Origin of the sequence: Amycolatopsis sp. NPDC049159, from assembly GCF_040648295.1 — a bacterium.
In the GTDB taxonomy this organism is placed as follows: domain Bacteria; phylum Actinomycetota; class Actinomycetes; order Mycobacteriales; family Pseudonocardiaceae; genus Amycolatopsis; species Amycolatopsis pretoriensis_A.
Genome location: NZ_JBEZDL010000042.1, coordinates 1 through 55207, shown reverse-complemented (window position 1 = coordinate 55207; position 55207 = coordinate 1). Strand labels below are relative to the sequence as shown.

The window sequence follows — 55207 nt, the reverse complement described above, 5'->3', positions numbered from 1 at the left end:
CGGGGAAGCTCGGTGCTCGGGTTCCCGCCCACTCGCGGGAGTTCGGGGCGTGAGCCGCCATTTGACTGCGGGAGTTCGGTTGTCATGCCGCCACCCGCTCGCGAAAGTCCAGGGCTGCGCCTACTTGTTCGGCGCCGGGGCGGGGCTCGCCGTCCAGGTCGGCCAGGGTCCACGCGATGCGTAGGCAGCGGTCGGCGCCGCGGCCGCTCAGGGCTCCGCGGTCCATGGCTCGGTCCAGCAGGATCGTTGCGTCGGGTGGTAGGGCGAACTCGCGGCGCAGGGCCGGTCCGGGGACCTCCGAGTTGGACAGCCAGCCGTGGGCCTGCCACCTTTGCGCCGCGCGTTCGCGAGCCGTGAGGACCCGCTCGCGGACCATCTGCGACGGCTCCGCCGCGTCGGTGTCGTGTGCGCTGATGGCGCTCAGCGGCCTCAGGCGGACCCGCAGGTCCACGCGGTCGAGCAGGGGGCCGGAAAGCTTGCCCAGGTAGCGGCGGCGGGCGTTCGGCGAACACACGCAGTCGGCGTCCTTCGGGGGTGCGCACGCGCACGGGTTGGTGGCCAGCACCAGCTGGAACCGTGCTGGGTAGGTGATTGCGCCTTTGACCCGGGCGATGCGCACCTCGCCCTCTTCTAGGACGGTTCGGAGGGACTCGAGGCATTGGCCGCCGAACTCGCAGACCTCGTCCAGGAACAGGACGCCGCGGTGGGCTCGGCTGATCGCGCCCGGCATGGCGATGCCGCTGCCGCCGCCGATCAGCGCCGGTACGGAGATCGAATAGTGCGGGGCGACGAACGGGGGCACCGTGACCAGCGGGGAGGACTTCGAAAGCGAGCCGTCGACCGAGTGGACCGCGGTCACCTCCAGGGATTCCTCGGAGGTGAGCTGCGGGAGGAGGCCCGGCAGTCGTCTCGCCAGCATCGTCTTGCCCACCCCGGGCGGGCCGGTCAGGAGGAGGTGGTGGCCGCCCGCCGCGGCGACTTCCAGGGCCCAGCGTGCTTCCGGTTGGCCGACGACGTCCGCGAGGTCCGGGACCTCCGGTGGGGGCACCGGGCCGGGCGGCTCGGGTTGGGCCAGATCGCCTTCGCGCTTCAGCCAGGCCACGAACTCCCGCAGGTGGGGGGCGCCTGCCACCTCCATTCCGTCGACGAGGGCCGCCTCGACGAGCGAGTCCGTCGGGACGACGGCCTTTCCGTAGCCGGCCGCGCGGGCTGCGAGCAGGCCCGGGAGGATGCCGCGCACCGCTCGGATCCGGCCGTCCAGAGCGAGCTCGCCGAGCAACACCGTGTTGAGGAGACGCGTCGCGGGAACGGCGCCCGATGCCGCGAGTACCGCCGCCGCGATGCCCAGGTCGAACGCGGAGCCCATCTTGGGGAGGTTCGCCGGGGACAGGCCGAGCGTCACCTTGCCGTCCGGCCACGGCTGCCCGGAATTGCGGACGGCGGACCGGACGCGGTCCTTCGCCTCGCGCAAGCCGGCGTCGGGGAGGCCCACGAGGGTGATCCGGCTGAGTCCGCCGCCGAGGTCGGCCTCGATCTCGATGACTCGGCCTTCGATGCCGAGGAGGCCGGCTGACCAGGTCTTGGCGATGGGCATCAGAACGCCGCCTCGATGTGCTGGAGGCGGGGGCTGGTGCCCGGTTCGGCGAGGATGGTGACGACGTCGTAGCGGACCGGGCACCAGCCGATGCGGAAGTGGCTCAGCCAGCGTTGGGCGGCTCGGCGGACGCGGCCGGCTTTCTCCTCGGTGACGGTCTCGGTCGGAAGGCCGAACTCGGTGCCGGTACGGGTTTTGACCTCGCAGACGATGACCCGCGTGCGGTCGGTGAAGACCAGGTCCAGCTCGCCTTCGCGGCAGCGCCAGTTGCGTGCGAGCAGGACGAGGCCGCGTTCCTGCAGGTGGCGGAGGGCCAGGTCTTCGCCCCAGGCGCCCAGGTCTCGGCGGTGTTTTGCGAGCTCGTCGGTGCCCGGCATCGTGTTCGCCCCCTCGTCGGTCCGCGCCGGTCACCGGGGCGGTCCCGGCGATCACAGTGCGTGTGCGTTCGACGATGCCAGCGGGCGGAGGGAGCCGACCAGAGCCGATTCGCGCAGCTGTGGACAACCGGGGTGCTGGGGACAACCGGTCCCGGACCGTGGCGGAAGTGCCCCGAACTGTCGGTGCGGTGTGCTAGGGGCGGCCCGGCCACAAGCGCTGGGCTCGAAGGAGGCGGGATCTGCGGCCGCCGAGCCAGGGATGGTCCGGGACGCACGAGGATCGGCGGGGCGACGCCTCAGCAGAAGGCTGGGGACGGCGGGCTGCGTGGTCACCAGGAGGGCAATACACGCGCAGGCATCAGGAGGACGAGGGAGGGCGACGCACGTCCGAGGGGCTCGGATGCCGCGCCGAGCAGAGGGGAAAGCGCGGATCGGGACGGGCCGCGCGCGCTCGGCAGTGCCCCGGACCGTCGGTGCGGGGTGCCAGGGCCGAAATCGAGCCGTGGACGCTCGGAAGTGCCCCAGACTTGTCGGTGCGCGGTGCCAGGACCGAAATCGAGCCGTGAGCGCACAAAAAGAACCGCGCCACCTCACCCGTTCAGGTGAGGCGGCGCGGTTCTTCGGAGACTGGGTCAGCCCGAGAACGGGCCGTCTTCCGGGAGACGCAAGTCCGGCTTGTCGAGCTCCTCCACGTTCACGTCCTTGAACGTGATGACCCGGACGTGCTTGACGAAGCGGGCCGGGCGGTACATGTCCCAGACCCACGCGTCCGACATGCGGACCTCGAAGTACACCTCGCCGCCGCCGTCGCGGACCTGGACGTCCACTGCGTTGGCCAGGTAGAACCGCCGCTCGGTCTCCACCACGTACGAGAACTGACCCACTATGTCGCGGTACTCGCGGTACAGCGAGAGCTCCATCTCGGTCTCGTACTTCTCGAGATCCTCTGCGCTCATGAAATCCGCGCCCCTCCTCGGGATCGTGCTGCTGCTCCGCCGGCGGAGCGTTCATTGTGACCCACACCCGCGGCCGGGGCATGCAGCGGCAGGCTGAGTTGTGGCTCGAGTGCGTCGTCGAGGGCCGCGGACAGGGTCGCCGTGGTGCCGGCTTCCATGGCCTTCTCGAGGGCCGCGTACGTCAGCAGGACCGGCCTGGTCGGACGCACGCCGTGCTTGACGGCCACCTTCGCCACGTTCGTGTAAGACCAGCGGTGGACGTCGCTGGGGCCGTGTTCGCGCAGCGCCGCCAGGTGATCGGAGGTGCTGTAACCCTTGTGCACGTCGAAACCGTAGTGCGGGAGGTCGTCGTGGTGGCCCGCCATGATGCGGTCGCGCGTCACCTTCGCCAGCACCGACGCGGCCGCGATGCAGGCCACCGAGCGGTCGCCCTTGATCACCGCCGTGTTCGGGGCGGTCAGGCCCGGGACGCGGAAGCCGTCGGTGAGGAGGTAGCCCGGGTGGACGCGCAACGCGGCCGCGGCTCGGCGCATGCCCTCCAGGTTCATCACCCGGATGCCGTAGAGGTCGACCTCGGCCGTCGGGATGACGATCACCGAGTAGTCGACGGCCCGGGCGAGGACCAGGTCGTAGACCCGGTCCCGCGCCTTCGCCGTCATCAGCTTGGAGTCCGTCAGCTCGGTCAGCTTCGCCGCGTCGCCCTGCTTGAGCACGCAGGCCGCGACCACCAGCGGCCCGGCGCAAGCCCCGGCGCCGGCTTCGTCCACACCGGCGACCGGGCCGAGACCACGGCGGTCGAGCGCGCCCTGCAGACCCCAGAAGAGGTCGCCGCGCACCACGGCCCGCGGTGGCCGGATCGGCTCGGCCGCGGTGAGGGGAACGGGAAGAGTCAAGGCTGGATCACCCGTCTGCCGACACGGATCGGGGTGGTTAGCGTTTCCGGCGCAGTCCGGACTTCAGCTTGCGCCCGAGGAACAGCGCCGGCCACGCCCCCGCGACGCCGACGCCGAGCGGGATCCCGCTCTGCCACGCCGGTGCGCCGAGCGCCACCGGCTGCGCCGACTCCTGCGGGTTGTGGTCGCTGATCCCGCCCCAGCGGCTCGGCGGGAGGACGATGATCCGCGCCTTGCCGATGATGTTGTCCACGGGGACCGCGCCGTTCACGCCGCCGCCACCCTGGAACCGGGAGTCGTCGGAGTTGTTGCGGTTGTCGCCCTGGACCCAGACCATCCCGGCCGGCACCTTGACCGGATCGAAGGTCTTCTGCTCCTGGACCGACGGGTCTTCCCAGTGGATGTACGGCTCGTCGAGCGCCTTGCCGTCCACGATCATCCGGCCCTGCGGGTCGCAGCACTGGACGGTCTGGCCGCCGACGGCGATGACCCGCTTGACGAAGTCGCGCTCGTCCGGCGGGGCGAACCCGACCAGCGAGCCGAGCCCCTGGATGGCGCGGACGACGATGTTGCCCGACTCCTGCGGCGCGATCTCGTTGTTGATCCACGCCGGCGGGCCCTTGAACACGATCACGTCGCCCGGGGAGGGCTCGGTGAAGTCGTAGGTGACCCGGTCGACGAGGATCCGGTCGCCGTGGCAGCCGGGACACCCGTGCAGCGTCGCCTCCATGGACCCCGAAGGGATCATGAAGACTTTCGCGAGGAATGTCTGGATCAGGATCGTGAGCACCAGGGCGATCACGAGCAGGATCGGCAGTTCCTTCCAGAACGACCGTTTCTTGGCGGGCTTGGCTCGCCGCCGGCGGGATCCCCCGCGCTCCTCGGATCGGGACAGCCGCGGCTGGTCCTCTTCGGAGCGATCGGGGTCATCCTCGGGAGCGTTCTGGGACACGGGTTCGGCCACGTCGTCAGGCTACCGGTAACCGGGTTGTGACTCAGTTAGCCGAGGCCGTCTCGCGGTTCTCGCGGCGCTCCTTGATCTTGGCCTTCTTGCCGCGCAGGTCGCGCAGGTAGTAGAGCTTCGCGCGCCGCACGTCACCGCGCTTGTGAACCTCGACCTCGGCGATGTTCGGCGAGTGCACCGGGAAGGTGCGCTCGACGCCCACGCCGAAGGAGATCTTGCGGACGGTGAAGGTCTCCCGGATGCCGCCGCCCTGACGGCGGATCACGACGCCCTGGAAGACCTGGTTGCGCTCGCGGTTGCCCTCGATGACGCGGACGTGCACCTTGAGCGTGTCGCCCGGGCGGAAGTCCGGGATGTCGGAACGCAGCGACTGCTTGTCCAGCGCGTCCAGGGTGTTCATCGGTGGTCCGTCCTCGTCTTCGTATGGCTTGCGTACACGACCCCGGGCGCGCAACGGTGGCGCTGCGGGCGACCCAGGGGGCTGCTGGCGGGCTCGCGGACGACGAGGTCCACTCACGCCAACCTGTCAAGTATCGCAGACGCCGGCACCGGTCGAGCAACCGGCCCTAAGCCTGCCGGGGGTCCAAGCCCTCGAGGACCCCGCGATCGTGCTTGTCGAGACTACCTTCGGGCAGCGCGGCCAGGAGATCGGGGCGGCGCCGGGCGGTGCGTTCGAGGGCCTGGTCGCGCCGCCAGCGGTCGATCAGCGCGTGGTTCCCGGACCGCAGCACGTCGGGCACGGCGAGCTCGCGCCACACCTCCGGGCGCGTGTAGCTGGGCCCCTCGAGGAGGCCGTCGGAGAACGAGTCCTCGGCGGCCGAACGCGAATTCCCCAGCACCCCGGGCAGCAGCCGGACGACGGCCTCGACCATGACGAGCACCGCGGCCTCGCCGCCGACCAGGACGTAGTCGCCGATCGACACCTCGTCGACCGGCATCCGGCGGGCGGCGTCGTCGACGACGCGCTGGTCGATGCCCTCGTAGCGACCGCAGGCGAACACCAGGTGCTGCTCTTCGGCGTACGCGTGCGCCAGTTCCTGGGTGAACGGCCGGCCCGCCGGCGTCGGCACGACGAGCCGCGTCTCGGGACGGCAGACGTCGTCCAGGGCCGGGCCCCAGATCTGCGGCTTCATGACCATGCCGGGACCGCCGCCGTACGGGGCGTCGTCGACCGCGCGGTGCACGTCGTGGGTCCAGTCGCGCAGGTCGTGCACGCCGACCTCGATGAGGCCGCGGTCGATCGCCCGGCCCAGCAGCGCGGCGCGCAGCGGGTCGAGGTATTCGGGGAAGATCGTGACGACGTCGATCCGCATGTCAGGCGTCCAGGAGCCCTTCCGGCGGGTCGAGCACGACCCGGCCGCCGCCGATGTCCACGGTGGGGACGATCGCGCGGACGAACGGCACCAGCACCTCGCGGCCGTCGACGTCCAGTTCGAGCAGTTCGCCCGCGGGCGAGTGGACGACTTCGACGACCTTGCCGACGACGGTGCCGTCGGTCAGCTCGGCCCGCAGGCCGGCCAGTTCGTGGTCGTAGAACTCGTCCGGGTCGCCGGTGGGCGGCAGCGTGTCGGTGTCGGCGAGCAGGAGGGCGCCCCGCAGCGTCTCGGCGACGTCGCGGGTCAGTACCTCCTCGAAACGCACCAGCAGCCGCCCGCTGTGTTCGCGGGCGGCTGCGATGGTGAGTTCCCTTTTGCTGCCGTCACGCAGCTTCGTCAGCACGGCCGCACCGACGCGGAAGCGCTCATCCGGCGAATCCGTGCGCACGTCCACCGCGAGTTCCCCGCGGATTCCGTGCGCCTTGGCGATGCGGCCGACTACGACGTCCATCCTGACCGTTTCCGAAAAGGCTCAGCGGTCGGTGTCGACGACGTCGACGCGGACGCCGCGGCCACCGATGCCGCCCATGACGGTGCGCAGGGCGGTCGCCGTGCGACCACCCCGGCCGATCACCTTGCCGAGGTCGTCGGGGTGCACGTGCACCTCGAGCGTGCGGCCACGGCGCGTGGTCAACAGCTCGACCCGGACCTCGTCCGGGTTGTCGACGATCCCGCGCACCAGGTGCTCGAGGGAGTCAGCCAGAAAGCTCACTCGGCCTTCTCACCCTCGGTGGCTTCGGCCTTCTCGGCCTCGGCCTTCTTGGGGGCGGACTTCTTCTTCGGCGTGGTGGCCTCGGTGGAGGGCTCCTCGCCGGCCGCGGCCAGCGCCGCGTTGAACAGGTCCTGCTTGGACGGCTTCGGCTCGGCCACCTTCAGGGTGCCCTCGGCGCCCGGCAGGCCCTTGAACTTCTGCCAGTCACCGGTGATCTCCAGCAGGCGCTGGACCGGCTCGGTCGGCTGCGCGCCGACGTTCAGCCAGTACTGGGCGCGCTCGGAGACGACCTCGATCAGGCTCGGCTCTTCCTTCGGGTGGTACTTGCCGATCGTCTCGATGGCCTTGCCGTCCCGGCGGGTGCGCGCGTCGGCGACGATGATGCGGTAGTACGGCGCACGGATCTTGCCGAGGCGCTGCAGCTTGATCTTGACGGCCACGGGTGTGGGTTCTCCTCGAATCTCTCTGGTGCTGGGCTGGGCGCACGCGGGCCGAGTGGGGACACGGTCGCGGGCACCCGAAGGTCAGGAGCTTTCGCACGGTGAGAGGGTCCGGCGGAAGCAGGCAGTGACCCATTCTGCCAGACGGCCGCCGCGGGCCCGGAAAGAGGCTCAGAAAGAGGCCACGCCGAGCGCGCCGAGCAGGATCGTGAGGGCCGGGAGGAAGTTGTTGACCTGGTGCGCGACGATGCTGCCCGGCAGCCGTCCGGTGACCAGCCGCGCCAGGCCGATCGGGACCGCGATGACCAGCAGCAACGTCGTGCGCAGCGGCTCGAGGTGGCTCGCCGCGAACACCGCCGTGGACAGCAGGAACGCGGCCACGCGACCCCAGCGCTCACTGCGCCACTGCAGCTGCTCGGCGGCGCCCCACAGCAGGCCGCGGTAGATGATCTCCTCGCAGATCGGGCCGAGCAGCCAGAGGTAGACGAACATCACCACGGCCGCCGAAACCGACATCCGGCGGTCCTCGACCAGCGCGCTGATCGCCGACGTCGCGTTGGCGTCGCCGACGAAGCGCGTCCACAGGTAGGCGGCGACCGTGGTGAAGACGAGCCCGACGCAGCCGTAGCGCACGCCGGTGCGGACGTCGGCCCAGCGCCACTCGATCCGCAGGTCGACGATCGGCCCGTTGCCGCGCACGTAGGTGATCAGGACCGCGACGCCCGCGGCGATCATCGTCGGCAGCATGGTGCCGAGCAGCACGACGCGCATCGGCAGCGGACCGGGTCCGGTGTCCCCGACCAGCACGGACACGAACGCGGCGCTGGAGAGCAGGACGGCTTCGACGAGGAGGAACGCACCGAACCCCCACTTGTGCCGCGGCACCGGGGGCAGGAACTCGGTCGAGGCGGGCTCCTCGGGCTCGGGGAAGGGTGCGGCGCCGGCAGCCGGGTCCCGGGGCTGGGAAGTGGTCACGCCTTGCCCTCCGCGTCGCTCGGCTCCTGCTTCGAGCCTAGCGGCCGGGCGGTGATCACACAGTATCCGTCCGACTACTGTCCATCGATCTTCGCAACGTTCAGTGCGCGACGAACAGCAGCACGGCGGGCGGGAGGTTGTTGGCGGCGTGGGCGATCACGCCGGCGCTGACGCGGCCTGAAAGGTGCCGGGCGAGCCCGATCGCGATGCCCTGGCCGATCAGCGCGATCGTGCGGGTCGGCTCGCCGTGGAGCTGCGCGAACACCACCGACGTCAGCAGGAGCACCACCCACGGCGGGACGCGGTGGAAGGCCAGCGCGTTCCAGAGCGTGCCGCGGACCAGCAGTTCTTCGGTGATCGGGGCGCCGGCGATGACGATCACCGCGGCCAGCACCAGCCACACGGTGTCGCCGTCGAAGGTGTCGGCGAGGTCGGTCAGCGGGCTGTCGGAGGCGTCGTCGGCGCCGTAGACCGCGATCAGCACCAGGTTGAGCCCGTAGCCGACGACCAGCGCGAGCACCCCGCAGGCGAGGCCGATCCGGACGTCGCGCCAGGTCGGTTTGAGCCCGAAGTCGGCGCGCAGCCCGTGGCCCCACCGCCACGAACCGACCGCCGGGCCGAGGCCGAGCAGGAGGTTGGGCACGAAGGCGAGGAGCAGGAGCGGGCCGATGTCGCGCAGCTCGAGGGGGTCGAACTCGCCGACGTTGCGGTTCACCGCCGCGGCGATGATCAGGTTGATCAGGTAGTAGCCCGCGATCCCCGCGATGAACGCCACGAAACACCAGTGCGCTCCCAGTACGCGCCGTGCGCCGTCGTCGTCCGTCACGCTCCCCACGCTAAAGTGCCGCCCCCGCAAGGAAAACGGCGGGGGTCTACGCGTGGACGACGCCGCCGAGCACGATGTGCGAGGGATGCCGCAGCACGCCCAGGTCGTCGCGCGGGTCGCTCGGGTAGACGAGCAGGTCGGCCGGGGCGCCGTCGGCGATGCCGGGGTGGCCGAGCCAGTCGCGGGCGGCCCAGGACGCGCTCGCGAGGGCCTGCTCGCGGGTCATGCCCGCGCGGTGCAGCGCCTCGATCTCGTCCACGAGCCTGCCGTGCTCGACCATGCCGCCGGCGTCACTGCCCGCGAAGACGCGTACGCCCGCTTCGACGGCCGTCGCGACCATCTCGCCGACCCCGGCGTGCAGCGCCCGCATGTGCGCCGCGTAGGCCGGGTACTTGCCCGCCTTGTCCGCGATGCCGGGGAAGTTCTCGATGTTGATCAGCGTCGGCACCAGGGCGACGTCGTGGCGGGCCAGCTCGCCGAGCTGGTCGGCGCTCAGTCCGGTGCCGTGTTCGAGGCAGTCGATGCCGGCCGCGATCAGGCCGGGCAGCGCCGCTTCGCCGAACACGTGCGCGGTGACGCGGGCGCCGTTTTCGTGCGCCACCTCGACGGCTTCGGCCAGGACGTCGTCCGGCCACAGCGGCGCGAGGTCGCCGACGCCGCGGTCGATCCAGTCCCCCACCAGCTTGACCCAGCCGTCGCCGTCCCGCGCCTGCTCGGCGACCGCGCCGGGCAGCTGCGAGGGGTCGTCCAGCTCGATGCCGAGGCCGGGGATGTACCGCTTGGTCAGGGCGAGGTGCTGCCCGGCGCGGATGATCGTCGGCAGGTCGGCCCGCGCCTGCAGGGGCCGGACGTCGATCGGGAGGCCGCAGTCGCGGATGAGCAGCGTGCCCGCCGCCCGGTCCTGCAGCGCCTGCTCGGTCGCCTCTTCCAGCGAGACGGGGCCGCCGACGCCGATGCCGGGGTGGCAGTGCGCGTCGACCAGGCCGGGCACCAGGAAGACGTCCCGGCCCAGTGACTCGGCGTCCGGGACCGGCTCGAACGAGATCCGGCCGCCGGTGATCCAGAGTTCGCGGGACTCGCCGCCGGGCACGACCACCCCGGCGGCGTGCAGCGCCGTGCTCAATTGTCCTTCGGGTTCTTCGGCAGCTTGAACTTCGACGGGTCGAAGCCCGGGACGTCGTTCATGCCGCCCAGATGCGAGAGGTCCGGCATACCGCCCGGCATCTGGCCTCCCGGGGGCAGCATCGGCATGCCGCCGGGGAAGCCGCCGCGGACCTTGGGCTGGGTCGGGCCGCGGCCCTTCTTGCCCTTCTTGCCCTTGCGCGACTTGGAGCCGCCGCCCCCGCCGCCGAAGCCGAACCGGCCGGCCATCTGCGCCATCATCTTGCGGGCTTCGAAGAACCGGTTGACCAGGTCGTTGACCTCGCGGACGGTGACGCCGGAGCCGTTGGCGATGCGCAGCCGGCGCGAGCCGTTGATCATCTTCGGGTCGTCGCGCTCGGCCGGGGTCATGCCGCGGATGATCGCCTGCAGCTTGTCCAGGTGCTTGTCGTCGACCTGGGCCAGCTGGTCCTTCATCTGGCCGGCACCCGGGAGCATGCCGAGCAGGTTGCCGATCGGGCCCATCTTGCGGACCGCGAGCATCTGCTCGAGGAAGTCCTCCAGGGTGAGCTGGCCGCTGGACAGCTTCGCCGCGGCCTTCTCGGCTTCACCCTGGTCGAAGGCCTGCTCGGCCTGCTCGATCAGGGTGAGGACGTCACCCATGCCGAGGATCCGCGACGCCATCCGGTCCGGGTGGAAGGTGTCGAAGTCCTCGAGCTTCTCGCCGTTGGAGGCGAAGAGGATCGGCTGGCCGGTGACCTCGCGGACGCTCAGCGCGGCACCACCGCGGGCGTCGCCGTCGAGCTTGGTGAGCACGACGCCACTGAAGCCGACGCCGTCCTGGAACGCCTGGGCCGTGGTCACGGCGTCCTGGCCGATCATCGCGTCGACGACGAACAGGACCTCGTCCGGCTCGACCGCGTCGCGGATGTCCGCGGCCTGCTTCATCAGCTCTTCGTCGACGCCGAGGCGGCCCGCGGTGTCGACCACGACGACGTCGTGCTGCGCGTGCTTGGCCTCGGCGATGGCGCGGCGGGCGACGTCGACCGGGTCGCCGACGCCGTTGCCGGGCTCGGGCGCGAAGGTGACGACGCCGGCGCGCTCGCCGACGACCTGCAGCTGCGTGACGGCGTTCGGGCGCTGGAGGTCGCAGGCGACCAGCATCGGCGCGTGGCCCTGCTTCTTCAGCCACAGCGCGAGCTTGCCGGCGAGCGTCGTCTTGCCGGCACCTTGCAGACCGGCGAGCATGATCACGGTCGGCGGCGTCTTGGCGAGGTTGAGCCGGCGCGTCTCGCCGCCGAGGATCGCGACGAGCTCCTCGTTGACGATCTTGACTACCTGCTGCGCGGGGTTGAGCGCCTGGGAGACCTCGGCGCCCTTCGCCCGCTCCTTGATCTTCGCGATGAAGGCCTTGACCACGCCGAGGGCGACGTCGGCCTCCAGCAGCGCGATGCGGATTTCGCGCGCGGTGGCGTCGATGTCGGCGTCGGACAGCCTGCCCTTGCGCGTGAGCGTCTGCAGGGCGGCGGTGAGCCGATCGGAGAGGGTGTCGAACACGGGTGTGCACGCTCCAGCTGGGTCGAGAGTGGCGCGCCGGACGAGGCCGGCCCCTCCGAGGGTAGTCGCTCCGGCTCCTTCTCTTCGCGGGTACGCACACGTACTACGCATGTGCGTACTAACACGGTCGCTACTTCCGGAAAAAGACTGGAACCATGCCCGCGATTCGGTAAACATACGTGTATGACTTCCGTGCCCGTGCTCCGAGAACCGGCCACCGACGCCGACGAGCCGGTCCCGCTGCGGCGGATCGCCGGCCTGTTCCGCCCGCACCGCGGGCCCCTCGCCGCGCTGTTCGCGCTGATCGTGGTGCAGGCCGGCCTCGGCGTCGTCTCGCCGTTCCTGCTGCGCGAGATCCTCGACGACGCCCTGCCGCACCGCGACACGCTGCTGATCAGCCTGCTGGCCGCGGGGATGATCGTCTGCGCGGTCGGCAGCGGCTCCCTCGGCGTCGCCACCACCGGCCTGTCGAACACGATCGGGCAGCGCGTGATGAACGAGCTGCGCGTCTCGGTCTACGGCCACCTGCAGCGGATGTCGCTCGGCTTCTTCACGCGGACGAAGAGCGGCGAAGTGCTCTCGCGCGTCTTCAACGACATCGGCGGCGTCGACAACGTCATCACCACGACCGCGGGCTCGGTGGTGCAGAACGCGACCACGACGATCGCCATCACCGCCGCGCTGATCGCGCTCGACTGGCAGCTGGCGGGGCTGTCACTGGTCGTCGTCCCGCTGTTCCTGCTGTTCACGCTGCGGCTGGGCAAGCGGCGGCGGACGCTGGCCCGCGGCCGGACCCGGCGGATGGCCCGGCTGACGACGATGGTCGAGGAGTCCCTGTCCGTCACCGGCGTGCTGCTCGCCAAGACGATGGGCAACGAGCGGGCGGTGCGCGAGCGCTTCGGCGCCGAGTCGCGGGAGATCGCGGCGCTCGAACGGGCCGCCGCGCTGGCCGGGCGCTGGCAGACGGCGTCGCGCGGGATGAGCCTGACCGTCATCCCGGCGCTGGTCTACTGGATCGCCGGGCTCGCGCTGGCCGGCGGCGCGTCGCCGTTCTCCCTCGGCACCGTGGTGGCGTTCACCAGCATGCTCAACCGGCTGGTCGCGCCGGCGACCGCGATGCAGACCATCGGGCAGAACGTGGCGACGTCGAAGGCGCTGTTCGGGCGCATCTTCGAGGTGCTCGACCTGCCGGTGGAGATCGCCGACAAGCCGGGGGCGCGCTCGCTCGAGGTGCGCCGCGGCGACGTCTCGATGCGCGGGGTCTCGTTCCGCTACGACTCCGACGGCGGGTGGACGCTGCGGGACATCGACCTCGACGTCCCGGCCGGGACCACGACGGCGCTGGTCGGCGCGACCGGTTCGGGCAAGACGACGCTCGCCTACCTGGTGGCGCGGCTGTACGAGGTGAGCGCCGGTTCGGTGAAGATCGACGACATCGACGTCCGCGACGTCACGCTGGCTTCGCTCGCGGCGGGCGTCGGGCTGGTTTCGCAGGAGACCTACCTGTTCCACGACACGGTGCGGGAGAACCTGCGCTTCGCGAAGCCGGACGCGACCGACGAGGAGATCGAGCTGGCGGCGAAGGCGGCGCACATCCACGACACCCTCGCCGGGCTGCCGGAGGGGTACGACACGGTCGTCGGCCAGCGCGGCTACCGGTTCTCCGGCGGCGAGAAGCAGCGGATGGCGATCGCCCGGATCCTGCTGCGCAACCCGCCGGTGCTCATCCTCGACGAAGCGACCAGCGCCCTGGACACCCGCACGGAACGCTCGGTGCAGGCCGAGCTCGACCGGCTCGCGGCGGGACGCACGACGCTGACCATCGCGCACCGGCTGTCCACTGTGGAACACGCGGACCAGATCGTGGTGCTGCACGAAGGCCGGATCGCCGAACGCGGGACGCACGCGGAGCTACTGGCGCGCGATGGGCGGTATGCCCGGCTGGTGCGCGGAACCGCCTAACCTGGGCCCATGCACCCGGACCCCGACACCGCTTCGCGCGTGAGCGCCGACGCCGAGCTCGCCGACCTGGCCTGGCGGGTCCGCGAGGGCGTCGGCCGGCTCAACTGGCGGATGCGCGCCGAGCGCGACCCGAGCGGTCCGGGCCCGGCGGTGCTCGCGGTGCTGAGCCGGCTCTACCGGGCGGGCACGCACACGCCGACCGAGCTGGCCGAGGCGGAACGGCTGCAGCCGCAGTCGCTGACGCGGATCCTGGCCTGGGTGTCGGAGCGCGAGCTCGTCACTCGGACGACGGATCCGGAGGACGGGCGGCGGTCGTTGATCAGCATCACGCCGGCGGGGCTGGCAGTGCTGCGGGAGTACAGCGTGCAGCGGGAACGGTGGCTGGCGGCGGCGCTGGAGTCGACGTTGTCGCCGACTGAGCGGCAGCTGCTGAAGCTGGCGGCGGATCTGCTGGTGCGGGTGGCGGACGCCTGAGGTCAGTGCGTGTGGTTTGCCCTGGTCGCGACCCACTTGGGTACTGCGGAGTCACGCAGGCCGGCGTCGTCCGTGACGATCCGTTCGGCGGGGAAGATCCGCTCGAGGTTGCTCACGACTGCGTCGCCGTAGTCGACGGGGATGATCGTTGCGTTCTCGTTCAGCTCAGTCGCGAGCATCGAGCTGACGATCTGGTCTGACGGCGGCAGGCTGAAGCCGATGATCACGAGCTCGTCTGCTTGGCGGAGTGCCTCCGCGGCTTGACGCCAAATCGCTCGGATCGTGTTGTTCACGTAGTACGGGCTCTTCACCGCCACCGGCGGCCGCCCGCGGGCGCTCAAGTCACTTCGGATGGCCGAAGAAAGGTCGGCCATCGTCGGCATGTGCTCACTGATCGCGTGGCTGAAGCCCGAGCCGAGCAGGTGAACCGAGGATGTCACCGCGCCTCCCGCACCGAACGAGCAAGCGCAACTCCGACGAGGAACGCCTGAAAGCCGCCGTGGAGACCCCTCGATCCCTCCACGGCGGCTTTCACGACCCCCCTCGTCCGCGCCGCCTCCCCGCGGTGCGGACACGGGTTCCGGGAACGGGCCGCTCCTCCGTCGGCCCGCCCCGGAACCCTGGTCCCCGGACGGCTCACCTCCCCAGGGGCCGTCCGGATCCCCCCTCGTCAGCGATCCGGTATCCGCTGACAGGACGAAGTCTGCCGCTCCGGAGGCGGCCGGTTGAGTGTGAGAACCCTCAATTACCCGTGGGTAGTAGTACTCAAGACGTCTTCGCGCGCCCGCGGCCCGCCGCTCGCTTCGCCGTCGTACGCGCCTTCGCCGCCCTCGACGCGGCGGTCTTGGCCTTCGCGACAGCGTCGGGGCGCGCGTCCGCGGCCGTCTCCTGCAGCGCCGCCAGCAGGCGGGTGACGCCGTCCGCCTGCTCGGCCGCCGTGGGCTGGACGACCTCGGCGCCGTCGATCTTCGACTGGATCAACGCCTGGAGCGCTTCGCGGTAACGGTCGGGCACGCGGCCGGGGTCGAACTCGCCGGTCAGCTCCTCGATGAGGTTCACCGCGCGGCGCAGCTCGCCGGGCCGGATGTCGACGTCGGCGTGGCGGAACGGGAAGTCGGGCTCGCGCACCTCGGCGGGCCACAGCATGGTTTCGAGCACGATCACCTGGTCGCGCACGCGCAGGACGCCGAGTGTCTCGCGGCGGCGAAGCGCGACAGTCACCAGCGCGACCCGGCCCGACTGCTGCAGCGCCTCGCTGAACAGCACGTACGGCTTCGTGCCCGCCGGCTCGGGTTCGAGGTAGTAGCTGCGCGCGAACCAGATCGGGTCGACGTCGGCGAGCGGGGCGAAACCGCGGATGGCGATCGTGCGGGCGGGCATCGGCAGCGACGCGAGTTCGTGGTCGGACAGCAGGACGACGTCGCCGCCCGGGACCGGGTAGCCGCGGACCATCTCCGCCGGCGGCACCTCTTCGCCGTCGACCTCGCACACGCGCTTGACGCGGACGCGGCCGCCGTCGGTTTCGTGGACCTGGTGCAGCGGGATCTCGCGCTCTTCCGTCGCGCTGTACGCCTTCACCGGAACGGCGTAACTCCCGAACCCGATCGTGCCCGACCAGACGGCCCGCATGCGCACCACCTCCGCAGGTCCCAGGCTAGCCAGGCGATCCCGCGGGCCGACAGCTACAAACGGGTGTCAGGCGCGACGGATTCGCTCACACATTCGAACGACGGCGTGACCGCGTCGAGCGCTTCGGCCGAACAGCGGGACGCGACAGCGGCCGCCCGGAGCACCTCAGTGACCACCTCGACGTCGAGCGGCGGGGCCGCAGCGAGCGCGTCCGCCCCGGCTCCGACGCGGGCGGCGAGCCCGGCGAGCGCGCGCGAAATGGCTTCCTGGCCGGCCACGAGCTGGGCGACGACGTCGGTGAGCTCGGCGGTCGTCGCGCCCGGGCCGCCGCAGCGCAGGCCCGCGGCGAGCTCCTCGGCGCACGACCGCAGGTGGGAGGCGACGACGGTCGGCGGCAGCGTCAGCCGATCCTGCATTCGCGCACCCCCTCGGTCAGAGCAGCCATAGTGCCACCGCACGCGCCGTGACCTGATGCGACACACCGCCGCCTGCTTATTTGACCGACCGTTCTCGAAACGGCTAAGGTTTCGCTCATGTCCCGGGTCAAGGAGTTCGACGTCGACGAAGCCTGCGACGCCGCGCTCACGCTCTTCCGGCAGCAGGGGTACGAGGCGACGTCGGTCAGCGACCTCGTCACGCACGTCGGCGTCGCCAAGGCCAGCCTGTACGCGACCTTCGGGTCGAAGCACGACTTCTACGTGACGGCGTTGAAGCGGTACGCGGAACGGGCCGACGCGCGGGTGCTGGCCGAGTTGTCGGGCCCGGGCTCGGGGGTGGCCGCCGTACGCCGGCTTTTCGACGGCTACCTGGCGGAAATCCTCGGCGACGAGACGAAGATGGGCTGTTTCGTCGTCAACGCGGCGATCGAGCTGCTCCCCCGCGACCCCGAGGTCGCCCGGCTGGTGGAACGCAGCTGGGACACCCTCGAGGTCGCGCTCACCATGGCGCTCGAGCGCGCCAAGGCGCAGGGCGAACTCGCCGCCGGCAGCGAACCGGCGGCGCTCGCGCGCTTCCTGCTGACCGTGCTGCAGGGCCTGCGCGTACTGGGCAAGGGCGCGGACGCTGCACGCCGGCTGGACGCGGCCATCTCACAGGCGATGCGCCTCATTCAAGACTGATCGGACCAGAAAGAAGGCACACGATGGGGGCACGGTTCACGGGCAAGGTCGTCCTGGTGACGGGCGGCGGTTCGGGCATCGGACGGGAGACGGCGCGGGCGTTCGCGGCCGAGGGCGCGACGGTGGTCGTCGCCGGGCGCGACGAGCAGCGGCTGGCGGCCGTGGTGCAGGAGATCGGCGGCGACGCGGTGACGGTGGACGTCACCGACCCGGCGGACGTGGCGCGGATGGTCGAGACGATCGTCGCGCGGCACGGCGGGCTGGACGTCGCGGTCAACAACGCGGGCATCCTCGGGTCGCCGGCGCCGGCCGCGGACCTCGACGAGGACGGCTTCGGCGCGGTGCTGGCCACGAACGTCACCGGGACGTGGCTGTGCCTGAAGCACGAGGTCGCGCACATGCGGGCGCACGGCGGCGGCGCGATCGTCAACATCGCGTCGAACATCGGCGCGCACGGGCGGCTGCCGAACATGGCGGCCTACGCGGCGTCGAAGGCCGCGGTGAGCGCGCTGACCCGCACGGCGGCGCGCGACCACATCGGCGAGGGGGTCCGCATCAACGCGGTCAGCCCGGGCGCGACGGACACCGGGATGTCGTTGCGCCCCGGCGAGACGGACGCCGATCGCGCCGAGCGGGTGAAGGGCGCGATCCCGCTGGGCCGGGTGGGTGCCACCGCCGAGGTGGCGGCCGCGGTGCTGTGGCTGGCTTCGGACGAAGCGGCCTTCACCGTCGGGCACGACCTGGTGGTCGACGGCGGCGCGACCGCCTGACCGGCGGCCCCACCCGGGCCCGCGGCGTTCCTTCAGGACTCACGGTTGCGCACGGGGCTCTCCTCCCGGGAGTGCGGACGGGTGGGCGGGGCTCACGACTCGCGATTGCGCACGAGGCTGCTCCTCTCGGGCGTGCGGGCGGATGGCTGGGGGTTCAGGACTCGCGGTTGCGCACGGGGCGCTCCTCTCCGGCGTGCGGACGGGCGGCTGGACGTTCAGGACTCGCGGTTGCGCACGGCAGGACTCCTTCCGGACGTGCTGACGGATGGCTGCGGTTCAGGACTCGCGGTTGCGCACGGGGCTCTCCTCTCCGGCGTGCGGACGGGCGGCTGGCGTGGGCTTCAGGACTCGCGATTGCGCACGGCGCTACTCCTTCCGGGCGTACGAACAGGACAGTGACGAGTCAGGATTCGCGGTTGCGCATGACGGCGGCCTCCCTTCGCTGCTCCGATCGTGTGGCACTCGTCGATCGCGGCCGCCCGGTGTGGTGGGGTGGACGCGGATCGTCGGCTCACCCAGGGGAGTTGGACCGCCTTGAGTATGGACGGCGCCCGTCCGGCCGAACGCCACGCGGCCAGGATCCGAGGGGCGCTGAACCCTGCTCGCTGGACGCTCTGGCGGCAGCGCGGATCGCTCGTCTTCTACTGCTTCCTCGTCGAGTCCGTCGCGCTCGTGGCCACCGTCTGGACGGCCGCCGAAGTACCGGTGCGGACGTGGGACGTGGCCGTCCTCGGGGTGCTCGCCGGGCTCGGTGTGCTGCAGGCGGAGCTGGGCCGTCAGGTCGAGCGCGTCCGGCGGCTGGTGTCGGACACCCCGCACATCAACCTGACGTCGGTCTGGACGTTCGCCGGCGTGCTGCTCCTGCCGCCCGCGCTGGTCACGGCGTTGATCGCCGTCCTCTACCTGCACCTGGCGACGCGCAGCCTCGCGCGGATCAAGCGCGTGCCGCCGTTCCGGACCACGCTGAACGCGACGCTCGTCGTCATCACCTGCTACGCGGCCGAGTTCGTGCTGAGCCGCCTCGGCGTCCCCGACATGTACACGGCGCTGACGTCGGGCTGGCGGGGCGTCACGGCCATCGCGCTCGCCGCGGCGGCGTACTTCCTGGTCTCGGCGATCACGATCCTGCCGGCGCTGACCATCACGACGCGCTCGGTGAAGGCGTTCTTCGGCGGCCTCGGTGACAACCTCCTCGAGGTCGCGACGCTGTGTCTGGGCCTGCTCACGGCGCTGACGCTGGCGACGCTGCCCGCGCTCGCCGTCGCGATCGTGCCGCCGCTGCTGGTGCTGCACCGGGCGGTGCTGATCAAGCAGCTGGAGATCGCGGCGACGACCGACGAGAAGACCGGCCTGTTCAACACGACCGGCTGGCACGTGCTCGCTTCACGCGAGCTGGCACGCGCCCAGCGCAGCAAGCGGAGCACGTTCGGCGTGCTGATGATCGACCTCGACCACTTCAAGCTGATCAACGACGAGCACGGCCACCTGGCGGGCGACGCGGTGCTGCGCGCGGTCGCGGCGACGATCAAGAGCGCGGTCCGCGACTACGACTCGGTCGGCCGCTTCGGCGGCGAGGAGTTCGTGGTCCTGCTCCCGGAGATCGGCCCGGCGGCGGTCCTGGCGGTGGCGGAGCGCATCCGCTCGGCGATCGAGACGCTGAAGGTCGAGTACTTCGACGGCACGGCGTCCCGGGTGATCGGCGACCTGTCGGCATCGATCGGCGTGGCGACGTACCCGGACGGCGGCACGGCCGTCGACCGCCTGCTGCAGGCCGCGGACAAGGCCCTGTACCGGGCCAAGGACGCGGGCCGCAACCAGGTGGTCGACGGCACCGCGCCGGCTTAGGAAGCCGCCGCCTCCAGCCGCCAGAGGCCGCCGAGCACCTTCAGCAAGGTCTCCTGACGCTCTTCGAGGACGGCCGGGGTCCAGCCGTCCGACGCGAGCACCTGGGAAGTCAGCACGAACGGTGGCCAGCTCGTTTTCTGGAAGTACTTGGTCTTCTTCACCTCGAACTCGAAGTTGCTCGCCTGGGAGTTCTTCCGTTTCGAGAGCAGGACGAGGTTCGCCAGGCGGTGCACCCAGTAGAGCCGTTCCTGCGCGGTGAACGCGTGGGTCCACACGCTGTCCACGTCCGGGGACTGCGGGAGGACGTGCTCCACGCTGATCAGTGGGTAGCCGTCGTAGTTCGTTCCCCCGTCCGACAAGGCCGAGTCGAGGCGGAGCAGCACGTACAGGCGGATCCTCGTCACCGTGTAGATCTCCGCGCTCAGTTTCGCCAGGGTTTCCGCCTGTTCGTCCCCGGAAAGCTGCAGCGGGGACTCCGGGGCGTAGAGGTCGCGGTCCTTCTCCAGCCAGTCGAGGACGCGGCCGTACCGCTCGACCCGGCGGGTGATGTCCACCCGGCGCACGAGCATGCTGGCGGCGAGGCGTTCGAGGTCGCCGAGGAAACGCAGCAATGACGCGGAGTCGGCGGTCGGCCGGCTGAAGTAGCTGATCGCCGGCGGGATCCAGTCCGTGTTGTCGAGCTGTTTCAGCCAGGCCAGGAGCCGGTTGATCTCCTCGGCGCCCGGTCCCCCGGCGTAGCTGGCGCTCCTGACCACCTCGAAAGCGTCCGAAAAGGGAACCAGCACGTCGTCGATGAACTTCTTGCCGTCGGGTACCCGGCTCAGCACGGACGCCCGGAATTCCTTGAGGATCGACTCCCGGGCCTTCGTCTTCGCGTACACCATCCGGATGTGGGAGAAGAGATCGCCGAAGTCGTTTCGGCCGAGGTCGTCTTCCTCCTGTGCCCACTTGGTGGTGTAGGCGTCTTGGTCGGCTTCCGGGATCTTGCCGATGATCTCCGACTTCAGGATGTCGGTGTGGGTGAGGTCCAGGCCGCGTTCGTTGAGGACCGAGAAGATCCGGTAGGCGGACTCGAAGTCGACGGTCGCCACGACGACGAGGTAGGTGTACATGTCGATGAACGAGACCAGCCGCTCGCGCTCCACCGTCTCGAGCGCGTTCAACCGGGTCTTGAACAGCAGCGCGTTCTCGACCAGCCGGAGCCGACTGTCCGGCGTCACGTTCCGCAGGTCCGGCAGCAGGTCGTTGCCGGATCGCTCCTGGATGTACTTCTCGAAGAAGCCCTGGTCCTGATCCCGCAACCGGAGCCGCGGCTGGTCGGCGGTGCCCTTGATCGGGTCGCCCTTCTGGAAGATGCGCTTCTCGAGCGAAGCAGCGAACTCCGGCGAGACCTGTTCGCGGAGGACGCTGTAGAGCACCGTCAAGGTGGTGAGGCGCTGCTGTCCGTCGACCACCTCGGCGAGCGCCTGCTTTTCCGCTTTGACGAGGACGATGCTCCCCAGGAAGTAGGGATCCGATTCGGACAGCGAGTCTCTCGACCGGGAAGCGGCCAGGAGATCGTCGAACATCTCACCGGCCTGCTCCGTCGTCCACGCGTACGGGCGCTGGTAACGAGGGATGGTGAATTGGTAGGCGTCGTCGAAGATCTCGCCGACGGTGTGCTCCGCTGCTTGGATTTTGGTCCCGGCCATGCGGAAGATCTCGGTGAGCGGGCACCGGTCGTTACAGCCGTTACCGCATTGTTCGGAGCCGCGGGTCCATGCGGCTCCGAACAAACGCGCTTCAGGAAGCCGCCGCCAGGACGGCCTGTTCCACCTCTCGGCGCCAGCCGGGCTCGATGCGGCCGCTGCGGGGGGTCACCGCGAACGAGTCCACCACCGCTCCGCCCAGCGTCGATGCCTTTGCCCAGCGGACCTCCGCGTCGCACCTCCGCAACGCGCCCGCCACCCGGAACAGGAGGCCGATGCGGTCGGCCGCGCGCAGCTCCAGGACCACCGTATCCGGGCCCGTTGCCTCGTCGTCGAACCACAGGACCTTCGGCGCCACCGAAGCCGCCGACGGGGAGCCGTAGTCGCGTTCCTTCGCCGCCAGGCGCTGGGTCAGGGGCAGGGTGCCCGCGACCGCCCGGGCGAACTGCTCGCGCAGCAGCGTCGCGTCCGGCAAGGAGCCGAACTTCGGGGACGCCGTGAACACGCCCGCCCGGCCGCCGTCGTGGCCGCGCAGGACCGCCGCGTGGACCTCCAGGGAATTCAGCGCCAGTACGCCCGCCGCCGGGGCCAGGAGTTCCGCGCGGGCCGGGACCGCCAGCAGGACCGTCACCACCTTGCCGTGGGAGCTGATGCGGATCTGGCCCGTGCCCGACGCCACCGCCGAAGCGACGAGTTCGCGTTGTTCGTCGTCCATCGGCGATGGAGCCGTGAAACCCTTGCCGTGCAGCACTTCCTCACAGCCCGACACCAGTTCCGCGAGCAGGCGGGCCTTCCAGTCCGTCCACACACCCGGGCCGGTGGCCAGCGAATCCGCCTGGGTCAACGCGTGCAGCAGCTCGACCAGGACCAGGTCGCTGTCCAGCGTCTTCACCACCCGCGCCACCGTGGCCGGCTCGCTGATGTCGCGCCGGGTCGCCGTGTGCGGCAGCAACAGGTGGTGGCGGACCATCGCCGACACCGTCGCGACGTCGGCCGGGCTGAGGCCGAGGCGGGTCGCGACCTGGGCGGAGATCTTGGCGCCCAGCTCCGAATGATCGGCGTCGCGGCCCTTGCCGATGTCGTGCAGCAGCGCGCCGATCAGCAGCAGGTCCGGCCGCGCGACCGTGGTGGTCAGCTTGGCCGCCTCGACGCAGGTGCGCACGAGGTGGCGGTCGACCGTCCACTGGTGCACCGGCGAGCGCGGCGGCAGGTCGCGGACCGCGCCCCACTCGGGGAACAGCCGGGACCACAGGCCGGTCCGGTCGAGCGACTCGACCGCGTCGACCAGGCCCTCCCCCGCGCCCAGCAGCTCGACCAGCGCGTTCAACGCCTCCGCCGGCCACGGCGCGCGCAGCTCCGGCGCCGATTCCGCCAGCGCTTTCAACGTGCCGAGCGCGATCGGCTTCCCGGTGCGCGCCGACGCCGCGGCCACCCGCAGCAGCAGCGCCGGGTCCTTCGCCGGGACGGCGTCGCGGGCCAGCGCGACCTCGTTCCCGTGCAGCACCACGTTTTCCGCGAGCGGCGTCCGCGACGGACGGCGCCCGAAGCGCGTCTTCGGCTGCTCCACAGTGGACCGGAGAGCCACGTCCAGCGCGTACGCGATGGTGCGGCCCGCGCCGGACAGCTTGCGGGCCAGCGTGAACCGGTCGCCGAAGCCGAGTTCGGCGGCGACCAGCTCGGCCTCCGGCGCGGCCAGGACGTCCCGTTCGCGCCGGATCTCGCGCCGCAGCTCGGTGCGGACGTCGAGCAGAAGTTCCTTGGCCTCCAGCAGTTCTTCGCCCGGACGCGCGGTGAGCTGCGCCGCGGCCAGTGCTTCCAGGACGGCGAAGTCCCGCAGCCCGCCCCGGCCGTGCTTGAGGTCGGGTTCGGCGGACTGCGCGATCTCGCCGCTGCGGGCCCAGCGCTGCCGGACCGACGCCGTCATGTCCGGGATCTGCTTGCGCGCGGTGCGGCGCCACTGCTCGCGCGCCGCCGAAACCAGCCTGCCGCTCAGCTCGGCGTCCCCGGCGAGGTGCCGGGCGTCGAGCAGGCCCATCGCCACGCGAAGGTCCTCCGAAGCGACCTTCAGCGCTTCGCCGGGCGTGCGGACCGAGTGGTCCAGCCCGACTTTCGCGTCCCACAACGGGTACCAGAGCGCGTCCGCGATCTCGCCGACGCCGCTGTTGCCGTTGTGCACCAGCAGCAGGTCGAGATCGGAGAACGGCACCAGCTCCCGGCGGCCGAGCCCGCCCACGGCGACCAGCGCGACACCCGGTTCCGCGGTGTCGACGCCGGCCGCCGAGGCTCCCCTGCCCAGCCAGAACTCGTAGAGGTCGACCAGGGCCGCCCGCAGTGCGGACGCCCCCAGCCTCCCGTGCCTGCCCTCGAGCAAACGCTCGGTGGCCTTGACCAGTTCGCCCCCGTCGGCCATCCCCGTCGCCTTATAGGGCGTCCGTGCCGCGCTCGCCGGTGCGTACCCGGATGACCGTCTCGACCGGGGTCACCCACACCTTGCCGTCACCGATCTTGCCGGTGTGCGCGGCCGTGGTGATGGCCTCGAGGACCTTCTCCACGTTGGTGTCGTCGGTGACGACCTCGATCTTCAGCTTGGCCACGAAGTCCACCGAGTACTCCGCACCGCGGTAGACCTCGGTGTGGCCCTTCTGGCGGCCGTAACCCTGGACTTCGCTGACGGTCATGCCCAGGACGCCCAGCTGCTCCAGCGCGGAGCGGACGTCGTCGAGCGTGAACGGCTTCACAATCGCCGTGATGAGCTTCATGCCTTGCTCTCCTCGAGTTTCGCGGTGCCGGCGGCGGACTTGACCGGGATGATCGTCGGCTGGCCGAGGCCACCGCCCGAACCGGTGAAGTCGTACGCGCTCTCCGCGTGCTGGGCCTCGTCGATGCCGGTGACCTCGTCCTCGGTGCTGACGCGGAAGCCGCCGGCCTTCTTGATCACGAAGCCGATGATGAAGGACAGCACGAAGGAGTACGCGAGCACCGCGCCGGCGGCCAGCGCCTGGCGGCCCAGCTGGGTGAACCCGCCGCCGTAGAAGAGCCCGTCGGCGCCGAGGGAGTTGACGCTGGTGGTGCCGAAGAAGCCGATCAGCAGCGTGCCGACGATGCCGCCGACCAGGTGGACGCCGACGACGTCGAGCGAGTCGTCGAAGCCGAACTTGAACTTGAGCGAGATGGCGAGCGCGCACAGCACACCGGCGATGAGGCCGATCGCGATGGCGCCGATCGGGCTCACGAAACCGCACGCCGGGGTGATCGCGACCAGGCCGGCGACCGCGCCGGACGCGGCACCGAGGGTGGTCGGCTTGCCGAACTTCAGCTGCTCCACGACCAGCCAGCCGAGGACGGCGGCGGCGGTGGCGACGGTGGTGTTGGTGAACGCGACGGCGGCGAGGTCGTTGGCGGCCAGCGCCGAACCGGCGTTGAAGCCGTACCAGCCGAACCACAGCAGGGACGCGCCGAGCAGCACGAACGGCACGTTGTGCGGCCGGCCGGTGTCCTTCGGGAAGCCCTTGCGCTTGCCGAGCACGATGGCGAGGGCGAGGCCCGCGGCACCGGCGTTGATGTGGACCGCGGTACCCCCGGCGAAGTCGAGTGCCTTGAGGTTGTTGGCGATCCAGCCGCCGACGGAGTTCTCGCCGATGAAGCCGTTGAACGAGAACACCCAGTGCGCGACCGGGAAGTACACGATCGTCACCCAGACGACGACGAACAGCGTCCAGCCCCAGAACTTCGCGCGGTCGGCGATGGCGCCGGAGATCAGCGCGGGGGTGATGATCGCGAACATCAGCTGGAACATGACGAAGGCGAGGACGGGCAAGCCGTCCGAGCCGGGCCAGGCGACGGCCGGGCTGGTGTCGGTGGCGGCCGTCGCGAACCCGGCGAGCTTGCCGAAGGTGTTCTCGAGACCGGCGAAGTGGAAGTTACCCAGCAAACCGCCGAACGCGTCGTCGCCGAAGGACATCGTGAACCCGTAGAGGGCCCACAGCACCCCCACTACGGCCAGCGCGATGAAGTTCATCATCAGCATGTTCAAGACGCTCTTCGCGCGGACCATCCCGCCGTAGAAGAACGCCAGTCCTGGGGTCATGAGCATGACCAGCGCGGCGCTGGCCAGTACCCATGCGGTGTCTCCTGCGTTCAGCACATCGTCCTCCCGTGCCCTGGGTTCGTGCGTTGGCAGTTTTGGCGCGCGGTGTTTCACGGGGCGGCGCGAGAGGTTTCACCCGCGTGAACTGTCCGCGCCGGGTTGTTACGGACAGGTTTCCGGAGACCTGTGCTGAAGTGTCCGGTTGCTTTACGCCGTGGTCGAATAGCCCCATGACGGCGAGCGGCTCCGGTAATGACCCACTGCCACCCCGAGTGGTGGAGGCGTTGCGGTGTTCGGTCTGCGGTGACCTGATCGGGCTAGCCGATCGCACGCTGCGTTGCGGGAACCGCCACTCTTTCGATCTAGCGCGACAGGGTTACGTGAACTTGTTGCACGCGCGAATCCCAGCGGGGACGGCGGACACCGCGGAGATGGTCGCGGCCCGCGCGGACTTCCTCGCGTCGGGCGCTTACCGGGGCCTCGCCGACGAGCTGGCGCGGGCGTGCGCGGAGGCCGACGACCTCGTCGTCGACGCGGGCGCGGGCACCGGCTACTACCTGGCGCGGGTGCTGGACGCGTCCGGCGCGTTCGGCCTCGCGCTGGACGTCTCGGCGGCCGCGTTGAAACGGGCGGCCCGCGCCCACCCGCGGCTGGGCGCGGCGGTGTGGAACCTGTGGGAGCCGTGGCCGGTGGGCGACGAGGTGGCGTCGGTCGTGCTGAACGTCTTCGCGCCGCGCAACGGGCCGGAGTTCCACCGCGTGCTGCGCCCCGGCGGCCTGCTGGTCGTGGCCGCCCCGGCGCCGGACCACCTGCGCGAGCTGGGCGACCTGGTGCTGGCGGTCGACGAGCGCAAGGACGAGCGCCTGGACGGCACCCTTGGCGAGTACTTCGCGCGGACGGGCCGCACGGCGGTCCGCCAGGAGGTCGAGCTGTCCCCGGAGCAGGTGCGGCAGGTGGTCGGGATGGGGCCGGCGGCGTTCCACCTGGACCGCGGTGACCGCCGGGCGCGGCTGGCGGCGTTGAGCGAGCCGCAGGTCGTGACGGTGTCGTTCACGGTGTCGACCTACCGGCGTCTGGAAGGGTGAAGGGGTGAAGCCCGACTGGACCGCCCCCGCGACCCGGCTCGCGGACGCGGAGTGGGTCCGGGCCCGCATCGGCGGCGCGGCGAAGCTGTACGGGTGCGCACGGCCGGAGGTGCTGGGCACGATCTGGTGGTACTCGCTCTCGTCGGTGCTCGTGGCGCCGGCTGTCGAGGGTCTGGTCGCCGGGAGGCTCGTGGATCCGTCGCTGGACGCCGTCGAGCTGGACCTCGTCGCCGACGGCCGGTTCCTCGGCGCGCGGTCCACCCGTGCGCTGGAGGGCGGCTTGCCCGAGCTGGGGGCGGCCTTCAAGGTCGCCCTCGGCACCGCGATCGGCACCATCGCCGCCGTCAGCGGGGCCCGGGAGCGCGCGCTGGGCGCCATCGCCACCGACTCGATCGGCAACCGGCTGCTCTGGACGTCCGATCCCGAGCGGGCGATCACCCTGGCCGAGCCTTTGGTCGCGGCGATCGGGCTGGACCTGCCGAAACCGCGGTTCGTGCGCGTCGGGCGCACCCCGGCCGTGCGGCGGGCGTCGTGCTGCCTCATCTATGAAGCAGGCAACCCGAAGTGCGTGAGCTGCCCGCGTCAGCCGCCCGCCGAGCGCGAAGCCCGCCTTCGCGCCGCGCTCAGTCGATGACGGCCAGCTCGAGCTTCGCCAGCCGGTCCGGGTCGGCGATGACGTCGATGCCCGTGATCCGGTCGTCCTCGACGCGGAACGCCAGGACCACCGCGAGCCGTCCCTCTCGGACCATGAGCAGGCCGGGCGCGCCGTCGACGAGGGCCAGCTCGCTCGCGCGGGCGCGTTCGGACGCCAGGATCGCGCCGCGGCGGACGCTCTCGACGCCCTGAAGCACGATCGGCGCCGGCGTCGGGCCGGCGAAGCGGTCGGCGTGCAGGACGACGTCCGGGTCGAGGAGGGCGAGCAGCGCCTCGAAGTCGCCGCCGCGGGACGCCGCCAGGAACGCTTCGACGACCTTGCGCCGCCGGGGCAGGCCCGCGTCCGCGGCGGTCCCGCCCTTGACGCGGCGGCGGGCGCGGCTCGCGAGCTGCCGGGTCGCGGCCGGCGTCTTGCCGAGCATCGGCGCGATCTCTTCGAACGGCACCGCGAACATGTCGTGGAGCACGAAGGCGACGCGTTCGGCCGGGCCCAGCGCGTCGAGGACGACCAGCAGCGCGAGCCCGACTTCGTCGGCCAGCTCGGCTTCCTGCGCGGGATCACGGCGCTCGTCGTCGGGCTCGGGCTGCCCGTCGAGCGGTTCTTCGGGGTGGTTGCGCCGGGACCGCAGCGCCGAGAGGCACACGCGCGCGACGACGGTGGTCAGCCACGCGGGGACGTTGTCGATCTCGGCGGCGTCGGTGCGGTGGAACCGCAGCCACGCCTCCTGGACGGCGTCATCGGCCTCGGCGGCCGACCCCAGCATCCGGTAGGCGACCGCGCGCAACCGCGGCCGCTCCCGCTCGAACCGCTCGGTCAGCGCGTCCACTCTGTTCCTCTCACCCGGGGTCACAGGAGTAGACCCCGCGGCGGCGGGCGATGTGACCGGAACGGGAGTGAGCCCGGTCATACCCGGTGGACGGCCGGTCTCATACCACGCAGAACTCGTTGCCCTCGGGGTCCGCCAGCACGAAGTGGTCGGGGCGCCCGTCCAGGGTGTGCTCCTGGAGCACCGTCGCACCCGCCGCGGTGAGGCGGGCGATCGCCTCGACGACCCGCTCCCAGCGCGTCTCCCAGGGCACCTCGCGGCCGCCGCCGGCGTGGACGTCGAGGTGGAGGCGGTTCTTCGCGACCTTGCTCTCGGGGACCTTGAGGAAGCTCATGCTCGGCAGGACGCCCTCGGGGTCGCTCAGGAACGCGCCGTCGTCCCACTCTTCCTCGGGTACGCCCTGCTGCTCGAACCACGCCTCCCAGCTCGCGCACCCCGGCGGGGGCGGACGCTCGATGTAGCCGAGGGCCACCGCCCAGAACTTCGCCAGCGCGCGGGGTTCCGCGCAGTCGATCGTCAGGCTCCAGCGCACCGTCACGGGGGAAGGGTAGCCCTGCGCAGGCGCCGGCACCGCGCGTAACAAGAGCAGAGGGCCCGGCGACATCCCCGGCACGTTGCACCGGCCGAGAGGGTGGGCGAGCATTCGCATGGACATCGCCGTTTCCGTGAACGATCCCGTGCTCCAGGAGTCGCTGCTCGACTGGTTGCGCGGCGACCCCGAGCTGAGACCGGCGGTGAGCAAGCGCTACGCCGCGCCGAAGCCGGGCGAGCTCGGGACGATCGCGGACGCGATCATGATCTCGGTCGGCAGCGGTGGCGCGCTGACCGTCCTCGCTTCCGCGGTGAAGGCCTGGGTGCAGCGGCCACGCGGCAAGCACGTCGTCGTCCGGGTGAGCCGGGGTGACCGCGTCGCGGAGATCGACGCCGAGAGAGTCGGGTCGGAGGACATCGAAGCGATCCTCGACCGCGTGTTCCGGGAGGGCGAATCGGCATGACCGGCGCGGTTCCGGAGGAATCGCGCGTCGTCCTCATCGGCACGTCCCAGTACACCGACGAGCGCCTGCCTCCCATCCCGGTCGTCGAGCAGTGCCTGCACGACCTGCGGGACGTGCTGACCGACCCGGACCACGGGCTCGTCGGGGCGGAGCACTGCACGGTTCTCCTCGACGAGCCGGACATCGCCCAGCTGGGACGCCGGATCCGCGAGGCGATGGCGGGCGCGACGGGTCTGCTGGTCGTCTACTTCGTCGGCCACGGCATCGTCGGCCGCCGGCACGAGCTGTACCTCGGGCTTCCCGACAGCGATCTCGAGCATCCCACTTTCGGTTCGCTGTCCTACGACGCGCTGCGAGACCAGATCCTGGACAGCCCGGCGCGGACGAAGGTCGTCATCCTGGATTCCTGCTATTCGGGGCGGGCGATGGGGGAAACACTCGCGGATCCGGTCGGGGCGATCGTCGGTCAGCTGGACATCGACGGTACGTACCTGATGACGTCGGCCCAGCGCGACCAGGTCGCGCTCGTGCTCGAGGGCGAGGCGCACACGGCGTTCACCGGGCGGCTGCTGCGGGTGCTGAAGACCGGAATCCCGGAAGCGGGCGAGTACCTGACGGTCGACGACGTCTTCCAGCAGCTGTCGACGGTGATGACGGCGGCCGGCCTCCCGCGGCCGCAGAAGCGTGGCAGCCAGAATTCGGGGCGGTTCCGGATCGCGCGCAACCACGCCATTTCGGCCGAGAGTGAAGAGGACCTGGACGTCCGGATGAAGGAGATCATCCGGCGTGGGAGGGCCGAGAGCTGGGCGAAGCAGTTGCCGGACTTGCGGAAGGTGCTCGCCCGGCAGCAGGCGCTTCTCGGTGACGGGCACGCGAAGGTGTGGCGGACCGAGCAGCTCATCGCCCACGCGACCGGGGAGGGCGGAGATCCGTCGGAGGCGGTCGAGCGGCTGCGGGACCTGTTCGTCAGGCAGTCCGCCGAGCTCGGTGAGGAGCACGCCGACACGCTGTGGACGCGGCATTTGCTGGCGGTGAACCTGGGTGAGTCGGGGCTTCGAGAGGAGGCGATCGTCGCTCTTCGTTCCTTGCTGCCCGACCTTCGCCGCGTCTCGGGCCACCTCGACCCGGCGTGCTGGCGGGCTCAGCACGTTCTCGCGGTGAATCTCGCTTTGACCGGGTGGATCGAGGAAAGTGTTGCGCTTTTGAAGGAGCTGCGGACGATGCAGAAGGTTCACCTGGGTGAAGGGGCGCCTCAGACCGGCCGGGTGCGGCGGGATCTGATGCTGCTTTCGCAGGAGGAGGCGGACCGTGTTTGAGCGCTTCACCGATCGAGCGCGCCGTGTCGTCGTCCTGGCCGAGGAGGCGGCCAAGGAGCTGCAGCACGACTACATCGGAGCCGAGCACCTCCTCATCGCCATGGCGCTCGAAGGCGAAGGGATCGCTGCCCAGGCACTGGAACGGCACGGACTCACCTCCGAGGTGCTCCACAAAGAAGTACTCGAGGTCGTCGGTCCGGGCACGGCGCCTCCCGGTGCAGGACACCTTCCTTCCACATCCGACATGAAGAAAGTTCTGGAGCTCGCGTTGCGCGAAGCACTGCGACTCGGCCACAGCTACATCGGGACAGAACACATCCTGCTCGGGCTGATCCGCAAAGGCAAAGGGGTGGAGGTCGAGGTACTGTCCAACCTGCGCATCTCACTCGACGAGCTTCGGCAAACAGTGCTGGAATCCATTCCGAATCAGGCAAAAACTCCGGCGACGGAAATCACGAAACCGGCACAAAGGGCACCGTCCCCATTGGAACAGCTGGGGCGCGGCCTCACCGAACTCGCGCGGGACGGTGTGCTGGACCGCGTCGTCGGCCGCGCCAAAGAGATCGATCGGCTCATCCAGGTCCTCTCCCGCCGCACGCGGCACAATCCCGTCCTTGTGGGTGAGCACGGGGTCGGCAGGGCAGCGGTCTTCGACGGACTCGCCCAGCGGATCGTCGCAGGCGAAGTCCCGGAGCGACTCAAGGGCAAAGCCGTCCACGCGCTCGACCGCGGTGGCCACGCCGACGAAGAACTACGCGAAGCAATGGCCGAAGTCCGAACTCGGAACGACGTCATCCTGCTGCTCGACGACATCTCCGACCCCGTGCACGGCAAACACGCCGAAATCCTGAGCGCAGCTGTGCTGCACGGCGACGTCCTCGTCGGGTGCACCGCCACCCCCGAGAGCTATCGCCGGGTCAACGCCGAAAGTCCCGCGCTCGCTCAGCTCTTCCAGCCGATCCAGGTGGTCGAGATGGCGCCGGAATCCGCGGTCGAAGTGCTGCGGGTCATGCGGGGACGGCTGGTCGACCACCACCGCCTCACGATCGAGGACGACGTGCTCGCCGCGGCCGTGGAGCTGGCCGCGCGGTACGACCGGCAGCACCGGCTGCCGAGGAGCGCCATCGACCTCATCGACGAGGCCTGTGCCCGCGCGGCCGGGACGTCGAGCCTGAGCGAGGCCGACCTCAGCCGGACCATCCAGGACCTGCGCAACGAGTGGAAGGTCGAAGCGCAGCTCCTCGGCGTGCTCGAACCCGCCCACCGGGGACGTCCCGCGCGGCCGGTGCCGGAGGCTTTCCTGCAGGTCTACGGCGGTGTCGACACCGAGATCTGGCGCGTCGGCTGAGCGACCGGCCGCTGGGACGGATAGCGCCCCCGCGAACCCGTGGGTAGCGTGCACACCGATGAGTGAACGCACCTGGGGTTTCCGCACCCGCGCCCTGCACGCGGGTGGCACCCCCGATCCCGCGACCGGGGCCCGGGCCGTGCCGATCTACCAGACCACCAGCTTCGTCTTCGAGGACGCGGCCGACGCCGCCAACCTCTTCGCGCTGCAGAAGTACGGGAACGTCTACAGCCGGATCGGGAACCCGACCGTCGCCGCCTTCGAGGAGCGGGTCGCCAGTCTCGAAGGGGCCATCGGCGGAGTCGCCACCGCGAGCGGGCAGGCCGCCGAGTTCCTCACCTTCAGCGCGCTCGCCGAGGCCGGTGACCACATCGTGTCCGCGAGCGGCCTCTACGGCGGCACCGTCACCCAGCTCACCGGGACGCTGCGGCGCTTCGGCGTCGAGACGACGTTCGTCAGCGGCGGGATCGACGACTACGCCGCCGCGATCACCGACCGGACGCGGCTGCTCTACACCGAGGTCATCGGCAACCCCGGTGGCGGCATCGCCGACCTCGCCGCGCTCGCCGACCTGGCGCACGCCCACGACATCCCGCTGGTCGTCGACGCCACGCTCGCCACGCCGTACCTGTGCCGCCCGATCGAGCACGGGGCCGACATCGTGCTGCACTCGGCGACGAAGTTCCTCGGGGGCCACGGGACGACGCTCGGCGGGATCGTCGTCGAGTCCGGGCAGTTCGACTGGGGCAACGGGAAGTTCCCGCGGATGACCGAGACCGTCGACAGCTACGGCGGCCTGAAGTACTGGGAGAACTTCGGCGAGTACGCGTTCTGCACCCGGCTGCGCGCCGAGCAGCTGCGGGACATCGGCGCGGTGCTCTCGCCGCACTCGGCTTTCCTGCTGCTGCAAGGGATCGAGACCCTGCCGCAGCGGATGGACGCGCACGTCGCCAACGCCCGCGCGATCGCCGAGCACCTCGAAGCCGACCCGCGCGTGGCCTGGGTGTCCTACGCCGGGCTGCCGTCGCACCCGCACCACGACCTCGCGAAGAAGTACCTGCCCGCCGGGCCGGGCGCGGTGTTCTCCTTCGGCATCGACGGCGGCCGCGCGGCCGGCGAGAGGTTCGTCGAGTCGGTCGAACTGCTGTCGCACCTGGCGAACGTCGGGGACGCGCGGTCGCTCGTCATCCACCCGGCGTCGACGACGCACGCGCAGCTGTCGGAAGAGCAGCTCGCGGCCGCGGGCGTCGGGCCGGACCTGATCCGGCTGTCGATCGGGCTGGAGGACGTCGGCGACCTCGTCTGGGACCTCGACCAGGCGCTGGGCAAGGCGGTGGCGGGATGACCCACGACGTCGGGGCCGTCGAGCGGCGCGCGATCCTGAACCGGACGAAGTCGGTGACGATCGTCGGCGCGTCCGCCAACCCGGCGCGGCCCAGCTACTTCGTCGCGACCTACCTGCTTTCCTCGACGCGGTACGAGGTCAACTTCGTCAACCCGCGCCTGGACACGCTGCTCGGGAAGCCGGTGTACGCGTCGCTCGAGGACGTCCCGGGCGAGCTGGACCTGATCAGCGTCTTCCGCAAGCACGACGACCTGCCGCAGGTGGCCGACGAGGTCGTCGACGCCGGCGCGCGGACGCTGTGGCTGCAACTCGGGTTGTGGCACGAGCCGGCCGCCGACCGGGCGCGGGAGGCCGGGCTCGACGTCGTGATGAACCGGTGCGTGAAGATCGAGCACGCGCGCTTCGCCGGCGGGCTGCACCTGGCCGGGTTCAACACCGGCGTGATCAGCTCGCGGCGGCAGTCGGCGCCTTAGGCGGCACGGGAAGAGAACGGGCGTTCCCACTGTTGGCCCCGGTATGACTTTGGGGATCACGTTGTCCGGCGGCCCGACGGCACTCCTGGAACTGGGCGGCGTCCGGCTGCTCACCGATCCGACCTTCGACGCGCCCGGCGACCACCCGGTCGGCGAGCGCGTGCTGGTCAAGACCGAGGATTCGGTGCTGTCCGAGGCCGCGGTCGGGGTGGTGGACGCCGTGCTGCTGTCGCACGACCAGCACCCCGACAACCTCGACGACCGCGGCCGCGCGTACCTCGCCACGGTGCCGTTGACGCTGATCACGCCCAGCGGGGCTGCGCGCCTCGGCGGCACGGCGCGGGGGCTGGCGCCGTGGGAGGAGACGCGGGTGGGGCCGCTGACCGTCACCGCCGTCCCGGCCCTGCACGGACCCGAAGGGGCTTCGCGGGTCACCGGGGACGTCACGGGCTTCGTGCTGACCGGCGACGGCTTCCCGACCGTGTACGTCAGCGGCGACAACGCCTCGGTCGACCTCGTGCGCGAGATCGCTTCGCGGTTCCGCGTCGACATCGCGGTGCTCTTCGCCGGCGCCGCCCGGACACGGTTCTTCGACGGCGCTCCCCTGACGCTGACCAGCGAGAACGCCGTCGAAGCCGCGAAGGTGCTCGGCGCGGCGAAGGTGGTCCCGCTGCACTTCCGCGGCTGGCAGCACTTCACCGAGGGCTCGGACGTGCTCCGGAAGGCCTTCGAGGCGGCCGGGCTGGCCGACCGGCTGGTGCTCCTCGAACCCGGCCAGCACGCGGCGGTCCGAGCCGGGTGAGCACGGGTCCGGCAGCGGGCCGTGAGAGGCTGGCGGCATGGCCAAACCGACGCCGCTGCAGTTCCGCAACCTCCTCGTCGCCCTGCTGGCGGCGGCGGGCTTCGTCTGGAGCGTCGTGACCGGCCTGCCGTGGTGGGTCAGTGCGATCGTCGGCTGCGCCTGCGTCCTCGCGCTGGCTTCGGCCTACCTCAACCGGCCCGGGGCGAACAGCTAGCGTGACCCCATGACGACGATTTGGGGCGTCCACAACGACCAGCCCCAACTGGACCTGGTCGCGAACGGATTCGTGTCGATCGGCTGGGACGACCTCGGGGATCTCACCGATCTCAAGGACGATCGCGAGGACGCGAAAGAACGGGTCGCCCGGAAACGTCCGTACCTCAAGCCGGGCGCCATCCCGGTCACCGCCGGGACGCTGCTTTCCTTCCGGCACCGGATGCGGCCCGGGGATCTCGTGATCTACCCGTACAAGCCGGACAGCACGATCAACATCGGCCGCATCACTGCTTGACCTGGAACACGGTCACGGCCGAGCCGATTTCGTAGCGCGCGCTCTGGGAGAACGTCGTGCAGGGGATGCTCGTCCGCAGCCAGGAGTTCCTCGACTTCCTCGACGGCGCGACTTCGGCCACGACCCCGTCAGTGGTCGAAGCCGAACCCGAAGCCGCCGCGGACGAAGCCGCGGATCAGCCCGATCCCGAACGGATCGAGACCTACACCCGCGACTTCATCATCGAGACCCTGATGACCAAGCTCGAGGGGATCGGCTTCGAGCACTTCGTCGCCCACCTCCTCGGGGCCATGGGGTACCGGACCGAGGTGACGAGCCCTTCACGGGACGGCGGCTACGACATCCTGGCCTCGCACGACCCGCTCCTGCTGGAGCCACCGATCGTCAAGGTGCAGTGCAAGCGCACGACCTCGTCGATCGGCCGCCCCGAGGTTCAGCAGCTGACCGGGACACTCGCGGCCGGCGGGTCCGAGCTCGGCTTGTTCGTCACACTGGGCAGCTATTCCGCCGACGCGCAGCACGAAGAACGGCACCGCCAGAACCTCCGCCTGATCAACGGCCGCCAGCTGGTCAAGCTGATCTTCGAGCACTACGACAAGTTCAGCCTCGAGTACAAGCGCCTTCTCCCGCTGCGGCCCGTCTACATCGTGGACAGCACTCTGAGCTAGCGCGTCTTCGAGAACCGCGCCTTCAGGTTCGTGCGGCCCGCCTCCGTGAGGCGGCCGAAGAGCCGCAGGCGGGCCAGGCCGCCGTCCGGGTAGATGTCCAGGCGGGCCTCCGTCACCTCCGGGGCGTCCTTCACGGCGAAGCGGTGGCGGGTGTCCGGTTGCAGGCGCGTCTTCGGGAGCAGGTCCACCCACTCGCCGTACGTGTCGCGGCCGCTGACCGACGCCCAGCCCGGGGCGTTGCCCTTCAGGTTGCTCGTGTCCAGTTCCGCGAAGCGGACGATGCCCGCGCCCGCCAGGCGCAGCGTCACCCAGTCGTTGCCGGCGTCGCGGCGGCGGGCCGTCTCCCAGCCCTCCGCCTGGTGGGCCGCCAGGCCCGGGGACAGCAGGTTGTTCGGCGACGAATAGAACTTGTTGCTGCAGCCCGTGACCACCGCACCGTTCTCCAGGGCCGCCAGGTCGAGCGCATCGAGATCGAGCAGGTCCGGGTCCGGGATCGGCAGGCCGTGGACGCGCAGGCGGGCGACGCCGCCGTCCGGGTGCTGCGTCAGGCGTACGTGCGTGTACCGGCGGGAACCGTTGATCGCGTAGAAGTTCTCCGTGTGGCCGGCCGCCGGGGCTCGGTCGACCAGGACGTCCCAGTCGGCCGACGCCAGCTCCGCCGCCGAGGGGTAGCCCGGGACCGAGGTCGCCTCCACCGAGACGTGCGGCGGGTAGTTGCCCTTGAAGAACGCCGTGTCCACGATGACGCCGGTGACCGTGCCCGCCAGGCCGAGCCGGAGGATCGCCTGGTCGTCGCCCGGTTCGCGGTGGCGGCGGGTTTCCCAGCCGTCGTAGACCTGGCCCTTGGGGCCGAACGTCTCCGCGCGGTGGGCCGGGACCCACGGGTTGACCAGGTTCTCCTTCTCGGCGAACAGCTCGTCGGTCGCCCACATCACGGTCCCGCCGAAGCGCCGGGACGCGAGGTCGGGCAGTTCTGTCCACTCAGGACGGTCGGACACCACAGCCTCCATTTCAGCAGTTCCCCCGGGTCAGCAGCGCGCCGTGCGGCGCGTCGCCGGTGATTTCGGTGCCCCGCAGCCACGTCGAGCGCACCACGCCGGCCAGCGGACGGCGGTCGTAGGCGCTCACCGGGTTGCGGTGCTTCAACTTCGCGACGTCGACGACGAACGCCTCGTCCGGCGCGAACACGCAGAAGTCGGCGTCGTAGCCCACCGCGAGGTGGCCCTTGCGGCGCATCCCGGCCTGCGCGGCCGGGCGCTCGGCCATCCAGCGGATGACGTCGGTGAGCGCGAACCCGCGCTGCCGCGCCTGCGTCCAGATCGCCGGCAGGCCCAGCTGCAGGCTGGAAATCCCGCCCCACGCCTCGCCGAAGTCGCCGCTGTCGAAGCGCTTCAGCTCCGGCGTGCACGGCGAGTGGTCGCTGACGATCGTGTCGATCACGCCGTCGGCGAGCCCCTGCCAGAGCCGCTCGCGGTTGGCCGCCTCGCGGATCGGCGGGCAGCACTTGAACTGCGTCGCGCCGTCGCGGATCTCCTCGGCGACGAAGCTCAGGTAGTGCGGGCACGTTTCCGCCGTCAGCGCCACGCCGTCACGGCGGGCCGCGGCGATCAGCGGCAGGGCGTCCGAAGAGGACAGGTGCAGGATGTGCGCCCGCGCGGAAGTGCGGCGGGCCGCCTCGATCACGTGCGTGATCGCGAGGTTCTCCGCCTGCCGCGGCCGCGAGTGCAGGAAGTCGACATAACGACCGCCGTGCGGCTCCGGCGCCGCGCCGATCTCGTGCGCGTCCTCGGCGTGGACGATCATCAGCGCGTCGAAGGAACTCAGCTCCCGCAACGCTTCGTCGAGCCCGGCCGGGTCGAGCGGCGGGAACTCGTCGACGCCGGAGTGCAGCAGGAAGCACTTGAAGCCGAACACGCCGGCGTCGTGCAGGCCGCGGAGATCCGTGACGTTGCCCGGGATCGCGCCGCCCCAGAAGCCGACGTCGACGTGCACCCGGCCGGCCGCCGCCTTGCGCTTGACCTCCAGCGCGGCCACGTCGACGGTCGGCGGCAGGCTGTTCAGCGGCATGTCCACGATCGTGGTCACCCCGCCCGCGGCGGCCGCGCGGGTCGCCGTCTCGAAGCCCTCCCACTCGGCGCGGCCGGGGTCGTTGACGTGGACGTGCGTGTCGACGAGTCCCGGCAGCAGCACGACGTCGCCGCCGAGGTCGAGGACGCGGTCGCCGGACAGCGAAGCGCCGCCGGGTTCGACCGCGACGATCCGGCCGCCGTCGACGCCGAGCGTCACGGGAACTTCGCCCTCGGCCGTCACGGCCCGTGCGGCGCGCACCACAAGATCCATCCGAAAGCCCTTCGCCGGGAGGATGAGCACCATCGATTCCACAGAACGGAAAGACGGTTTCGCACAACGACAGTAACCACGGCGCGCGCCGCTCGTCAACGACGGACGCGGCGCGTTACGGTCGACCCGTGCGGCTTGAAGCGGAGTTCACCAGCGAACCGTTCCACGGCGAAGGTTCGCCCCCCGAGCACGCCGTCGCCGCTCGCGACGCCGCCGCGGAAGCGGGGCTGGACACCGACTTCGGGCCGCTCGGCACCCTCGCCCGCGGCGAGGCGAAGGAGCTGCTCGAGGCCCTGCCGTCGATCGCGAAGGCGGCCTTGGACGGCGGCGCCACCCGCGTCACGCTGCAGCTGCGCCGGGCCGACGACCCCGGGGGCGCGCCGGTCGTCGAGCTGAACGACGCGCTGGCCCGGCTGATCGCCGACGTCGAGCGCGAACTGGGCGCCAGGCTCGGCGAACTCGACCGCGCGGGCAAGCAGCGCGCGGTCCGGCTGCTGCGTGAACGCGGGGCCTTCGGCCTGCGGAAATCGGTCTCGTCGGTGGCCGACGCGCTGGGCGTCACCCGGTTCACGGTCTACAACTACCTCAACCGGGAAGCCGACTGACCAGCGCTTTCAACAAAATGTTGACGGAACTCCGGGGCCGACGTACGGTCAGGCCGTGCTGCTCACCGAGTTCAACACCGCCGACGTCCGCCCGCTGCTGACCGAGTGCCTCGCCGTGCCCCGGTGGGTCGACGCCGTGCTGGCCGGGCGCCCGTACGCCGACGTCGACGCGCTCAAAGCCGCCGCCGGCTTGCCGTTGAGCAGCGACGAGATCCGGCAGGCGATGGCCGCGCACCCGCGGATCGGGGACAAGCCGGCGGACGGCTTCGCGCGCTCCGAACAGTCCGGTGTGGACAACCCGGACGCGTTCGCCGCCGCGAACGCCGAGTACGAAGCCAGGTTCGGGCACGTCTACCTCGTCTGCGCCAGCGGCCGCAGCGGCGACGAGCTGCTGAAGATCCTGCGCGAACGCCTGGACAACGACCCAGCAACCGAACTGGCCGTCGCCGGGCGCGAACTCCTCAAGATCGCCGAACTCCGACTCGCGAAAGCGGTGACCGCGTGAGCCTCGTGACCACCCACGTCCTCGACACGGCGAAGGGACGCCCCGCCCAGGGGATCGCCGTCCGCTTCGAGACCGCCGACGGGAAACCGATTGCCGACGGCCGCACCGACGACGACGGCCGCGTCCGCGACCTCGGCCCGGAAACCCTCGAGCCCGGCGTCTACCGCCTGGTCTTCGACACCGGCGCCTACCTGGGCCCGGACGCGTTCTTCCCGGAGGTCGCGCTGACCTTCCGGATCCTCGACGGCACCGCGCACCACCACGTGCCGCTCCTGCTCAGCCCGTTCGCCCATTCGACCTACCGAGGGAGCTGACCGTGGCCATCACCCTGGGCCCCAACCAGTACGGCAAGGCGGAGGTCCGCCTGGTCACGGTGCGCCGCGACGGCCCCGTGCACCACCTGAAGGACCTCACCGTGTCGACGTCGCTGCGCGGTGAGCTGGCCGCGACGCACCTGACCGGCGACAACGCCGGCGTGCTCGCGACCGACACGCAGAAGAACACCGTGTACGCCTTCGCGAAGGAGGCGCCGGTCGGCGAGATCGAGGACTTCGGCCTGCGCCTGGCCCGCCACTTCGTCGGCACGCAGCAGAACATCACCGGCGCGCGGGTGAAGATCGACGAGCACGGCTGGGACCGGATCGCGGTCGGCGACGAGCCGCACGACCACGCGTTCAGCCGCTCGGGTGACGAGCGGCGCACGACGGCCGTGACGGTCCAGGGCGACCGCGCGTGGGTGGTGTCCGGCATCGACGGCCTGACGCTGCTCAAGTCCACCGGTTCGGAGTTCCACGGCTTCCCGCGCGAGGAGTACACGACGCTCGCCGAGACCGAAGACCGCATCCTCGCCACCGCCGTCACGGCGAAGTGGCGCTACCAGGGCTTGGACGTCGACTGGGCGGAGAGCCACCGCGAGATCCGGCGCGTGCTGCTGGCGACGTTCGCGACGAAGCACAGCCTTTCCCTGCAGCAGACGCTGTACGCGATGGGGCAAGCGGTGCTGGAGACCCGCGAAGAGGTCGCCGAGGTCCGGCTGTCGCTGCCGAACAAGCACCACTTCCTGGTCGACCTGAGCCCGTTCGGGCTGAAGAACGACAACGAGGTGTTCTACGCCGCGGACCGGCCGTACGGCCTGATCGAGGGCACGATCCTGCGTGACGACGCCGAGGACCCCGGCCCGGCCTGGGACCTCCACTGAGCGGAGCTTTCGTAGGGAAAGTGCCGTCCCCGCACTTTCACGTGAAAGTGCGGTGGATAGATCGCTCTATCATGGGGGCGTGGCAGGGACCAAGGAACGCATCATGGCCGCCGGCGCGGAACTGTTCCGGCGCAACGGCTACACCGGCACCGGGCTCAAGCAGATCGTCTCGGAAGCGAACGCGCCCTTCGGGTCGCTCTACCACTTCTTCCCCGGCGGCAAGGAGCAGCTCGGCCAGGAGGTCATCCGCACCTCCGGGCTCGCCTACATCCAGCTCTTCGACCTCTTCATCGTGCCCGCGCCCGACCTGATCAGCGGGATCGAAGCCTTCTTCGCCGCCGGGATCGCGACGCTCGAAGCCACCGACTACGTCGAGGGCTGCCCGATCGCGACCGTCGCGCTGGAAGTCGCGAGCACCAACGAGCCGCTGCGCCAGGCCACCGCCGACGTCTTCACGGCGTGGATCGACGCCGGGACCGAGAAGTTCGCGAAGTTCGGCATCGGCACCGAAGCCGCCCGGACGTTGACGATCACCGCCGTCAACAACCTCGAAGGCGCGTTCGTGCTCTGCCGCTCGCTGCGCGACACCGAAGCGATGGCCGTGGCGGGCGCGGCGACCGTCGACGTCGCTCGCCGGCTCCTCAACGAGAACACACAACTTTAGTCGGGAATCCAACACGAATACTCAAGATGGCGCTTGACCGCACAGCAAGAGACACGGAAGCTGCTCTTCTCCTCCCCCACCGCTGTCGGTTGGAGCTGCCATGCGCCGTGTCCTCGCTGTCCTCGCCACCGCCGTAGCCGCCCTCGGAATCGTGTCCCCACCCGCCGACGCCCTCGAAAACGGCCTCGCGCGGACACCGCCGATGGGCTGGAACACCTGGAACACCTTCGAGTGCAACATCAACGAGACGCTGGTCAAGCAGACCACCGACCTGTTGGTCAGCTCCGGGATGCGCGACCGCGGCTACACCTACGTCAACCTCGACGACTGCTGGATGACCCGCACCCGCGACAGCGCGGGCAAGCTCGTCGCCGACCCCGCGAAGTTCCCCAGCGGCCTCAAGGCGCTCGGCGACTACATCCACGCGCGCGGGATGAAGTTCGGCATCTACGAGAGCGCCGGCTCCGAGACCTGCCAGCACTACCCCGGCAGCCTCGGGCACGAGCAGACCGACGCGAACAGCTACGCGAGCTGGGGCGTCGACTACCTCAAGTACGACAACTGCGGCAGCCCGGCCGGGGAGAACCAGCAGGACTACGTCCGCCGCTACGCCGCGATGCGCGACGCGCTGAAGGCCACCGGCCGCCCGATCGCCTACAGCATCTGCGAATGGGGCAACTTCAGCCCGTCGACCTGGGCGCCGGACGTCGGCAACCTGTGGCGCACCACCGGCGACATCACGAACAACTGGGGCAGCATCGACTCGATCTACCGCCAGAACGTCGGTCTCGCGGCCGCCGCGAAGCCCGGTGCCTGGAACGACCCGGACATGCTCGAAGTCGGCGACGGCATGGACTTCCAGGAGGACCGCGCCCACTTCACGCTCTGGGCCGCGATGGCCGCGCCGCTGATCGCGGGCGCCGACCTCCGTTCCGCCAGCGTCGCCACGTTCTCGACGTACCTGAACGGCGACGTCATCGCCGTCGACCAGGACACCCTGGGCAAGCAGGCCCGGCGGATCTCGTCGTCCGGCGGCCTGGACGTCCTCGCGAAACCGCTGTCCGACGGGGACGTGGCCGTGGTGCTGTTCAACGAAAACGGCGACACCCGCACGGTCTCGACGACGGCCGCCGCGGCCGGGCTGCCCGCCGCGTCGAGCTACCGGCTGACCAACCTGTGGTCGAAGGAGCTGACCACGAGCACCGGGACGATCAGCGCCGCGGTTCCCTCGCACAGCACGGTGATCTACCGCGTGAAGGCCGGCGCGTCCGGCTCGAGCACCGGCACCGCGCAGCCCCTGCAGGGTGCGTCGTCCTCGCGGTGCGTCGACATCAACGGCAACGTCACCACGCCCGGCACCAAGGTCGACGTCTGGGACTGCGACGGCGGCGCGAACCAGTCCTGGACGTTCACCAGTGCCGGTGAGCTGAAGGCCGGCGGCCTGTGCCTGGACGCCGACGGCGGCACCAGCGCCGCCGGGACCAAGCTCATCGTCTGGACCTGCCACGGCGGCGCGAACCAGAAGTTCAAGCTCGCCGCGGACGGCTCGATCACCCAGGCCGGGCTCTGCGTCGACGTCACCGGCGGGGACAAGCCCGCCGGCAACGTCAACGGCGTCCAGCTCGAACTCTGGGGCTGCAACGACGACGCCAACCAGAACTGGTCGCTCAAGCGCTGATCAGGTGCCGGTGAGGTGCTCCGGCCGGACCGGGACGCGCGGGAGCGCGAGCCCGGTCGCGGCCCGGATCGCCGCCACGATCGCCGGGGTCGACGAGATCGTCGGCGGCTCGCCGACCCCGCGCAGGCCGTAGGGCGCGTGCGGGTCCGGGCGCTCCAGGACGTCGATGCTCATCGGCGGCACGTCCAGGACCGTCGGGATCAGGTAGTCGGTGAAGGAGGGGTTCCGGATCTTCCCGCCGGAAGTCTGGATCTCCTCCATCACCGCGAGCCCGAGCCCCTGCGCGGAACCGCCCTGGATCTGGCCCAGCACGGCCTGCGGGTTGAGCGCCTTGCCGACGTCCTGGGCGCAGTCGAGCGCGACCACCTTGACCAGGCCCAGCTCGACGTCGACGTCGACGACCGCCCGGTGCGCGGCGAACGCGTACTGCACGTGCGCGGTGCCCTGCCCGGTTTCCGGGTCCAGCGCGGTCGTCGGCCGGTGCCGCCACTCCACGGTTTCGTCGTAGACGTCGTCGCCGAGGACGTCCACCAGGTCGGCGAGCACCTGGCCGTCGGCCGCGACGAGCTTGCCGCCGACCACGCGCACCCGCTGGTCGAACCGCGACAGCAGCTTCGCGCGCACCGCGCCGCAGGCGGCCTGGACCGCACCGCCGGTGACGTAGGTCTGGCGTGACGCCGACGTGGAGCCGCCGTTGCCGATCGAGGTGTCCATCGGCAGGATCGTCACCTGGTCGACGCCCAGCTCGGTCCGGACGATCTGCTGCATGATCGTGACGAGCCCCTGGCCGACCTCGCAGGCCGCGGTGTGCACGGTCGCCGCGGGCTCGCCGCCGACGAGCTGCAGGCGCACGCGGGCCGTCGAGTAGTCGTCGAACCCCTCGGAGAAGCAGACGTTCTTGATCCCGACGGCGTAGCCGACCCCGCGGACGACGCCTTCGCCGTGCGTGGTGTTCGAGACCCCGCCCGGCAGGTGCCGCAGGTCGAAGGGCCGCTCGGGCGGCATCGGCTTGTCCCGCACCAGTCCCAGCAGCTCGGCGACCGGGGCCGCCGAGTCGACGGTCTGGCCGGTCGGCATCAGGTCGCCCTCGCTCATCGCGTTGCGGACGCGGATCTCGACCGGGTCCAGGCCGCAGGCGGCCGCGAGCTTGTCCATCTGGGACTCGTAGCCGAACGCCGCCTGCACCGCGCCGAACCCGCGCATCGCACCGCACGGCGGGTTGTTCGTGTACGTACCCCAGCAGTCGATCGAGACACTGTCCACTTTGTACGGCCCGGCGCCGAGGGTGGCGGCGTTCGCGACCACCGCCCCGGTGGAGGACGCGTACGCGCCGCCGTCGAGGTAGAGCCGCGTGCGCACGTACACGAGCCGGCCGTCGCGGGTGGCGCCGTGCTCGTAGTACATCTTCGCCGGGTGGCGGTGGACATGGCCGTAGAAGGACTCTTCGCGGTTGTAGACCATCTTCACCGGCTTGCCGGTGTGCAGGGCGAGCAGGCACGCGTGCACCTGCATCGACAGGTCCTCGCGGCCGCCGAACGCGCCCCCGACGCCGCCAAGCGTCAGCCGAACCTTCTCCACCGGCAGGCCCAGCGCGGCCACGATCTGCTGCTGGTCGACGTGCAGCCACTGCGTCGCGACGTACAGGTCGACGCCGCCTTCGGTGTCCGGTACGGCGAGGCCGGACTCCGGCCCGAGGAACGCCTGGTCCTGCATGCCGACCTCGTAGACGCCGGAGACGACGACGTCGGCGGCCAGGTCCTGTGGCCCGCGGCGGATCTTCACGTGCCGCACGACGTTGCCGCCGTCGTGCAGCGAAGCGCCTTCGCCCACGACAGCCGCTTCGGAGTCCGTCACCGGCTCCAGCTCTTCGTAGGAGACGGCGATCCGCTTCATCGCGCGGCGCGCGGTCTCCGGGTGGTCGGCGGCGACCAGCGCGACCGGTTCACCCTGGTAGCGCACGACGTCGGAGGCGAGCACCGGCTGGTCGGAGTGCTCCAGGCCGTACCGGTTGACGCCGGGGACGTCCTCGTGGGTCAGCACCGCGTAGACGCCGGGCACGGTCAGGGCGTCGGTGATGTCGATCGCGGTGATCCGCGCGTACGGGTGCGGGCTGCGCAACGTCACGCCCCACACCATGTCCTCGTGCCAGAGGTCCGAAGAGTAGGCGAATTCGCCGCGGACCTTGACCGTGCCGTCGGGGCGCCGCGGCGACGTGCCGACGCCGTCGACGGCCTGCGTGCTGACGGTGGTGGTCATCCGGCCTCCCTCAACCGGGCGCTCGCGGCCGCCAGCTCGCGGGCGATCGCGGACTCGTCGGCTTCGCGCAGGGTGGCGTCCTCGACGATCGCCTTGCCGCCGACGAACAGCCGGCGCAGCGGCGGCGTCGTGCCGAGCACCAGCGCCGCGACCGGGTCGGCGATGCCCGCGTGGTTCAGGCCGGTCAGGTCCCAGACGGCGAGGTCCGCGAGCTTGCCGGGTTCGATCGAGCCGAGATCCGCCGCGCGGCCCAGGCAGCGGGCGCCGCCCATCGTGCCCATCCACAGCGCTTCCCGCGTGGTCAGGCCGCGGGGCCCGCCGCGCTGGCGGGCCTGCAGGAGCGCCTGGTGCAGCTCCTCGGCGAGGCCGCCGGACTCGCTGGACGCGGCCCCGTCGACACCGAGACCGACCGCCACGCCCGCGTCGAGCAGGTCGCGGACCGGGGCGATGCCGGCGCCGAGCCGGCCGTTGGACGTCGGGCAGTGCGCCGAGCCGGTGCCGGTCGCGCCGAAGCGGCGGATCGCGTCGGGCGCGAGGTGGACGGTGTGCGCGAGCCAGACGTCGTCGGCGAGCCAGCCCAGCTTGTCGGCGTACTCGGCGGGCGTGCAGCCGACTTCGGCGAGGCACTGCTTCTCTTCGTCGAGCGTCTCGGCGAGGTGCGTGTGCAGCCGGACGCCCTTGCGCCGCGCCAGCTCGGCCGCGCCGGACATCAGCCGCTCGGTGACCGAGAACGGCGAGCACGGGCCCACGGCGATCTGCAGGTGGGCGCCGGGCGAGTCGTCGTGGAAGCGGCCGATCGCGGCTTCGGTGCCGGTCAGCGCGTCCTCGGTCGTCTCGACGAGGTTGTCCGGCGGCAGGCCGCCGTCGGACTCGCCGCGGTCCATCGACCCGCGCACGACGTGCAGCCGGACGCCGATCCGCTGGCGGGCCGCGGCCAGCGCCGCGACCTGGTCGCCGCCGTCGCGCGGGAAGACGTAGTGGTGGTCGGCGACGGTGGTGCAGCCGGTCAGCGCCAGGCGCGCCATCCCGGCGGTGCCGGCGGCGTGGGTGATCTCGTCGTCCAGGCGGCCCCAGACCGGGTAGAGCGCGACCAGCCACTCGAAGAGCGTGTGGTCGGCGGCCAGGCCGCGGGTCGCCCACTGGTAGAGGTGGTGGTGGGTGTTGATCAGGCCGGGCGTGACCAGGCAGCCGGCGGCGTCGACGCGCTCGTCGAACTCGCCGGTGTAGACGCCTTCGCCGACTTCGGCGATCCGGTCGTTCTCGACGACGACGTGGCCGGAGGCGTACTCGGGGCCGGAGACGGTGGCGATCGCCGCGTTCGCGATGAGGGTCTTCACGCGACACCACCCTTCGCCACCGCGCGCACCGCGTCCAGGATCTTTTCGTAGCCGGTGCAGCGGCAGAGGTTGCCGGCGAGCGCCTCGCGGATCTCCTCGTCGCTCGGGTCGGGGACGCGGTTCAGCAGGTCGTGCGCGGCGACGACCAGGCCCGGGGTGCAGAAGCCGCACTGCACGGCGCCGTTGTCCACAAAGGACTGCTGGAGCGGGTCGAGGGTGTCGCCGTCGGCCAGTCCCTCGACCGTGCGGACCACGCGGCCCTCGGCCTGCCCGGCCGCGACCAGGCAGGCGCACACCGGCACCTCGTCGAGGTAGACCGTGCAGGAGCCGCATTCGCCCTGCTCGCAGGCGTTCTTCGAGCCCGGGAGGCCGAGCCGCTCGCGCAGCACGTAGAGCAGGCTTTCGCCCTCCCAGACGTCGTCCGCCTGGCGGTCTTCGCCGTTGATCGTGACATTCAGGCGCATGCGCGCTCCCCCGTCCGGTGGTCGTCCCAGGCCCAGGTCAACGTACGCCTCGCCAGTACCCCCAGCGCGTGCTTCCGATACGCGGCGCTGCCGCGGACGTCGTCGATCGGCGACGTCGCTTCGGCGACGAGCTCGCCGAAGCGGCGCTTCAGGGAGTCGGGCAGCGCCTCGGCCGAGCCCCACGGCAGTTCGGCGGCCAGGAACTCTTCGGCCGCCTTCGCCCGGCGTGGCGTGGGTGCGGCGGACCCGATGGCCGCACCCGCCACGCCGTCCCGCAGGGCGAGCGCGAAGGAGCAGACCGCGATGACCATGGCGTTGCGCGTGCCGACCTTGGCGAACTGCTGCGGCCCGGCGTGCGCGGGCAGGTGGACGGCGGTGATCAGCTCGTCCTCGGCCAGCGCGTGGCGTTTCACTCCGACGTAGAAATCCTCCGCGCGGAGGAGCCGGGTCCCCCGGACGGAGGCCACCTCGATCCGGGCGTCGAGGGCCAGCAGCACCGGGTGGGTGTCCCCGGCGGGCGACGCGGCGCCGAGGTTGCCGCCGACCGTGCCGCGGTTGCGGATCTGGGGTGACCCGACCGTGCGGGAGGCCATGGCCAGCGCCGGGACGGATTCACCCAGTTCGGCGATGACGCGGGTGTACGGGACGCCGGCGCCGAGCCGGACCGTGCCGCCCGGGTCATCCACAGTGGACCACTCCGCCAGCTCGGCGACCGTGGTCAGGTCCAGCAGGGCTTCGGGACGCCGGTGGTCGAAGTTCAGCTCGACCATGACGTCGGTGCCGCCGGCGATCGGCACGGCGTCCGGCCGCTCCGCCTTGACGGCGAGGGCCTCGGCGAGCGTCGTGGGACGCAGGAACTCCACTCGTGCTCCTTCGGTGAGGGCGATAGACCAGTAGACGCCCAACGGGGAGCAAGCGGCAACGGCACAGCGCATGAAACGCACAGGAGCGGACCGGGGCGCGTTTGTGCTTTCCTACAAGCCTGATGACGACCGTGAAAACTCTGCTCGGCCTGCCGGGGCTGCGGCTGCGCCCGCTGGCCGGGGCCGACCTGCTCGACCGGCCCGTGACGCGCATCTACGTCACGGAACTGCCCGACCCCGGACGGTACCTGTCGGCGGGCGAACTGGTGCTGTCCGGTCTGCTCTGGTGGCGGCGCCCGGGCGACGCCGAGCCGTTCGTGGCCGCGCTGGCCCGCTCGGGCGCGGCGGCGCTGGCCGCGTCCGGCGCCGATTCCGGCGGGATCCCGGCCGACGTGGTCGACGCGTGCGCGCGGCACCGCATCCCGTTGCTGGAAGTGCCCACCGACCTGTCGTTTTCGGTGATCACCGAGCAGGTGGTGCTGGCGCTGGCCGCCGCGTCCGACAGTGCGCGCAAACGTTTGCAGGCCGCCGCGGACGCCCCGGTCGAGACGCTGCTGGAGCGCGCGTCGGCGGAGCTCGGGCTGCCCTGCTGGGTGCTCTCCGGGCTCGGCCGGGTGATCGCCGGCGCCGGGCCGCTGCCGCTGCCCGCCGAAGACGTCGTCCGCCGGTACGCCGCGCACGAGCCCGGGCCGCTGACCGTGGTCCCGGTCGAGGGACGCCAGGCCGTGCCGTGGCTGGTCGCGGCCGGGGGCCTGCTGAGCACGGCGCAGGCCGAGCTGGCGGAGGAGCTCGCGGGGCTGATCGGGGTGACGCGGGCGCGGTCCCTGCCGGTCGAAGCCGAGCTGCCCGCCGAAGCCCGGGTCGTCGCGCTGCGGACCGAGGGCAGCGACGAGAGCCGGGACGTGCTGCGGGAGCTGCTGCCGGACGGGCTCCTGCTGGAGTCCACCGGGGACACGTCGTACGCGGCGACCACCGTGTTGCCGTCCACAGTGGAGCTGTCCACTGTGGAACCGTTGCTCCGTGCGTCGCGGATCCTCTGCGGGGTCAGCGAACCGGCGCCGCGGACCGAGGCGTGGGAGACCGCGCGGTACGCGGTGGGGGTGGCGGCCCGGCGGCCGGGCCGCGTCGTGGTCGTCCCCGCCGCCGACGTCGCGGCGCACCAGCTGCTGCTCGCCGGGGCCCCGGACGGGGTGCGCGCGGCCCTGCGGCGCCGGGTGCTCGGGCCGCTGCTGGCCTACGACGCCGAGCAGCACACGGACCTGGTGCACACGGTCCGGGTGTTCCTGGAGTGCTCGGGCTCTCCGACGCGGGCGGCGAAGGCGTTGCACGTCCACGTCAACACGCTGCGCTACCGCATCGGCCGGGCGGGCGAGCTGCTCGGCGCGGACCTGACCGAGTTCACCGACCAGCTCGACGTCTACCTCGCCCTGCGCGCCGGCGACGAGGGAGGGTGATCGGGCGGGCGGACCGCTGCGGCACACTCGGGGCGTGGGTAAACGGAAGCGCGTGGCCGTCGAGGAAGCCGTCTCGTGGGCCGGGGCGGTGCCGACGGCCGAGGAAGCTCGGGACACGCTGCTCGCCGCCGCCCACGGGACCGCGCGGGGTACGGCGGACCGGCTCGCGCCCGGCCTCGAACTGCCTGCCGAGGTGGCCGAGGGCGCGCACCTGGCCGGGCAGCAGGTCATCGCGCGGGTCTGCCGGGGCGGCTGGCTGCCCGAGGACCTGGACCAGGCGGCTCGCCGCCACGTCGACGAGTTCGCCCGATCCTTCGTGCTCGACGCGCTGGCCGCCCACGTCGAGCAGTTCGCCTCGGCGACGGTCCACCCGCGCTGGCGGGAGCAGCTCGAAGACGTCGGCGCCGTGCGGTGGTGGCCGGACCCGCACCTCACCCACTGGGCGGCCAAGCACATCCTCACCCCGGCCGAAGCGCTGACGACCGTGATCGAGGCCCTCGGCTTCCTGCTGACCCTGCCGCCCGTCACCCTCGTCCTGCCCGTGCCGGGGACCGCGACCCCGGAGCGGCCCGCGCACCACGCCGTCGACGAGAAGAAGCTCGGGCGGGTGCGCGCGCTGCTGGCGAAGGCCGAGTCGAGCTCGTTCCCGGACGAGGCCGAAGCCCTCTCGGCGAAGGCGCAGGAGCTGATGACCCGGTACGCCCTCGACCGCGTGCTCGTCGAGGCCGGCGAGGCCGCGCCCGAGCTGCCCGCGGCCCGCCGGATCTGGCTCGACACGCCGTACGTCGACGCCAAGTCGCTGCTGGTGCACGTCGTCTCGAAAGCCGACCGGTGCCGGGCGGTCTTCGACCCGCGCTGGGGGTTCGTCACCGTCGTCGGCGACGAGGCGGACCTGGACTCCGTCGAGCTGATGACGACGTCCCTGCTCGTCCAGGCGACGCGGGCGATGATCGCCGACCCGGCCGGGCGGTCGCGGGCGTTCCGGAAGTCGTTCCTCGTCTCCTACGCCACCCGCATCGGCGAGCGGCTCGACCAGGCCGCCGAAGCGACGATCGCGGAGGCGCCGGACCGGGACCGGCTGCTGCCGGTGCTGGCGTCGCACGAGCTCAAGGTCGAGTCGGCCTTCAGCACCCGGTTCCCCGAAGTGGTGCACAAATCGGTGACCGTGCGCAGCCACGAAGGCTGGGGCGCGGGCCGCGAGGCCGCCGACCGCGCCCGGCTCGGTGAGTGACGCCGGTCACCGGACGGCACCCCGGGACACTTCCCCAGCCGCTGCTCAGCCTTCGCGCCGCGCGTACTTCTCCAGCTCCGGCCGCCCGAACGACAGCTCGCTCTCGTCGAGCGCACCGCAGTCGAGGCCGCGCAGCAGGTACACCGCCAGCGCCTGGGCCGTCGCCGGTTCGTCGAGCACACCCCCGGCCTTCTTCTCCGCGTACGCGCGCAACCGGTCCACCGCCTCGGCGAACCCCGAGCGGTAGAACGTGTACGTCGCCGCGAAGCGCGTCGGGAGCTGGTGCGGGTGCAGGTCCCAGCCCTGGTAGAAGCCGCGTTCCAGGGACCGCCGCACCAGGCGCAGGTGTTCGGCCCACGCCGCGGGCAGCGCGTCGCCGACCGGGAGCTTGTTCGTCGAGCCGTCCGACAGCCGGACGCCGGTGCCCGCCGCCGAGACCTGCATCAGGCCCTTGGCGAGGTCCGCCGCCGGGTGCTCCATGCTCTGGTACGCCGCCGCGATGCCGAGGCCGGCGCTGTAGTCGTACGTCCCGTAGTGCAGGCCCGAACACCGGCCTTCGGCCGCCTGCACGATCCGCGGCACCGCGAGCGTCCCGTCGATGTCCACAATGGACTGCGACGTCTCGATCTGGACCTCGAACCGCAGCGTCCCCTCGGCGAGCTCGTACGCGGATTCCAGGCGCGCCAGGATCTCCGCGGCCACCGACACCTGCTCGATCGCCGTCACCTTCGGCAGCGTGACGACGAACCCGGGCGGCAGCGGCCCGTTGTCCAGCAACCCGGTCAGGAACAGGTCCAGGGTGCGGATCCCGCGCCGGCGCGTCGCCGCTTCGAAGCTCTTGAACCGGATGCCGCAGAACGGCGTCCCGCCGGTGGTGGCCAGGGTCTGCCCGGCCGCCAGCGCGGCGGCGTCCTCGACGTCGTCGGGGACGCGGCCGTAGCCGTCCTCGAAGTCGATCCGCAGGTCCTCGATCGGCTCGGTGAGCAGCTTGGCGCGCACGCGTTCGTACCCGGGCGCGTCGAGCCCGAGCAGGTCCTCGTGCTCGACGAAGACACGCATCGCCTGCTTGCCCCAGTCGGCGACCAGGCGCGTCCGGTACCCCGACGCCGGCACGTACACCGTGTGCACCGGCTGCCGGCCCGGCCGCTCCCCCGGGTACGCCGCCGCGACGCGCGCGTCGGCCTCGGCCAGACGCGCGTCCGCGGCGGCGTAGACGTCTTCGGGAAGACGCACCTACTTGATCCGCTCGTAGGCGGGCAGGGTCAGGAAGTCCGGGAACTCGTCGGCCAGCGCGACCTGCTCGAACAGCTCCACGGCGGGCTCCAGCTGCTCGGGCTTGAGCTCGCCGGCCAGCTCGCCGCGGACGTCCGCGAGCACGCCGCGGACCAGCTCCGAGGTGACGGTGTCGCCGGTGTCCAAAGTGGTCCCGTTCTTGACCCACTGCCAGATCTGCGAGCGCGAGATCTCGGCGGTGGCGGCGTCCTCCATCAGGTTGTGGATGGCCGCCGCGCCGTTGCCGCCGAGCCAGGACGCGATGTAGCGGACCCCGACGTCGACCGCGGCGCGCAGGCCGGCCGCCGTCGCGCCGCCCGGCGTCGAAGCGACGTCGAGCAGCTGGTCGGCGGTGACGGAGACCTCGTCGCGGGTACGGCCGAGCTGGTTGGGCTGGTCGCCGAGGACCTTGTCGAACTCCTCCTTGCAGAGCTCGACCATGCCCGGGTGCGCGACCCACGAGCCGTCGAAGCCGTCGCCGGCCTCGCGCGACTTGTCCGCGTGCACCTTGTCGAAGGCGCCCTTGTTCGTCTCGGGGTCCTTGCTCGGGATGAACGCGGCCATGCCGCCGATCGCGAACGCGCCGCGCTTGTGGCAGGTGCGCACCAGCAGTTCGGTGTAGGCGCGCATGAACGGCGCGGTCATGGTGACCGAGTTGCGGTCCGGCAGCACGAACTTCTCGCCCGCGTCGCGGAAGTACTTGATGACGCTGAACAGGTAGTCCCAGCGGCCGGCGTTGAGGCCCGAGGCGTGCTCGCGCAGTTCGTAGAGGATCTCTTCCATCTCGAACGCGGCCGGGATGGTCTCGATCAGCACGGTCGCGCGGACGGTGCCGTGCTCGATGCCGAGCGCCTTCTCGGCGTGGGTGAAGACGTCGTTCCAGAGCCGCGCTTCGAGGTGGCTCTCCATCTTCGGGAGGTAGTAGTACGGACCCTTGCCGCGCTTGAGCAGCTCGGCCGCGTTGTGGAAGAAGTGCAGGCCGAAGTCGACCAGCGCGCCGACGCCCTCGCGGCCGCCGAACTTCAGGTGGCTTTCGGGCAGGTGCCAGCCGCGCGGGCGGACCACGATCGTGGCGTGCTCGACGTCCTTGAGCGCGTAGCTCTTGCCGCCGCTCTCCAGGGTGATCGTCTCGCGGACGGCGTCGTAGAGGTTGACCTGGCCGGAGACGACGTTCACCCAGTGGGGGGTGTTGGCGTCCTCGAGGTCGGCCAGCCACACCTTCGCGCCGGAGTTGAGCGCGTTGATGGTCATCTTGCGGTCGGTCGGCCCGGTGATCTCGACGCGGCGGTCCCGCAGCGCGGCGGGCGCGCCGGCGACCTGCCAGTCGCTCTCGCGGATCTCCTTCGTCTCCGGCAGGAAGTCGAGCCTGCCGGTGGTCCGGGCCTCCTCGCGGCGCTTGCTCCGCGCCTGGAGCAGCTCGTCGCGGCGGCCGGCGAAGGCGTCGTGGAGGCCGGCGAGGAAGGCGAGCGCCTCCGGCGTGAGGATCTCGTCGCCGCGCTCGACCGGGTCGCCCAGCACCTGGACTTCAGAAGACATGGGGAAACACCTCGAGGGTTCGGATCTTTGGATAACGGCCCTACGGTTTTCTACCAGCCGGACTATAGTTTCTGCATAGCGGAAGCTCAACGCCGACGTAAGGAGGGCCACCGTGCCGGCGGAGAAGAACGGTCGCGACGGCGGCGTCCAGTCCCTGCAGCGTGCCTTCGAGCTGCTGGAACACCTCGCGGACACCGGCGGCGAAGCCAGCCTGTCGGAGCTGGCGACGCTGTCCGGGCTGCCGATGCCGACGATCCACCGGCTGATCCGCACCCTGGTCGACCTGGGCTACGTCCGCCAGAACACGAACCGCCGGTACGCGCTGGGCGCGCGGCTGATCCGGCTGGGCGAGAACGCGAGCATGCAGTTCGGCGCGTGGGCGCGGCCGCTGCTGGCGGAGCTGGTCGAGGAGGTCGGCGAGACGGCGAACCTGGCGGTCCTGGAGCGCGACGAGGTCGTGTACGTGGCCCAGGTGCCCTCGAAGCATTCGATGCGCATGTTCACCGAGGTCGGGCGGCGGTTGCTGCCGCACGGGACCGGGGTGGGGAAGGCGATGCTGGCGCACCTGCCTTCCGAGGACGTCCAGGCGTTGCTCTCGCGGACCGGTATGCCGGCGTACACGGAGCACACGTTCACCGATGCGGACCTGCTGGCGGTCGAGCTTTCGCGGATCGCTTCGCAGGGGTACGCGCTGGACGAGGCCGAGCAGGAGCTGGGGGTGCGGTGCGTCGCGGTGGCGGTGCCCGGGGCGCCGGTACCGGCGGCGGTGTCGGTGTCGGGCCCGTCGGGGCGGCTGACCGCCGAGGCGGTGGCGCACATCGCCCCGGCGGTGCAGCGGGTGGCGGACGCCCTGGGTGCGAGCCTTTCCCAAGCGGCGGTCACGGTCTGACCGGCGAGCGGGGGCCGATACCGTGAGCCGTATGTCCGGCCTGGTCCGCGCCGATCGCTCCACCGAGATCCGGCTGATCCTGGCGGAGCAGACGGCGCTGCTCGAAGGCGCGCTCGAAGCTCAGCTCGAGCAGGGGCGACAACTGGAGGCGCTGCGGGACGCGTGCACAGGGTGCGATCGCACGCTCACCAGCGGGTTCGCCGAGCTGAACAGCCACCTCGAGCGAGTCGGCCGGCTTGTCCGCGAGCTCGCGGACAAGCGGTGATCCCTCACTTCAGCTCCCCCGCCAGCAGGTCCATCAGCAAGCCGTCGTGCCAGCTGCCGTCCGCCGCCCGCTCGTAGCGGCGTAGCACGCCCACCGGCCGGAAGCCGATCTTCGAATACACCCTGATCGCCGGCTCGTTGGCCGCCGCCGGGTCGATCGTCAGGCGGTGGTGGCCCTGGTCGAACAGGTGCCCGGCCAGGGTGCGGAGGGCGTCCGTGCCGAGGCCGCGGCCGTGGAAGCCCGGGTCGATCGCGATGTCGATGCCCGCGTGGCGGTACTGCGGGTCGAGCTCCTCGCAGCTCTGGATCAGCCCGACGACGACCCCGTCCGCCTCGATGATGTAGCAGCGGAAGCCGTCCTCGGCGGTGTAGATGCTCTCGATTTCCGACTCCGGCTCGCCCCACCAGCGGGCGACCTCCGGGGTGGCCAGGATTTCGCGTGCGCGGGCGCGATCCGCTGGGCCGATCGGGCGCAGCCGCACCCGATCGCCGTGGATGGCGGGCATGATTGTCCTCTCTCGTAGCGGATGACGGCTTCGCGACGTCTGGTACGAGGAGGGGCACGAGCGGAAGGGCGTCAACCGGGCACACCGGAATTCTGCGCCGGGTCGCGCCCGTTCGTCATCCGAATATCGGCGGAGGCCGCATGGACTCGCACACCGGCGCCTTGGCGTGGCTCGCCCAGGGCGCCGCTTCGAACCTGCTGGACCGGCTCGTCGCCCGGGCGCTCGACGGGCCGCCCCCGGTACCCGCGTGGCCACGGCCCGGCGGAGCGCCCTCGGGCACCGTCGAGATCTCCGTGCGCCACCACTCGGCCGCGAAGGTCCGCACGCCGGTGATCCTCACGCTGCAGGAGGACGGCGGCCGCACGGGCACGGTGTTTTCGGTCGTGCTGGGCAACACCGCCCGCATCGCGGTCCCCGCCGGCGCCTACTTCGGCGCGGCGATGGTCCTCGACCCGGCCCACCGCACCCTGCAGGGCATCGGCTGGTCGCGGCTCACGGTGACCGCCCGCCGGACGTCCCCGTGCCTCATCCCGGCGCGCCGCCCGTCGGCACCGGTGATCCTGCAGCTGGGCCTGCGAAAACCCGACGGGACGCCGCTGTTCCGGCTTTGACGGTCGTCGCGCCCGGGCGGCCGCGCGGTGCCCACCTGACCTCCGCGCTGCTCGTAGGCCTGACCGCGGCTCTAGCTGTGATGTTCAGGGACGTTGTCCCGAGCTGAGGTGACCCGGTGACGGCCTGTCGTGCAGACAGGTGAAGGCCTCCGGATGTGAAGTGGAG

Annotated in this window: 59 protein-coding genes; 27 read left to right on the top strand and 32 right to left on the bottom strand. The window is 71.3% G+C overall.

Annotated features, from left to right (window positions below):
- Positions 1–82: 82 nt before the first annotated feature.
- The 14 genes from AB0B33_RS45210 to ffh form a co-directional block, all read right to left on the bottom strand.
- Positions 83–1594 (bottom strand): YifB family Mg chelatase-like AAA ATPase, encoded by a 1512-nt coding sequence (locus AB0B33_RS45210; RefSeq protein WP_360783950.1) that lies wholly within the window; start codon positions 1592–1594, stop codon positions 83–85.
- Positions 1594–1971, bottom strand: coding sequence for a YraN family protein (locus AB0B33_RS45205; RefSeq protein ID WP_247012978.1), 378 nt, complete (start codon positions 1969–1971; stop codon positions 1594–1596). The genes AB0B33_RS45210 and AB0B33_RS45205 overlap by 1 nt, the downstream gene beginning before the upstream one ends.
- 632 nt (positions 1972–2603) lie before the next feature.
- Positions 2604–2927, bottom strand: a complete 324-nt coding sequence (locus tag AB0B33_RS45200; RefSeq protein ID WP_003096226.1) for a DUF2469 domain-containing protein — start codon at positions 2925–2927, stop codon at positions 2604–2606.
- Positions 2924–3766 (bottom strand): ribonuclease HII, encoded by an 843-nt coding sequence (locus tag AB0B33_RS45195; protein ID WP_247025248.1) that lies wholly within the window; start codon positions 3764–3766, stop codon positions 2924–2926. Before AB0B33_RS45195 ends, AB0B33_RS45200 begins: the two co-directional genes overlap by 4 nt.
- Positions 3767–3857: 91 nt before the next feature.
- Positions 3858–4784, bottom strand: coding sequence for a signal peptidase I (gene lepB, locus AB0B33_RS45190; protein ID WP_247012980.1), 927 nt, complete (start codon positions 4782–4784; stop codon positions 3858–3860).
- Positions 4785–4815: 31 nt separating this feature from the next.
- On the bottom strand, positions 4816–5184 hold the full coding sequence (gene rplS, locus AB0B33_RS45185; protein ID WP_086680529.1) for a 50S ribosomal protein L19: 369 nt from the start codon (positions 5182–5184) through the stop codon (positions 4816–4818).
- A gap of 166 nt (positions 5185–5350) precedes the next feature.
- Positions 5351–6097, bottom strand: a complete 747-nt coding sequence (trmD, locus tag AB0B33_RS45180) for a tRNA (guanosine(37)-N1)-methyltransferase TrmD (protein WP_360783947.1) — start codon at positions 6095–6097, stop codon at positions 5351–5353.
- Between the two features lies 1 nt (position 6098).
- On the bottom strand, positions 6099–6611 hold the full coding sequence (gene rimM / locus AB0B33_RS45175) for a ribosome maturation factor RimM (protein WP_247012984.1): 513 nt from the start codon (positions 6609–6611) through the stop codon (positions 6099–6101).
- Positions 6612–6632: 21 nt separating this feature from the next.
- On the bottom strand, positions 6633–6872 hold the full coding sequence (locus AB0B33_RS45170) for an RNA-binding protein (protein ID WP_003103110.1): 240 nt from the start codon (positions 6870–6872) through the stop codon (positions 6633–6635).
- Entirely contained in the window at positions 6869–7312 is a 444-nt protein-coding gene (gene rpsP, locus AB0B33_RS45165; protein ID WP_360783945.1) for a 30S ribosomal protein S16, read from the bottom strand. Before rpsP ends, AB0B33_RS45170 begins: the two co-directional genes overlap by 4 nt.
- A gap of 171 nt (positions 7313–7483) precedes the next feature.
- Positions 7484–8287 carry a type II CAAX endopeptidase family protein gene (locus AB0B33_RS45160; protein ID WP_247012989.1) on the bottom strand — a complete coding sequence of 268 codons (804 nt, stop codon included), beginning with the start codon at positions 8285–8287 and terminating at the stop codon, positions 7484–7486.
- A 100-nt stretch (positions 8288–8387) separates the two neighbouring features.
- The gene (locus AB0B33_RS45155) at positions 8388–9113 is read right to left on the bottom strand and encodes a type II CAAX endopeptidase family protein (RefSeq protein WP_247012991.1); all 726 of its coding nucleotides are present in this window, start codon (positions 9111–9113) and stop codon (positions 8388–8390) included.
- Positions 9114–9159: 46 nt separating this feature from the next.
- Positions 9160–10236, bottom strand: a complete 1077-nt coding sequence (locus tag AB0B33_RS45150; RefSeq protein WP_360783942.1) for an amidohydrolase family protein — start codon at positions 10234–10236, stop codon at positions 9160–9162.
- Positions 10233–11771: a signal recognition particle protein gene (gene ffh, locus AB0B33_RS45145; RefSeq protein WP_360783939.1), complete on the bottom strand. Its 1539-nt coding sequence runs from the start codon at positions 11769–11771 to the stop codon at positions 10233–10235. The genes AB0B33_RS45150 and ffh overlap by 4 nt, the downstream gene beginning before the upstream one ends.
- A 183-nt stretch (positions 11772–11954) precedes the next feature.
- Between ffh and AB0B33_RS45140 the strand changes: the two genes are divergently transcribed.
- Together AB0B33_RS45140 and AB0B33_RS45135 are read left to right on the top strand one after the other, a co-directional pair.
- The gene (locus tag AB0B33_RS45140) at positions 11955–13733 is read left to right on the top strand and encodes an ABC transporter ATP-binding protein (RefSeq protein ID WP_360783936.1); all 1779 of its coding nucleotides are present in this window, start codon (positions 11955–11957) and stop codon (positions 13731–13733) included.
- 9 nt (positions 13734–13742) lie between these two features.
- Entirely contained in the window at positions 13743–14207 is a 465-nt protein-coding gene (locus AB0B33_RS45135; protein ID WP_290049963.1) for a MarR family transcriptional regulator, read from the top strand.
- A gap of 2 nt (positions 14208–14209) precedes the next feature.
- On the opposite strand, the gene AB0B33_RS45130 is transcribed toward AB0B33_RS45135, so the two are convergent.
- The 3 genes from AB0B33_RS45130 to AB0B33_RS45120 form a co-directional block, all read right to left on the bottom strand.
- Positions 14210–14590, bottom strand: a complete 381-nt coding sequence (locus AB0B33_RS45130) for a hypothetical protein (protein WP_360783932.1) — start codon at positions 14588–14590, stop codon at positions 14210–14212.
- A 382-nt stretch (positions 14591–14972) separates the two neighbouring features.
- Positions 14973–15836 (bottom strand): Ku protein, encoded by an 864-nt coding sequence (locus tag AB0B33_RS45125; protein ID WP_360783929.1) that lies wholly within the window; start codon positions 15834–15836, stop codon positions 14973–14975.
- Positions 15837–15889: 53 nt separating this feature from the next.
- Entirely contained in the window at positions 15890–16252 is a 363-nt protein-coding gene (locus AB0B33_RS45120; RefSeq protein WP_360783927.1) for a hypothetical protein, read from the bottom strand.
- Between the two features lie 117 nt (positions 16253–16369).
- Here AB0B33_RS45120 and AB0B33_RS45115 point away from each other — a divergent pair, with 117 nt between their 5' ends.
- From AB0B33_RS45115 to AB0B33_RS45105, 3 genes are all read left to right on the top strand, one after another.
- On the top strand, positions 16370–16954 hold the full coding sequence (locus AB0B33_RS45115; protein ID WP_360783924.1) for a TetR/AcrR family transcriptional regulator: 585 nt from the start codon (positions 16370–16372) through the stop codon (positions 16952–16954).
- A gap of 23 nt (positions 16955–16977) precedes the next feature.
- On the top strand, positions 16978–17724 hold the full coding sequence (locus AB0B33_RS45110; RefSeq protein WP_360783921.1) for a glucose 1-dehydrogenase: 747 nt from the start codon (positions 16978–16980) through the stop codon (positions 17722–17724).
- A gap of 540 nt (positions 17725–18264) precedes the next feature.
- Positions 18265–19569: a GGDEF domain-containing protein gene (locus tag AB0B33_RS45105; protein WP_360783963.1), complete on the top strand. Its 1305-nt coding sequence runs from the start codon at positions 18265–18267 to the stop codon at positions 19567–19569.
- Here AB0B33_RS45105 and AB0B33_RS45100 read toward each other — a convergent pair.
- The 4 genes from AB0B33_RS45100 to AB0B33_RS45085 all read right to left on the bottom strand — a co-directional run bounded on the left by AB0B33_RS45100 (position 19566) and on the right by AB0B33_RS45085 (position 25401).
- A complete protein-coding gene (locus tag AB0B33_RS45100; RefSeq protein WP_360783918.1) occupies positions 19566–21260 on the bottom strand; it encodes a DUF262 domain-containing HNH endonuclease family protein in 1695 nt (564 codons plus the stop codon). The two genes, AB0B33_RS45105 and AB0B33_RS45100, sit on opposite strands and share 4 nt — an antisense overlap.
- A 91-nt stretch (positions 21261–21351) precedes the next feature.
- On the bottom strand, positions 21352–23667 hold the full coding sequence (locus AB0B33_RS45095) for a [protein-PII] uridylyltransferase (protein WP_360783915.1): 2316 nt from the start codon (positions 23665–23667) through the stop codon (positions 21352–21354).
- Between the two features lie 10 nt (positions 23668–23677).
- Positions 23678–24016 carry a P-II family nitrogen regulator gene (locus AB0B33_RS45090; RefSeq protein WP_086677886.1) on the bottom strand — a complete coding sequence of 113 codons (339 nt, stop codon included), beginning with the start codon at positions 24014–24016 and terminating at the stop codon, positions 23678–23680.
- Positions 24013–25401 (bottom strand): ammonium transporter, encoded by a 1389-nt coding sequence (locus AB0B33_RS45085; protein WP_247013013.1) that lies wholly within the window; start codon positions 25399–25401, stop codon positions 24013–24015. The genes AB0B33_RS45090 and AB0B33_RS45085 overlap by 4 nt, the downstream gene beginning before the upstream one ends.
- A gap of 173 nt (positions 25402–25574) precedes the next feature.
- Here AB0B33_RS45085 and AB0B33_RS45080 point away from each other — a divergent pair, with 173 nt between their 5' ends.
- The gene (locus AB0B33_RS45080; protein ID WP_360783911.1) at positions 25575–26429 is read left to right on the top strand and encodes a putative RNA methyltransferase; all 855 of its coding nucleotides are present in this window, start codon (positions 25575–25577) and stop codon (positions 26427–26429) included.
- 4 nt (positions 26430–26433) lie between these two features.
- On the top strand, positions 26434–27063 hold the full coding sequence (locus AB0B33_RS45075) for a (2Fe-2S)-binding protein (protein WP_360783909.1): 630 nt from the start codon (positions 26434–26436) through the stop codon (positions 27061–27063).
- On the opposite strand, the gene AB0B33_RS45070 is transcribed toward AB0B33_RS45075, so the two are convergent.
- Both AB0B33_RS45070 and AB0B33_RS45065 read right to left on the bottom strand, forming a co-directional pair.
- Complete coding sequence (locus AB0B33_RS45070; RefSeq protein ID WP_360783907.1) at positions 27053–27910, bottom strand: sigma-70 family RNA polymerase sigma factor; 858 nt, start codon at positions 27908–27910, stop codon at positions 27053–27055. The two genes, AB0B33_RS45075 and AB0B33_RS45070, sit on opposite strands and share 11 nt — an antisense overlap.
- A 100-nt stretch (positions 27911–28010) precedes the next feature.
- On the bottom strand, positions 28011–28448 hold the full coding sequence (locus tag AB0B33_RS45065) for a VOC family protein (protein WP_360783905.1): 438 nt from the start codon (positions 28446–28448) through the stop codon (positions 28011–28013).
- A gap of 109 nt (positions 28449–28557) precedes the next feature.
- On the opposite strand from AB0B33_RS45065, the gene AB0B33_RS45060 reads away from it, so the two are divergent.
- The 9 genes from AB0B33_RS45060 (at position 28558) to AB0B33_RS45020 (ending at position 35368) form a co-directional block, all read left to right on the top strand.
- Positions 28558–28905, top strand: a complete 348-nt coding sequence (locus tag AB0B33_RS45060; protein ID WP_360783902.1) for a hypothetical protein — start codon at positions 28558–28560, stop codon at positions 28903–28905.
- Positions 28902–30221, top strand: a complete 1320-nt coding sequence (locus AB0B33_RS45055) for a caspase family protein (protein WP_360783899.1) — start codon at positions 28902–28904, stop codon at positions 30219–30221. Before AB0B33_RS45060 ends, AB0B33_RS45055 begins: the two co-directional genes overlap by 4 nt.
- Positions 30214–31569: a Clp protease N-terminal domain-containing protein gene (locus tag AB0B33_RS45050; RefSeq protein WP_360783896.1), complete on the top strand. Its 1356-nt coding sequence runs from the start codon at positions 30214–30216 to the stop codon at positions 31567–31569. The genes AB0B33_RS45055 and AB0B33_RS45050 overlap by 8 nt, the downstream gene beginning before the upstream one ends.
- A gap of 58 nt (positions 31570–31627) precedes the next feature.
- On the top strand, positions 31628–32914 hold the full coding sequence (locus AB0B33_RS45045; RefSeq protein WP_360783894.1) for an O-acetylhomoserine aminocarboxypropyltransferase/cysteine synthase family protein: 1287 nt from the start codon (positions 31628–31630) through the stop codon (positions 32912–32914).
- Positions 32911–33387 (top strand): CoA-binding protein, encoded by a 477-nt coding sequence (locus tag AB0B33_RS45040; protein ID WP_360783891.1) that lies wholly within the window; start codon positions 32911–32913, stop codon positions 33385–33387. Before AB0B33_RS45045 ends, AB0B33_RS45040 begins: the two co-directional genes overlap by 4 nt.
- A 43-nt stretch (positions 33388–33430) precedes the next feature.
- The gene (locus AB0B33_RS45035) at positions 33431–34189 is read left to right on the top strand and encodes an MBL fold metallo-hydrolase (RefSeq protein ID WP_360783889.1); all 759 of its coding nucleotides are present in this window, start codon (positions 33431–33433) and stop codon (positions 34187–34189) included.
- A 37-nt stretch (positions 34190–34226) separates the two neighbouring features.
- Positions 34227–34403 (top strand): hypothetical protein, encoded by a 177-nt coding sequence (locus tag AB0B33_RS45030; protein WP_360783886.1) that lies wholly within the window; start codon positions 34227–34229, stop codon positions 34401–34403.
- Between the two features lie 9 nt (positions 34404–34412).
- Positions 34413–34700: a hypothetical protein gene (locus AB0B33_RS45025; protein WP_360783883.1), complete on the top strand. Its 288-nt coding sequence runs from the start codon at positions 34413–34415 to the stop codon at positions 34698–34700.
- A 65-nt stretch (positions 34701–34765) separates the two neighbouring features.
- Positions 34766–35368 (top strand): restriction endonuclease, encoded by a 603-nt coding sequence (locus AB0B33_RS45020; protein ID WP_360783961.1) that lies wholly within the window; start codon positions 34766–34768, stop codon positions 35366–35368.
- Here AB0B33_RS45020 and alc read toward each other — a convergent pair.
- Together alc and allB are read right to left on the bottom strand one after the other, a co-directional pair.
- Complete coding sequence (alc, locus tag AB0B33_RS45015) at positions 35365–36378, bottom strand: allantoicase (RefSeq protein ID WP_360783881.1); 1014 nt, start codon at positions 36376–36378, stop codon at positions 35365–35367. The two genes, AB0B33_RS45020 and alc, sit on opposite strands and share 4 nt — an antisense overlap.
- A gap of 1 nt (position 36379) precedes the next feature.
- Positions 36380–37708 carry an allantoinase AllB gene (gene allB, locus AB0B33_RS45010; RefSeq protein WP_360783878.1) on the bottom strand — a complete coding sequence of 443 codons (1329 nt, stop codon included), beginning with the start codon at positions 37706–37708 and terminating at the stop codon, positions 36380–36382.
- A gap of 128 nt (positions 37709–37836) precedes the next feature.
- On the opposite strand from allB, the gene AB0B33_RS45005 reads away from it, so the two are divergent.
- The 6 genes from AB0B33_RS45005 (at position 37837) to AB0B33_RS44980 (ending at position 42358) form a co-directional block, all read left to right on the top strand.
- Entirely contained in the window at positions 37837–38313 is a 477-nt protein-coding gene (locus AB0B33_RS45005; RefSeq protein ID WP_360783875.1) for a helix-turn-helix domain-containing protein, read from the top strand.
- 55 nt (positions 38314–38368) lie between these two features.
- Positions 38369–38818, top strand: coding sequence for a 2-oxo-4-hydroxy-4-carboxy-5-ureidoimidazoline decarboxylase (locus tag AB0B33_RS45000; RefSeq protein ID WP_360783872.1), 450 nt, complete (start codon positions 38369–38371; stop codon positions 38816–38818).
- Positions 38815–39132 (top strand): hydroxyisourate hydrolase, encoded by a 318-nt coding sequence (gene uraH / locus AB0B33_RS44995; RefSeq protein WP_360783869.1) that lies wholly within the window; start codon positions 38815–38817, stop codon positions 39130–39132. Before AB0B33_RS45000 ends, uraH begins: the two co-directional genes overlap by 4 nt.
- 2 nt (positions 39133–39134) lie before the next feature.
- Entirely contained in the window at positions 39135–40016 is an 882-nt protein-coding gene (pucL, locus tag AB0B33_RS44990; RefSeq protein ID WP_360783866.1) for a factor-independent urate hydroxylase, read from the top strand.
- Between the two features lie 103 nt (positions 40017–40119).
- Positions 40120–40680 (top strand): TetR/AcrR family transcriptional regulator, encoded by a 561-nt coding sequence (locus AB0B33_RS44985; protein ID WP_247025251.1) that lies wholly within the window; start codon positions 40120–40122, stop codon positions 40678–40680.
- A gap of 100 nt (positions 40681–40780) precedes the next feature.
- Positions 40781–42358, top strand: coding sequence for an alpha-galactosidase (locus AB0B33_RS44980; RefSeq protein ID WP_360783863.1), 1578 nt, complete (start codon positions 40781–40783; stop codon positions 42356–42358).
- Here the strand turns inward: AB0B33_RS44980 and pucD are convergent, their stop codons facing one another.
- From pucD to AB0B33_RS44960, 4 genes are read right to left on the bottom strand one after another with little or no spacing between them, the layout of a single operon-like run.
- Positions 42359–44614: a xanthine dehydrogenase subunit D gene (pucD, locus tag AB0B33_RS44975; RefSeq protein ID WP_360783860.1), complete on the bottom strand. Its 2256-nt coding sequence runs from the start codon at positions 44612–44614 to the stop codon at positions 42359–42361.
- Positions 44611–45951 (bottom strand): 8-oxoguanine deaminase, encoded by a 1341-nt coding sequence (locus AB0B33_RS44970; RefSeq protein WP_247013063.1) that lies wholly within the window; start codon positions 45949–45951, stop codon positions 44611–44613. Before AB0B33_RS44970 ends, pucD begins: the two co-directional genes overlap by 4 nt.
- Positions 45948–46415 carry a (2Fe-2S)-binding protein gene (locus AB0B33_RS44965; protein WP_247013065.1) on the bottom strand — a complete coding sequence of 156 codons (468 nt, stop codon included), beginning with the start codon at positions 46413–46415 and terminating at the stop codon, positions 45948–45950. The genes AB0B33_RS44970 and AB0B33_RS44965 overlap by 4 nt, the downstream gene beginning before the upstream one ends.
- On the bottom strand, positions 46406–47278 hold the full coding sequence (locus AB0B33_RS44960) for an FAD binding domain-containing protein (RefSeq protein WP_360783857.1): 873 nt from the start codon (positions 47276–47278) through the stop codon (positions 46406–46408). The genes AB0B33_RS44965 and AB0B33_RS44960 overlap by 10 nt, the downstream gene beginning before the upstream one ends.
- Positions 47279–47400: 122 nt before the next feature.
- Between AB0B33_RS44960 and AB0B33_RS44955 the strand changes: the two genes are divergently transcribed.
- Together AB0B33_RS44955 and AB0B33_RS44950 are read left to right on the top strand one after the other, a co-directional pair.
- A complete protein-coding gene (locus AB0B33_RS44955; RefSeq protein ID WP_360783854.1) occupies positions 47401–48732 on the top strand; it encodes a PucR family transcriptional regulator ligand-binding domain-containing protein in 1332 nt (443 codons plus the stop codon).
- 34 nt (positions 48733–48766) lie between these two features.
- Positions 48767–49963: a DUF2786 domain-containing protein gene (locus AB0B33_RS44950; protein WP_360783851.1), complete on the top strand. Its 1197-nt coding sequence runs from the start codon at positions 48767–48769 to the stop codon at positions 49961–49963.
- 45 nt (positions 49964–50008) lie between these two features.
- On the opposite strand, the gene AB0B33_RS44945 is transcribed toward AB0B33_RS44950, so the two are convergent.
- Complete coding sequence (locus tag AB0B33_RS44945) at positions 50009–51196, bottom strand: aldolase (RefSeq protein WP_360783848.1); 1188 nt, start codon at positions 51194–51196, stop codon at positions 50009–50011.
- Positions 51197–52771, bottom strand: coding sequence for a malate synthase A (gene aceB, locus AB0B33_RS44940; protein WP_247013075.1), 1575 nt, complete (start codon positions 52769–52771; stop codon positions 51197–51199). It lies immediately after the preceding gene.
- 112 nt (positions 52772–52883) lie between these two features.
- Between aceB and AB0B33_RS44935 the strand changes: the two genes are divergently transcribed.
- Together AB0B33_RS44935 and AB0B33_RS44930 are read left to right on the top strand one after the other, a co-directional pair.
- Positions 52884–53660: an IclR family transcriptional regulator gene (locus AB0B33_RS44935; RefSeq protein WP_360783845.1), complete on the top strand. Its 777-nt coding sequence runs from the start codon at positions 52884–52886 to the stop codon at positions 53658–53660.
- A gap of 31 nt (positions 53661–53691) precedes the next feature.
- Positions 53692–53925, top strand: a complete 234-nt coding sequence (locus AB0B33_RS44930; RefSeq protein WP_360783842.1) for a hypothetical protein — start codon at positions 53692–53694, stop codon at positions 53923–53925.
- Between the two features lie 4 nt (positions 53926–53929).
- On the opposite strand, the gene AB0B33_RS44925 is transcribed toward AB0B33_RS44930, so the two are convergent.
- Positions 53930–54430 (bottom strand): GNAT family protein, encoded by a 501-nt coding sequence (locus AB0B33_RS44925; RefSeq protein WP_360783839.1) that lies wholly within the window; start codon positions 54428–54430, stop codon positions 53930–53932.
- A 140-nt stretch (positions 54431–54570) separates the two neighbouring features.
- Between AB0B33_RS44925 and AB0B33_RS44920 the strand changes: the two genes are divergently transcribed.
- Positions 54571–55041, top strand: a complete 471-nt coding sequence (locus AB0B33_RS44920; protein ID WP_360783836.1) for a hypothetical protein — start codon at positions 54571–54573, stop codon at positions 55039–55041.
- Positions 55042–55207 lie beyond the last annotated feature (166 nt).

Coding starts and splice junctions, on each gene's coding strand:
- AB0B33_RS44955 (WP_360783854.1), top strand. CDS start 47,401: ATGACGACCGTGAAAACTCTGCTCGGCCTGCCGGGGCTGCGGCTGCGC.
- AB0B33_RS45110 (WP_360783921.1), top strand. CDS start 16,978: ATGGGGGCACGGTTCACGGGCAAGGTCGTCCTGGTGACGGGCGGCGGT.
- AB0B33_RS45095 (WP_360783915.1), bottom strand. CDS start 23,667: ATGGCCGACGGGGGCGAACTGGTCAAGGCCACCGAGCGTTTGCTCGAG.
- AB0B33_RS45115 (WP_360783924.1), top strand. CDS start 16,370: ATGTCCCGGGTCAAGGAGTTCGACGTCGACGAAGCCTGCGACGCCGCG.
- AB0B33_RS45090 (WP_086677886.1), bottom strand. CDS start 24,016: ATGAAGCTCATCACGGCGATTGTGAAGCCGTTCACGCTCGACGACGTC.
- AB0B33_RS44965 (WP_247013065.1), bottom strand. CDS start 46,415: ATGCGCCTGAATGTCACGATCAACGGCGAAGACCGCCAGGCGGACGAC.
- AB0B33_RS45125 (WP_360783929.1), bottom strand. CDS start 15,836: ATGCGGGCCGTCTGGTCGGGCACGATCGGGTTCGGGAGTTACGCCGTT.
- trmD (WP_360783947.1), bottom strand. CDS start 6,097: ATGCGGATCGACGTCGTCACGATCTTCCCCGAATACCTCGACCCGCTG.
- AB0B33_RS44930 (WP_360783842.1), top strand. CDS start 53,692: ATGTCCGGCCTGGTCCGCGCCGATCGCTCCACCGAGATCCGGCTGATC.
- rimM (WP_247012984.1), bottom strand. CDS start 6,611: ATGGACGTCGTAGTCGGCCGCATCGCCAAGGCGCACGGAATCCGCGGG.
- AB0B33_RS44925 (WP_360783839.1), bottom strand. CDS start 54,430: ATGCCCGCCATCCACGGCGATCGGGTGCGGCTGCGCCCGATCGGCCCA.
- AB0B33_RS45045 (WP_360783894.1), top strand. CDS start 31,628: ATGAGTGAACGCACCTGGGGTTTCCGCACCCGCGCCCTGCACGCGGGT.
- rplS (WP_086680529.1), bottom strand. CDS start 5,184: ATGAACACCCTGGACGCGCTGGACAAGCAGTCGCTGCGTTCCGACATC.
- AB0B33_RS44980 (WP_360783863.1), top strand. CDS start 40,781: ATGCGCCGTGTCCTCGCTGTCCTCGCCACCGCCGTAGCCGCCCTCGGA.
- AB0B33_RS45100 (WP_360783918.1), bottom strand. CDS start 21,260: ATGGCCGGGACCAAAATCCAAGCAGCGGAGCACACCGTCGGCGAGATC.
- AB0B33_RS44985 (WP_247025251.1), top strand. CDS start 40,120: ATGGCCGCCGGCGCGGAACTGTTCCGGCGCAACGGCTACACCGGCACC.
- AB0B33_RS45140 (WP_360783936.1), top strand. CDS start 11,955: ATGACTTCCGTGCCCGTGCTCCGAGAACCGGCCACCGACGCCGACGAG.
- AB0B33_RS44920 (WP_360783836.1), top strand. CDS start 54,571: ATGGACTCGCACACCGGCGCCTTGGCGTGGCTCGCCCAGGGCGCCGCT.
- AB0B33_RS45060 (WP_360783902.1), top strand. CDS start 28,558: ATGGACATCGCCGTTTCCGTGAACGATCCCGTGCTCCAGGAGTCGCTG.
- AB0B33_RS45135 (WP_290049963.1), top strand. CDS start 13,743: ATGCACCCGGACCCCGACACCGCTTCGCGCGTGAGCGCCGACGCCGAG.
- AB0B33_RS45035 (WP_360783889.1), top strand. CDS start 33,431: ATGACTTTGGGGATCACGTTGTCCGGCGGCCCGACGGCACTCCTGGAA.
- allB (WP_360783878.1), bottom strand. CDS start 37,708: ATGGATCTTGTGGTGCGCGCCGCACGGGCCGTGACGGCCGAGGGCGAA.
- AB0B33_RS45105 (WP_360783963.1), top strand. CDS start 18,265: ATGGACGGCGCCCGTCCGGCCGAACGCCACGCGGCCAGGATCCGAGGG.
- AB0B33_RS45120 (WP_360783927.1), bottom strand. CDS start 16,252: ATGCAGGATCGGCTGACGCTGCCGCCGACCGTCGTCGCCTCCCACCTG.
- AB0B33_RS45130 (WP_360783932.1), bottom strand. CDS start 14,590: ATGCCGACGATGGCCGACCTTTCTTCGGCCATCCGAAGTGACTTGAGC.
- AB0B33_RS45030 (WP_360783886.1), top strand. CDS start 34,227: ATGGCCAAACCGACGCCGCTGCAGTTCCGCAACCTCCTCGTCGCCCTG.
- AB0B33_RS45210 (WP_360783950.1), bottom strand. CDS start 1,594: ATGCCCATCGCCAAGACCTGGTCAGCCGGCCTCCTCGGCATCGAAGGC.
- pucD (WP_360783860.1), bottom strand. CDS start 44,614: ATGACCACCACCGTCAGCACGCAGGCCGTCGACGGCGTCGGCACGTCG.
- AB0B33_RS45200 (WP_003096226.1), bottom strand. CDS start 2,927: ATGAGCGCAGAGGATCTCGAGAAGTACGAGACCGAGATGGAGCTCTCG.
- AB0B33_RS45055 (WP_360783899.1), top strand. CDS start 28,902: ATGACCGGCGCGGTTCCGGAGGAATCGCGCGTCGTCCTCATCGGCACG.
- AB0B33_RS45040 (WP_360783891.1), top strand. CDS start 32,911: ATGACCCACGACGTCGGGGCCGTCGAGCGGCGCGCGATCCTGAACCGG.
- AB0B33_RS45205 (WP_247012978.1), bottom strand. CDS start 1,971: ATGCCGGGCACCGACGAGCTCGCAAAACACCGCCGAGACCTGGGCGCC.
- aceB (WP_247013075.1), bottom strand. CDS start 52,771: ATGTCTTCTGAAGTCCAGGTGCTGGGCGACCCGGTCGAGCGCGGCGAC.
- alc (WP_360783881.1), bottom strand. CDS start 36,378: ATGGAGGCTGTGGTGTCCGACCGTCCTGAGTGGACAGAACTGCCCGAC.
- AB0B33_RS45020 (WP_360783961.1), top strand. CDS start 34,766: ATGCTCGTCCGCAGCCAGGAGTTCCTCGACTTCCTCGACGGCGCGACT.
- AB0B33_RS45080 (WP_360783911.1), top strand. CDS start 25,575: ATGACGGCGAGCGGCTCCGGTAATGACCCACTGCCACCCCGAGTGGTG.
- AB0B33_RS45025 (WP_360783883.1), top strand. CDS start 34,413: ATGACGACGATTTGGGGCGTCCACAACGACCAGCCCCAACTGGACCTG.